The sequence below is a fragment of the Alitabrizicola rongguiensis genome, assembly GCF_021491355.1.
GTDB classification, from domain to species: Bacteria; Pseudomonadota; Alphaproteobacteria; order Rhodobacterales; family Rhodobacteraceae; genus Aliitabrizicola; species Aliitabrizicola rongguiensis.
This window is the reverse complement of sequence record NZ_JAKENF010000002.1, coordinates 1-54,971: the sequence shown is the minus strand read 5'-3', so window position 1 is coordinate 54,971 and position 54,971 is coordinate 1. Positions and strand designations below refer to the sequence as shown.

Here is a 54,971-nt window from a genome sequence, read left to right as displayed (position 1 = left end):
GCGAGCCGCTGGTGACGCCGGTCGCGGCGAAGATCACGTCGGCGCGCACGAGGTCGTCGCGGGTATAAACCCGATCGAAATTGGAGATGCCGGCCTTTCGGGCCCGCGCCTTTTCGTCTTCATTGCGGAAGAGGAGCTTGCCGAAGAACTGCCCGCCCATGCATTTGAGCGCGGCGGCCGCCAGCACCCCCTCGGGCGCGCCGCCCGAGCCCATGTACATGTCGATCCCGGTCTTTTCCGGTTCGGCGCAGTGCATGACGCCGGCAACATCGCCATCGGTGATGAGGCGGATCGAGGCACCGGTGGAGCGGATCTCCTTGATGAGATCCTCGTGCCGCGGCCGTTCCAGCACGCAAACAGTGATGTTCTCGGTCGAGACACCCTTGGCCGCAGCCAGTGCCGAGACCCGCTCCGACGGCGACATGGTCATCGTCACGGTGCCGGGCTTGAAGCCGGGACCGATGGCGAGCTTGTCCATGTAGACGTCGGGCGCATGCAGGAGCGTCCCACGCGGGGCCATGGCGATCACGGTCAGGGCGTTCGGCATGTCCTTGGCGGTCAGCGTCGTACCTTCCAGCGGGTCAAGCGCGATGTCCACCGCCGGTCCTTTGCCGGTGCCGACCTCTTCCCCGATGTAGAGCATCGGCGCCTCGTCGCGTTCGCCTTCGCCGATCACCACGACGCCCGCAATGTCGAGCAGGTTGAGCTGGTCGCGCATGGCGTTGACGGCGGCCTGGTCGGCGGCCTTCTCGTCGCCGCGCCCGATCAGGCTGGCCGAGGCAAGGGCCGCCGCCTCTGAGACCCGCGCGAGGCCGAGCGAAAGCATTCGGTCATGAAATTCAGTGGCGTCGGCCATGCGATCATCCCTTGGAACCTGTTTTCCCGATTGGGTTAACCCAGGGTCGTGAAACCGGCAAGCACGGTGGCGCTAACGGTCTGCGTGGGACGCAAAGCCTCCGGTCCTGATGAGCATTTGCAACAGCAGGCCGACGACCAAAGCATTCAGGAGGTGCCAGAGGAAATGCGTCCCCTGCGGAAAACTTGCGCAGATGTCCCGGTCAAGCGTGCGGAACCCGAGCGACGCCGCGAAAACGAGCACAGCCAGGGTGATCCACGGGGCGGAAGGATGCCGGCGGCGATACGCGATGGCCGCGAAAACCAACAGCGCCAGCAGGGCGGGGGCATACTGGTAGGATCCGTTCGCCCAGTCGGTGCCGGACGGACCTTCGCCGGTCGCAAGAAAGGCGACCAGTCCTGCGCCCGCCATCACGCCGGCCCCGGCAAGCATGATCCCCGGCGCGCTGATGCCGGACAGGAAACGCAGGGCGGCCACGATGAACAAGCCGACGAATCCCCAGATCGGAACGGTATCAACCAGCTCTGACCAGCGGGTCGCGTAGCTATGGAAAAGAAACGAACCGATGCCTATCAGACCCGCGAGAATGATGAGCGCCCAGACGATCGGGTCGCGGATGCTCCTCTGGAGCGCCGTCGCGGCAGCCCATGCCGCCGCGAGGGGAAAAGCCAGGTTCGTCAGGGCATTGACAGGTTCCGCCCAGAAACCAGGCCCGATCCGCTCGCAGTAGATGTCTACGGCGGCGGTCCAGTCCAACTTTCAGATCTCCTCGATCCTCAGGGCCACGGGCTCTCCCACCAGCACGCCGGTCGCGGCGAAGCGGCTCAGCGCATGGGCGATGTCCTGCGGTGCAGCGCGGTGGGTCACGATGAGCACCGGTGCGTGGGCGTCGGAATGGCCGTATTGGTGCATCCGGTCGATCGAGATTCCCGCCTCGCCAATCACGGTGGCGATCTTGGCCAGAGCGCCGGGCTTGTCGAGCAGCGTCATGCGCAGGTAATGCGCGGCCGGCGTCGCCGAGGCGGCCGGCGTCGCCTCTGCCAGCGTCGCGGCCGGCTGGCCGAAGGTCGGGATGCGGCTGCCACGCGCGAGGTCGATCACGTCGGACATCACCGCGCTCGCGGTCGGACCCTGGCCGGCGCCGGGGCCACGCAGAACGATCTGGCCGACGCTGTCGCCTTCCAGCACGACCATGTTCGTTCCGCCCTGCAACTGGCCGAGCGGGCTGTCGGCGGGCACGAGGCAGGGCGTCATCCGCTGCTCCAGCCCCCGGCCGGTCATCTGCGCGACGCCAAGCAGCTTGATGCGATAGCCCATGTCGGCGGCAAGGCGGATGTCCTCGATCGAGATCTTGCCAATGCCTTCAAGCTCTACCGCGTCGAAGCTCACCTTGGTGCCGAAGGCGATGGCGGCCAGAAGGCTCAGCTTGTGGCCTGCGTCGATCCCCCCGACATCGAGGTTCGGATCGGCCTCGAGATAGCCGAGCTGGCGGGCCTCTTCGAAGACCGTCTCATAGGGAAGCCCTGCGCTTTCCATCCGGGTCAGGATGTAGTTGCAGGTGCCGTTCATCACCCCCATGACCCGCTTCATGCGGTTGCCTGCAAGCCCTTCGGTCAGGGCCTTGATCGCCGGTATGCCGCCGGCCACCGCGGCCTCGAAGCGGATGATGCGGCCCGCCTGTTCGGCGGCCAGCGCAAGTGCTTGGCCGTGATGCGCAAGAAGGGCCTTGTTGGCGGTGACCACATCCTTGCCCGTGGCCAGCGCCGCTTCGGTCGCGTCCTTGGCCGCGCCGTCATGACCGCCCATCACCTCGACGAAGACGTCGATGTCGCTGCGACGGGCAAGGGCGACGGGATCGCTTTCCCAGGCATATCCCGACAGGTCAGCATCGCGGTTGCGCGAGCGGTCCCGGGCCGAGACGGCAACGATCTCGATCGGTCGGCCGGTGCGGGCGGCAAGGAGCGCTGCATGGGTCTGGACGATCTTCACCACGCCGATGCCAACCGTGCCGAGACCGGCAAGACCAAGGCGCAGGGGGGCAGGCATGGGACACTCCGTTCTTAGCTCTCGCGCCCTGTTAGCGGCTTGGACGGCGGCTTGCAACGCGGCCCTCTTACGGGATTCGCGTCAATCGCCCCCGGCGGCCTGCAGCAGCCGGGCGCGTTCGGCCTCATCCGTGGTCTCAAGCGCGAGCGCGCCAGTCCGCGCCCTGAGCTGTTCGGCACGCGCCTGAAGCGCCGCAGGATCCTCGGGCTCGATTGTCGGGGCGCTGCCAACAGCCAGAACCTCCTGCAAGGGGGCAATCTGGGGTGCGGGATCTGCGGTGGGTGTCCGATGCTCGCCGGGGAAATGCGGCGCCTCGCAGCCGGGCAGGGCGGCGGCGAGGAGCAGCATCAGGGCTGTCGGTCTTTCGAACGAGGGCATGGTGGAAGAATAGGCGGGCCAGCAGAAACCCGCAACCCGAGCGGTCCGATGGACTTACCGTGCCCGAGCGGCTCTTACCAAGCGTCGATATCGTCGGTCTGGACGTCGATCACGCCGTTAGAGTCATCAGCCAAGCCGCCGACCCTGCAATCCGTGCACTCGATTTTGCCTGCCGACAAGCGGGGGCGGGTCACAATGAACTGCCGATAGAAGAAATCGGGCACACCGACGTCGATTGAAGGGACATACTCGATGCGCGATTGCACGAGAATGACCGAGTCGCCGTCTGACATGATTGGAAGACGGTCAGCAATTTGTGCGACGCGCGTCGTATTCAGCGCGAGCATCCCTTCGCCGTAGGCTTCCGACCACAGGACTTCGTAACGGTTGTCGGTCTTGTCCCAGACAATGCTCGAAACGACCATCGCCGTTTCGACGCTGTTGTTCATCAGATAGTCGAAGACATCGTGAAGTCCGGACAGGTAGGCCGTATCGACCTCGTCGTTGCGGCTGACCATGTCGGCGAGGGTATAGCTCGCCTTCACGGCCGTGGTTTCCGAGCGATACGCATCCCAGTAGATGAACATCGCAAGATAGGCCCAAAGGAGCAAAGGAAGCATGATGACCGCCTCGGCGATCATGGATCCACTTTCTTCCGACGTGAAGCGCTTAAGGCGTGGTTTCAAATGGATACGCATGATCAACTCTGCGGTTCGTTGACGAAAGCAGATGCGGCGACGAGAGCATAGCCACCGCCCTGTTGGCTACGGTTCAGCCGCAGACCGAGACCGGTGGTAGGGAACAGCGGATCGAAGATCGCACAGACCCTGATCAGCATCAGTTCGTTCTGCTGGCCAGGGTCAATCACGGTTTCGTCGGTTACAGGCTGGACCGTTGCCGAGCGATTGACGCATGGCGCCTCAGAGCTGGGAAGGTTCCAGGCGGACTGATCGACGGGGATCAGCTCTAGTATCATTGAGGTGTTGCAATCAGGATAGATGACTGTGTTTGCGCAGATCGCTGCCTTGAGCGTCCCGTGAGTTGGGGCGACGAAGTTGCCCAGACGCAGGTCGCGCACAGTGATGTCGAGTGCCCTTTCGACCATGACGTACCGCGTCATGAGCAGACCGGACTCGAAAGACCCCATGAAGATCGTCATGAAGGCCGGGATCATGAAGACGAATTCCAGCGAGGCTGTGCCGTCTTCGCCTTTGCGATAGCTGCGCAGTTTGTGACGCAGGCCGTGGAATATGTGCGCGATCATTGGGTAAGCCTCAGATGGCTGATCTGGCTCGCAATCGACAGGAAAGCTTGCGAGATCTGTATCCCGGTTACGTCGTAGTAGTGCCCGGCGGACGAGGCGCAGGCCAGAAGTTGGGCCTTGCCGTTGGTCGGCGCTTCGAAGCCGATCGTGAAGATGGTGAAACCCTTGTTCTTGGCGGCCGTGCAGATCGACTGGAGCCGCGTGTTCTTGGTAGTGTCAGCCGTCGTCGATCGGAAGATGCCCTGCCATTTCGACGAGGAGTAGCCAAGTGGCGAGGCCGGTGCATAGAGCGAGGCCGCCACATAGTTGATGCTCGCGGTATTCCACACTTCGGGCCAAGTCAGCTGGGTCCAGCCGGTCGAGCTGTTGAACGGCTTGGTCTGCCAGCGGGTCGAGGACGAGTTGTCGGGCATGTAGTAGTCCGAGGTCGTTCCCGAGCGGTCGAAGTAGACCGCAAGCTTGCCCGAACTGGTCTGGCGATAGATGTTCGAGGTGCCGGTGCGGTAGGGATCCAGCAGCGTGTACTGGGTCGTGTTCTCACCGTCGGACATGACCACCATGATCTTCAGCACATCGGTCGTGGTCGCGTCGAGCGGGCGGTTGTTGTAGTCGGACTTAACCGCTCCGGCGCTGACGAGGTTCTGAACGATGCCGTTTGACCCCGGATCGAGGAAGAGGGCACCCCATTTCACGCCGATGTCGATCGAGGTGTTGCCGTCGGCGACAAGCGCGTCGATACGGTTCTTGAGATAGGTCTTGTCGTCGTTCACTGGCGTGATGGTGTTTCCCGTCTGTGGCGGGCAAAAGATCGTGCTCGGCGTGCGGCTGTTGGTGAAGGGGTCGAAGCTGCCGGCATGGGGGATCGACGTCGTTGTCGACTGGGTCGTGCTGTTGAATGCGCTGCTCGGCAGATCGACACAAGATGAGTAGGTGTGGTTCCGCGTCACGTTGAACTGTGACATCAGGGTTGTGCCCAGGTTCACCTGGCCGCTGTAGGGAACGATCGTGATCGTCGTATGCCCGGCGGCGGCGGCCCCCGACGTGTTTGTCGGGTACATCGCGTCGATGAATTCCTTGGCCGCCTTCTTGAGGTTCGTGATCCGGCTGTAGGAGTTCATCGAGCCGGAGATATCGAGCACGAGAGAAACTTCGACATCCGAGATGCGCTCGATCGCCATGCTGTTGGCCGGGGCCTGCAAGTCTGTCACGCCCATCATGTGCATGAAGAACGGCTGCAGGTCGGATCGGGCATCGACCTCGACCGATTTCGAGTTGAACCCTTCGATCACGTCCACATCGACCAGTTTGTCGATCAGGCCGGCCTTCGTGAAATAGTCGCGGACGACTGCTTCGGCATCCAAGTCTTGGTTCAGGGCGGCTGCCGCTAGCGCAGCCCGGTCGGTGGTCTGCTGCAACTCGGTGCGCCGTACTTCGTAGCGCATCAGGTCGACCGCCATGCCGCCCATCATGAGCATGAGAACAAGAAAGTTGAGGCCGAGCACAATTATGTTGCCGTCTTCCTGCTGGAGGAAGCGCTTGAGCGATTCACCTTTTGCGGGAAGTCTGAGTTTTCCGCGCATGAACTCTGTCCTCTATCCTCGGAAGCGCTGCAGGGGGTCTCCGCAGGGCAGCCGAAATAATAACCAATGCCCCAATATCCCCTGAGATAAGGCAAAAATGAGGCACGAATTGCGGCCTGAGGGCGTTATCCGGCTACCGCGGAAACGGTCGCGAGCCGAACTTCGCGACTGTTCATCATGGCCCCACAATTAACGAACCGGGACTCGCCACTGAGTTGTGTGGTCCAGTCGCGCGCCCGAACTACGGGTAAAGGGGTGCGGGTCTCGGAGATCCGATTCGAATCGGCCGGTTCCGCTTCGCAATCTGCCCAAAGATTGTGCATGGAATCCTTTACAAAGGGAGCCTAGGCTTAGCGCGCACCTCCCGCGGAAGGGTGGGGTGTGCCGTCCAGAGGAGGAAATTCATGGCTGTCGCAGGCGAACCGAGCTTTCGGGAATCCGTCGATCTGATGTTCAACCGGGCGGTCGCGCTCATGGACCTGAGCCCGGGGCTGGAGCAGAAGATCCGGGTCTGCAACTCGACCTACACCGTGCGCTTCGGCGTGCGGCTGCGGGGCAAGATCGAAACGTTCGTGGGCTACCGCTCGGTCCATTCCGAGCATATGGAGCCGGTCAAGGGCGGCATCCGCTATGCGATGAGCGTGAACCAGGACGAGGTCGAGGCGCTGGCGGCGCTGATGACCTACAAGTGCGCGCTGGTGGAAACGCCCTTCGGCGGATCAAAAGGGGGGCTCTGCATCGATCCCCGCGCCTGGGAACCGCATGAGCTGGAACAGATCACCCGCCGCTTCGCCTACGAACTCATCAAGCGCGACCTCATCAACCCGGCGCAGAACGTGCCCGCCCCCGACATGGGCACCGGCGAGCGCGAGATGGCCTGGATCGCCGACCAGTATGCGCGGATGAACACCACCGACATCAACGCCAAGGCCTGCGTCACCGGCAAGCCGCCCCATGCCGGCGGCATCCAGGGCCGGGTCGAGGCGACGGGCCGGGGCGTGCAATATGCCCTGCGTGAGTTCTTCCGCTATCCGGAGGATGTGGCGAAGGCGCATCTGACGGGCGATCTCGACGGCAAGCGGGTCGTGGTGCAGGGCCTTGGCAATGTGGGCTATCACGCTGCCAAGTTCATCTCGGAAGAGGACGGGGCAAAGATCATCGCCATCATCGAGCGTGACGGCGCATTGCATAACGAGGACGGTCTCCACGTCGAGACCGTGAAGCAATGGATCGCCAAGCACGGTACGATCAAGGGCTACCCGGACGCGAACTTCGTCGACGATGGGGCGAAGCTTCTGGAGCTTGACTGCGACATCCTGATCCCGGCGGCGATGGAGGGTGTCATCCACATGGGCAACGCCGCGCAGATCAAGGCGCCGCTCATCATCGAAGCCGCGAACGGTCCGATCACCTTCGGCGCCGACGAAATCCTTCGCCAGAAGGGGACGGTCATCATTCCCGACATGTATGCCAATGCCGGCGGGGTGACCGTCAGCTACTTTGAATGGGTCAAGAACCTCAGCCATATCCGCTTCGGCCGGATGCAGAGGCGCGCGGAAGAGGCCCGGCATATCCTGCTGGTGGACGAGCTGGAGCGCCTTGCGGCGGACAAGGGACTGGACTGGACCCTGTCACCGGGCTTCAAGGAGCAATACCTGAAGGGGGCGGGCGAGCTGGAACTGGTACGCTCTGGTCTGGACGACACGATGCGGGGCGCTTACCAGGCGATGCGCGCCATCTGGCACGGTCGCGACGATGTCGAGGATCTGCGCGTCGCGGCCTATATCGTCTCGATCAGCCGCGTCGCTGCGACCTATGTGTCGAAAGGCCTGTAGGATTGTTTCCCTGCCCGGGCGGAATGGACACCAAGTCGCCCGGGCGTCGTCACAATCCTGCCTCAAGTCCTAGCAATCTTTGTCCGAATAAGGGTGAATCCGGGCCGTATCTGCGGCGGCCCGACGCTCAAGGGGTGAAGACATGGCTGGGTTTGACGCATTCGTAAGGGCAATCCGCGGTTTCCTGCGCTCGTCCGATGGCTCGGCCTCGGTCGAAGTGGTGATCTGGACCCCGCTGTTCATGTTCATCTTCTTCCTGATTGCCGACACGGCGATCATCTTCAGCGATCAGGCGCAGGTCCTGCGCATCGTCCAGGACGCCAACCGCGCCATGTCGATCGGGCAGACCGACGAAACCGCAACCGAAGATCGCATCAAGGCTGCGATTGCGTCCATCAGCCCGAACGCGGCGGTGGATACGACAGTTGACACCTCGACGGGAATTATCCGCACCGATGTCGTGATGCCGATCAGCGATCTCGAAGCGACCGGAATGGTCGGCGCTTTCGACAACCTGTCCGTCACCGTTACCGCCCAGCACTTGTCGGAGGCCTGAAGATGCCAGTGTTTCCTTCGAAGCTCTTGACCTTTGCCAGAGACGAAAAAGGCTCGGTAACGGCCTTCAGCCTGTTCATGACGGTCGCCTGCCTTGCTCTTGCCGGCTATGCAATCGACATCGGCAATCTCGTCACCGCAAGAACCCGGCTGCAGGTCGCTGCCGACGCGACCGCGCATGCGGCCCTGCTGCAGCGCGAATTGCACACCGAGGCCGACGCGAAGACCAAGGCTCTGGAAGTCGCGGCCCTCAACATGCCGGAGTCGGTCTATGGCAAGGTGTTGACGGCCGACGATATCGACTTCGGCACCTGGGATCCCGACACCCGCACCTTTACACCCAAATCCGGATCGCGCAGCGCAGTGCAGGTCAGCACACAGCGCAACCACGCCTACGAAAACCAGATCCCGACCTATTTTCTGAAACTCGTCGGGCTGGATGACTGGGACGTGGTCACGTCCTCGGTCTTCGTGACCTATTATCCGACCTGCCTGCGCGAAGGCTTCGTGGCGCAGGACTATGTCGATCTCCAAAGCAACAACAGCTACTCGAACGGCTTCTGCATCCATTCGAACAACTACGTCTCGCTGAACAGCAACAACTACTTCGAACCGGGCACGGTCGTGTCGATGCCCGACCTTGATGATCTGGAACTGCCGAACTCCGGCTACAAGACCAACGTCGGCCTCGAGGCGGCGCTGCGCGAGGGGTCGTGGAATATCCGGATCGTGCAGCGGATCAACGCGATCATCACCGGGATCAAGAACCGCGATCCGATGTACCTGCCGAGCTACATCACCAATGCCACGACGAAGACCTTCACCAAGAACACGGTCTACCAGACCGACGTGACGTCAGGCACGCTTTACACTTATACCTGCAACAAGGGGAACAACACGCTGACCATCAAGAACAGCGTCAAGCTGTCGAAGGTTGCGATCATCACCAGTTGCGATGTGAAATTCGAGCAGGGCGTGATCCTGGAAGACGTGGTCATCGGCACCACCAGCACGACCAAGAACACCTCCATCACCAGTGCGTCGGGCGTCCAGATCGGCAAGGACGACCATTGCGCGGCCGGCGGCGGTGCCCAGCTTCTGACCATGGGTGACATCAGCTTCCCCTCTGACCTGAAGATGTTCGGTGGCCAGCTGCTCGCCAAGGGCAACATCGAGTTCGCCGCCAACGCCAACGGGATTGAGGGGGCGGCGATGGTTGCGGGAGGCTCGATCTCTGGCACCAGCAACATGAACATGGCCTTCTGCGGAACCGGAATGGAAGCCAACTACGAGGCCGAATACTTCAAGCTTGCTCTCTGAAAAGCATGGTCGGGCGCAGTGGGCGGGGGCATCGCACCCCGCCCTATTCCTGTTCGGACCCGAAAACCGCAAGAAGTCCTCTGCTGACGGAAACTGGCAGCAAGGCTGGCTCATGCTGACCCTGTAGCCAAGAATGGGGGCCTCATGCGGTTCTGGATAGCGGTCGCCTCGGCCAATCACGTTGCCATCGGGCGGGCCGAGGGATTCATGCAGGTCAACCACGGCAAGGCGTCACCGCTCAGGCGGATACGTCCGGGGGATCTTGTGGCCTATTACTCACCGGTCGAGGTCTTTGGCACGCGAACGCCATTGCAGAGTTTCACTGCCCTTGGCCGCGTGCGCGCGGGCGAGGTTTACCAAGGGGTGATGGGCGGTGGCTTCACGCCCTGGCGGCGGGATGTCGACTGGTTCGCGGCGGAACCGGCATCGATCCATCCGCTGCTGCCGCTTCTGTCCTTCACCGCCGGGCGCCAGAACTGGGGATACATGCTGCGTTTCGGACTGTTCGAGGTCCCCGCATCAGACATGGACCTGATCGGTCGGGCCATGCAGGCGGGGGAGATCGGCGCGGCCGGGGCAGCCTAGCCCACGCCTCTGCCGCCAGGCGGGGTGAGGACCACCCGTTCCCGCAGCACGGCCGTCTCGCCGCCGAACATCTCCTGTGCCGCGCGGTGTCCGTCATGGACGGCATGGGCGATGAGGCCGGGTGCGGCCGCGTCGCCGATGCGCAGAAGGGTCTTCAGCCCCTTCTCCTGCAAGTCCGACCAGAGCGCATCCTGCGGCTCGCGTGACGTGACCGGAACGAAGCCCTCGCAGGGGATGCGCTGGCTTCTGCCGGTATAGATGCAGTCGAGCCGTGCTTCCCCCGGTTCCAACGCCGCCACGGTATGGCCCGTGAGGATGGTCACGCCGCGCTCAAGCAGGCGGCGGTGCAGGCCTGCCTGCTCCACGGTGTAGCCCGCCCATTCGGCCACCCGGCCCTCGGTGGTCACATAGGTCACCGCCATCCCCTCTGACGCGAGAAGATCCGCAAGCCCCGCCGCAACGTGGTAGTTGTCGTCGTCGAAGATCACGACCGGCCCCGCAGGCCGCGCGCCCGACAGCACAGCCTCCGGCGAAAGGGTCCGCGGATCGGTGTAGCTGGCCATGCCTCCGGGGAAGGAGCGTCCCCGGCCATCCACCCGCCAGCGGCTGCCGGTCGCGCAGATCACATGCGGCGCACCGGTTGCCAGCACATCGTCCACCGTCATCCGGCTGGCCGGGAAGACTTCGACATTCGCAAGCTTGCCGATCTGGTGCAGCCGCCAGTCGCGCACCCGTGCCCATTCCGACAGGCCGGGCAGGCGGCTTTCCAGCGTCACCCGCCCGCCGAGCGTCTCTTCCGCCTCGGCCAGCATCACCGGCACCCCACGGCGGCCCAGAGTCAGGGCCGACTCGAGCCCAGCCGGACCGCCGCCGATGACCAGAACCGGCTCGACCCGGCCCGTCACCGCCGGAACCCGCTCCGGATGCCAGCCGCGCCGCCACTCTTCGCCCATGGCAGGGTTCTGGGTGCAGCGGATTGGCGCCCCGAGGCCGTCATGTGCATAACAGATGTTGCAGCCGATGCATTCGCGGATGTCGTCGAACCGGCCCGTGCGGATCTTCTCGGGCAGGAAGGGGTCCGCGATCGAGGGACGGGCGGCACCGATGAAATCGAGCCGCCCCTGCCGGATCTCGGCCAGCATCGTCTCGGGGCTGGTGAAACGGCCCACCGCCACCACGGGTTTGCCTGTCGCCGCTTTCACATGGGCGACGTGATCCCGAAGCGCCGCCTCGCGGACGAAGCGCGAGGGGCCCATCTCAACCGCGTAGTCCGGGATTGTCACGTCGAAGACATCGACCATCGGTGCGATCGAGGCGAGGAACTCCGCCCGCGCCTCGGCCCCGCCGCCATCTTCATCGGTCACCTCGATGCGGATGGCGATGGCGGCACTGTCGCCGGCCGTCTCGCGGGCCTCGGCAATCAGGTCTGCGACGATCCGCCCCCGTTCCAGCAGCGACGCGCCGCCTTCGGGGTTCAGCGCAGGGTCAAGGAACTGCGACAGGAGGTAAGTATGGGCGGCATAGACATAGATGACGTCGAACCCGGCCCGCACCGCGCGGTCAACCGCCAGGCGGTGCCAATCACGCAGGTCGGCCCTGTCCTGCCGGTCCATCCGCCGGGCTTGCCAGGGCGCCCCCTCCGCCGGCAGGCTGACCGGCGCGAGCGAGCCAGCGCGGCTCAGGACATTCTTCGAGCGCAGACCGCCGTGCCACAGTTCCACCCCAGCCAGCGCCCCATGGGCATGAACGGCCTCGGTCATCGCCGCCATGTTCGCCACGTCGCCCTCGTCCCAGAGCGACGCATAGGGCGCAGGGGTGTCGTCCGAGCTTGGATGGATCGAGCAGTATTCGGTGTTCACCACACCCCAGCCGCCCTCGGCCTTGATGCCGCGCATCGTCGCCAGCGTGCGGGGATAGAGATTGCCCATGCCCGTGCAATGCGGCACCTGCCAGAAGCGGTTCGGCGCAGTGACCGGGCCGATCTTCAGCGGCTGGAACAGGATGTCAAAGCGCGGGTCGCGGGTGTCGGTCATGTCACTCTCCTGGGTTCTGCGACAGACTGCCGCTCTGACCTGACACCCGTCAATGGCAGTGCCGATGGCATATGCGACACGTCGTGTCGCGCGCGGACAAGGAATTGACCGCCAGCCATTGAATATTGCAGCGCGGCATGGTCCGCCTTTCCCTGCCGCGATGGGAGTTCTGCAATGCGCTATTCGGGTCTGAAGGTCTTTACGGAGGGCCTTTTCGGCAACAAGGGCTGGACCCCCGCTTGGCGCGACCCGCAGCCGAAAGCCGAATATGACGTCATCATCATCGGTGGCGGTGGCCACGGCCTGTCGACGGCCTATTACCTGGCCAAGAACCACGGCATCACCAATGTCGCAGTACTGGAGAAGGGCTATCTCGGATCGGGCAATATCGGGCGCAACACAACCATCGTGCGCGCGAACTACTTCCTGCAGGGCAACAGCGAATTCTACAGCCATTCCCTGAAGTTGTGGGAAGGTCTTGAGTCCGAGCTGAACTACAACGTCATGCATTCGCAGCGCGGCCTCATCAACCTGTTCCACTCCGACGGCCAGCGCGACGCCTTCGCCCGGCGCGGCAACATGATGCTGAGCCAGGGCGACGACGCGATCCTGCTCGACCGCGAGGGCGTGCGCGAACATCTGCCCTATCTCGATTTCGAGCAGACCCGTTTCCCGATCTATGGCGGCCTCTATCACCCGCGCGGCGGCTCGGCCCGACACGACGCGGTCGCCTGGGGCTATGCCCGCGGCGCCGACCGGCGTGGCGTCGACCTGATCCAGAACTGCGAAGTGACGGGGATCGACATCGAGAATGGCGTGGTGAAGGGCGTGCAGACCACGCGCGGTGCGATCCGGGCGAAGAAGGTCGGCATCGTCGTTGCCGGACGCTCGGGGCAGGTGGCGGCGATGGCGGGCATGCGCCTGCCGATCGAGAGCCACATCCTGCAGGCCTTCGTCAGCGAGGGGCTGAAGCCGGTCATCGACCATGTCATCAGCTTCGGCATGGGCCACTTCTACATCAGCCAGTCCGACAAGGGTGGGCTCGTCTTCGGCGGCGACCTCGACTTCTACGCGAGCTACGCGGCGCGGGGGAACCTGCCGATGGTCGAGCATGTGATGGAGGCGGGCATGACGCTGATGCCAATGATCGGCCGCGCCAAGGTGCTGCGCTCCTGGGGCGGGATCATGGACATGTCGCCCGATGGCTCGCCCATCATCGACAAGACCCATGTCGACGGCCTGTTCATCGACTGCGGCTGGAACTACGGCGGCTTCAAGGCCGTGCCGGCATCGGGCTGGTGCATGGCGCACCTCATGGCCACCGGCCAGCCGCACGAGGTTGCCCGCCGCTTCCGCCTCGACCGCTTCGCCACCGGCCACCTCCTCGACGAGGAAGGCACCGGCTCCCAGCACAACCTGCACTGATGCGTGCGCTCCTGATCCTTGCCCTGATGACGACCCCCGCGATGGCCCAGATGAACCCGGTCAAGAACCCCTGCGCAGGCGCGGGCGGAGGGGACATCTGCGCCGCTGCAAAGGGCACGGCTGATGCACTGGCGAAAAGCCTGCCGCGTGAGATCGCGCCCGGCATCCGGGTCATGGGTGCGTCGCAGGGCGGCCCACAGGTGCAGCTTGACCTTATGGTCGCGGCCGACCTCCGACTGCCCGACGGGGACGGCTTTGCCCGCTTGGCCTGCGGCGAGCCGCCCCTGTCCGCTCTCATCATGCGAGGCGGGCAGGTGGCCTATTTGCTGAACGGCAAGACCCTTGCCACCATCACGTCCTGCGAAGAGGTGAACTGATGCGCATCCCATGCCCGCTCTGCGGCCTGCGCGACCGGCGCGAGTTCTATTACTACGGGTCCGACGACTATCTGCATCGCCCCGGTGAGGGCGCCGCGCCAGAGGCCTGGGACGCCTATCTGCACCTGCGCGACAACCCGGCGGGCGTGACGCGCGACCTGTGGTATCATGAGACCGGCTGCACTTCCTGGCTGGTCGTGACCCGCAATACCGTGACCCATGAAATCCTCGGCGCCGAACTCGTCGCCGGGGAAGGGCAGGGCAAACCTGCCCCGAAAGGCCGGAGGAAAGCATCGTGAGAATCCCCGGCAAGGGCCTGATCGACCGAACCAAGGCGCTGACCTTCCGCTTCGATGGCAGCGAGTATTCCGGCCATCCCGGCGACACGGTCGCCTCGGCGCTGATGGCGAACGGGGTGAAGCTTGTCGGCCGCAGCTTCAAGTATCACCGTCCGCGCGGGGTGCTGACCGCCGGATCGGAAGAGCCGAACGCGCTGATCGAGGTGCTGGAAGACGGCCAACAGACCCCGAACGTCCGCGCCACGGTGCAGGAGGTGTATGAGGGTCTGGCGGTGCAAAGCCAGAACCGCGCACCTTCGCTGAAGTTCGACCTGCTGGCGGTGAACGACCTCGCCGCGCCCTTCTTCGGGGCGGGCTTCTACTACAAGACCTTCATGTGGCCGCGCGCCTTCTGGGAGCGGCTTTATGAACCGGCCATTCGCCGGGCCGCCGGTCTTGGCCGCCTTTCTGGCCGGCATGACGAGGCGACCTACGAAAAGGCCTGGGCCTATTGCGACCTTCTGGTGATCGGGGCAGGGCCGACCGGCCTGATGGCGGCGCTGACCGCCGCGCGGGCCGGGGCAGATGTCATCCTCGCCGATGAGGGTGCACGCATGGGCGGGGCGCTTCTGTCCGATATGGGCCAGATCGGCGGGCAGGGGTCGGCGGACTGGGCGGCTTCGGTGCTGACCGAGCTTGCCTCGATGCCCAATGTCCGGCTGATGACGCGGACGACCGTCACAGGGGCCTATGACGATGGCACATACGGCGCGCTCGAGCGGGTGGGCCTGCATGTCGCGCCGAAGGCCGACCTGCCGCGCGAATGCTTCTGGCGGATCGTGACGAAACGCGCGGTTTTGGCAGCGGGCGCGCTGGAACGCCCGATCGCCTTCCAGAACAACGACCGGCCCGGCATCATGCTTGCCTCGGCACTCCGGACCTATCTCAACCGCTACGGCGTCGTTCCCGGTCAGCGGATCGCGCTCTTTGCCAACAACGACAGCGCCCGTACGACGGCCCGCGACCTGCATGCGGCGGGCGTCCGTATCGCCGCGCTGATCGACAGCCGCGAGGGCGCCTCGACCGACGAGCCTTTCCCGGTTCATGCCGGGGCCGTCGTTAGCGACACCGCCGGCCGCCACGGTCTGACATCGGTCACCGTCCGGCAAGGCAGCCGCGAGTTCAAGGTCGAGGCGGATGCGCTCGGGCTTTCGGGCGGCTGGAACCCGACGGTCCATCTGACCTGCCACCTGAACGGCCGCCCGGTATGGGACGACGCCATCGCCGCCTTCGTTCCGGCCGAGAATGCCGTGCCCGGCCTGATCGCCGCCGGATCGGCAAAGGGCACATTCTCGACCGCCGCCTGCCTTGCCGAAGGCGCCGCCGCTGCGGCGGTCGCGATCGAGGCGCTTGGCCTCAAGGCCCCGATAGCCGACATTCCCGCCGCCGCCGACGAGAACCCGGCGACCGAGGCCCTCTGGCATATCCCGACCAAGCCCGGTCTGTGGAACCGCGCCTGGCTCGATTTCGCCAATGACGTGACGACCAAGGACGTGAAGCTGTCTGCGCAGGAGGGCTTCCGGTCGGTCGAGCACATGAAGCGCTATACGACGCAGGGCATGGCGCCGGATCAGGGCAAGAACTCCAACGTCGCCGCGCTGGCGCTTCTGGCCGATGTGACCGGCCGCGCCATCCCCGAGACCGGCACGACCACGTTCCGCCCACCCTTTACCCCTGTGTCCATTGCCGCCATGGGCGCCGGGGGCCGCGCTGCAGGGTTTGCGCCGCAACGCTTCCTGACCTCGGACCAGGCCAGCCGCGACCGCGGCGCGCCGATGATCGAAGCGGGCCTGTGGTACCGCCCGAGCTATTTCCCGAAACCGGGCGAGACGACCTGGAAAGAGGCCTGCGACCGCGAGGTCAACATGGTGCGCTCGACCGTCGGCGTGGCCGATGTCTCGACCCTCGGCAAGATCGACATCCAGGGGAAGGACGCCGCGCGCTTCCTCGATCTCGTCTACACCAACACCTTCTCGACCCTGCCCGTGGGCCGCACCCGCTATGGCCTAATGCTGCGCGAGGATGGGATGGTGCTGGATGACGGCACCTCGGCGCGCCTCGCTGAGGACCGTTTCCTGATGACGACAACGACCGCAGCAGCCGGCCTCGTCATGCGCCATCTCGACTTCGTCCAGCAGGCCTTCTGCGCCGGTTGGGATGTGCGCACCATCTCGGTCACCGAAAGCTGGGCGCAATTCGCCGTTGCCGGCCCGCTGGCGCGGCAACTTCTGTCGAGCTATCTCGGCACAGAGATCGACCTACCCTTCATGGGCGTCGCGCCGGTCCGGATCGGGAATGTGCAGGGGCGTTTGTTCCGCATCTCCTTCTCGGGCGAAGAGGGCTACGAGATCGCCGTGCCGACCCGCTATGGCGAGGCGCTGTTCCGCGACCTGCTCGCCCGCGCCGAACTTCTCGGCGGCGGCCCGTACGGGATGGAGGCGCTGAACGTCCTGCGTATCGAGAAGGGCTTCATCACCCATGCCGAGATCCACGGCCGGGTGACTGCCTTCGACATCGGCATGGAAAAGATGGTGAGCGGCAAGAAGGATTGCATCGGCAAGGGCGCGTCGCAACGCCCCGGTCTCTCTGGCCCCGAGCGCGAGCAGATGGTGGGCCTGACTCCCGTGGGCGAAGGCGTCCTGACGTCGGGCGCGCATCTCTATGCCAAGGGCGCCGAGGCGACGCGGGTCAACGATCAGGGCTATGTCACCTCGGTCGGCTGGTCGCCGACGCTCAACCGCTGGCTGGGCCTCGGCTTCCTGAAGAACGGTCGTGCCCGGCATGGCGAGGTGATCCGCATGGTCGATGGATTGCGCGGCCATGACGTGCTCTGCACGGTCTCCGATCCGGTGTTCCACGACAAGGAAGGGGCAAAGCTCCGTGGCTGACCTCATCGCCAAATCCGCCCTGGCCGGACATGCCCCGCTGACACTCGCCGGCGTGACACTGTCCGAAATCGCGCTCGATCCGATCACCTCGATCGCGCCCTTCAGCGGTCAGGACGCCGCCGTGGCCAAGGCGCTCGGCCTCGTGCTGCCCGCGCCGAACCGCTTTGCCGAGGCCAAGGGCGCCCGCCTCGTCTGGACGGGGCGCGGGCAATACTTCCTGATCGGCTCGCCGACGCCTAAGGGACTGGCCGGGATCGCCGCCCTGACCGACCAATCCGACGGCTGGGCTGCGCTTCGCCTCGATGGCCCCGGCACCGAGGCGGCGCTGGCCCGGATCGTGCCCGTGGATATCCGCCTCGCCGCCTTCCCGGAAGGCGCCGCGCTCCGCACCGCCTTCAATCACATGAACGCGGTCCTGATGCGGACGGGCGCGCAGACGGTCGATATCCTCGTCTTCCGCTCGATGGCCCGCACGGCCTGGCATGAGGTGGAAGCCGCGATGACGGCCCTCGCGGCGCGTCAACGACTGACCTGACCCGCCCCATTTCCTGCTCCCAAATATTCCGGGGGTGCGGGGGCTGGCCCCCGCTTCCGACCTCGCCACTGGACGAACGCCCCCCTAGCGCCGATATTGAACGGCATGAGTCTTCCCCCCGGTTTCCTCGACGAACTCCGCACCCGGATCTCGCTGTCCCAGGTCGTGGGCCGCAAGGTCACCTGGGACCTGCGCAAGTCGAACCAGGGCAAGGGCGACATGTGGGCGCCGTGCCCCTTCCATCAGGAAAAGTCGGCAAGCTTCCATGTCGATGACCGCAAGGGCTTCTATTACTGCTTCGGCTGCCACGCGAAGGGCGATGCGCTGACCTTCGTGAAGGAGACCGAAAACGTCTCCTTCATCGAAGCCGTGGAAATCCTCGCCCGCGAGGCCGGGATGCCGATGCCCGCCCGCGACCCGCAGGCCGCGCAGAAGGCCGACCGGCGCACGCAGCTGGCCGAGGTGATGGAAGAGGCGGTGAAGTGGTTCCGCCTGCAACTGCGCACCTCCGCCGCCGCCCCGGCGCGTGACTATCTCGACCGCCGCCGCATGTCACCGGAGGCGCAGGACCGGTGGGAGATCGGCTTTGCCCCCGACCAGCGGCAGGGCTTGTTCCATGCGCTGAACCAGAAGGGCATCGCGCCCGACATGATCGTGGCCGCGGGCCTCTGCGCGAAACCCGATGATGGCGGTCCGCCCTATGACCGCTTCCGGGGCCGGATCATCTTCCCGATCCGCGATGCGCGCGGCCGGGCGATCAGCCTTGGCGGGCGGGCGATGGACCCGAATGCGCGCGCCAAATACCTCAACGGTCCCGAGACCGAGCTGTTTGACAAGGGCCGGAACCTCTACAACATCGGCCCGGCGCGCGAGGCGGCCGGCAAGGGACAGCCGCTGATCGTGGCCGAAGGCTACATGGACGTGATCGCGCTCTCCGAGGCCGGGTTCAAGGCGGTGGTCGCCCCCCTCGGCACGGCGGTGACCGAGGACCAGTTGCGGCTCCTCTGGCGCATCCTCCCCGAGCCGATCATCTCGCTCGACGGCGACAAGGCCGGGTTCAACGCCGCGCTCCGGGTGATCGACCTCGCGCTGCCGATGCTCGAGGCGGGGCAGGGTCTGCGCTTCGCCCTTCTGCCGCAGGGGCTTGATCCCGACGACCTCATCAAGGCGCAGGGTGCGCCGGCGATGCAGAAGGTCCTCGACGAGGCCCAGCCGATGGTCAACCTGCTCTGGCGGCGGGAGACGGAAGGTCGCGTCTTTGACAGTCCCGAGCGGAAGGCCGCGCTCGACAAGACTCTCCGCGCCGCGCTGATGCGGATCAAGGACCCGTCGATCCGCGGTCATTATGGCGAAGAGGTCAAGCGGCTCCGGCAGGACCTGTTCACACCCGCCAGGCCGGAGGCTTTCCGCCCGGGCAAGCGGCCCGGTCGCTTTCCGCCGCCCCCGATGGCGCCTTTGCCATCGACCAAGACCTCGGCCCTGGCGGCCAGCGGGCCGACCCCGGTCGAGGAACAAGTGCTCGAAGCCGTGGTTCTGGCAACGCTCGCCACCCACCCGTCACTCATCACCCGCTTCGAAAGCGATCTGGAAATGCTCGACCTGACGCTCGAGGAGCATGATCGCATCCGCCGGGCGCTCCTTCACGCGGCCCATGCCGAACCGGAAGCAAGGGCGGAAAAAATCACGGGCGCGGCGGGCGATCTTCTTGAAACGCTCTTCGCGCGCAGCCATGTCCGCTCGGCGCCGCCGGTACAGAACCGCGAGGATGACGAATTGGCCGTGATGTGCGTTGCCGAGGGGCTCGCCAAGCTGGACGCCCGACGGGGCGCTCGTCGCGAGGTTGAGGAGGCGATCCACGACCTGACGGGGCTGGTGGACGAGGGGCTGACATGGCGCCTGTCGAAGGCGGCCGAGGCCGTGAACAGTGCCGGACGCGGCCATCTCGAGGGTGCAACTGAAATGGGCGAAGATCGCGCGGCGCTGTCGGCGCATCTTCAAAGCCTCATCGACAGCCAGATCTGGGTCAAGAAAAGAGGTTGATCCGCCTTCCCCCTGCCGTGATTCGCGCTATTGATTCGTGACGCGGCCAAATGATTCGGCCAGCCTGCGCTGATGACCGACCGAGGAGCATACATGGCACTCAAGGATACCGACGACGCGAAGCCGGAAGAGCAGGAGGCCGAAGTCTCGCTCGACATGAGCCAGGCAGCCGTCAAGAAGATGATCGCCGACGCACGCGAGCGCGGCTACATCACCTACGACCAGCTCAACACGGTTCTGCCGCCGGATCAGGTCGGCTCCGAGCAGATCGAGGACGTGATGTCGATGCTCTCGGAAATGGGCATCAACGTCATCGAGGATGACGAGGTCGAAGAGGGCGAACCTGCGGGCGAACTGGTCGAGACCTCGACCTCGCGCGAGATCGCCGTCGCCGGCACCCAGTCCGAGACGCTGGACCGCACCGACGACCCGGTGCGCATGTACCTGCGCGAGATGGGATCGGTCGAACTCCTCAGCCGCGAGGGCGAGATCGCCATCGCCAAGCGCATCGAGGCCGGCCGCAACACCATGATCGCGGGCCTCTGCGAAAGCCCGCTGACCTTCCAGGCCATCACGATCTGGCGCGACGAACTTCTGAACGAAGACATCCTGCTGCGCGACGTGATCGACCTCGAGGCCACCTTCGGCCGGTCGCTCGACGGGGATGGCGAAATGGACGGTCCGGGGCTGGACGAGGTTGACATGCCTGCCGCTGCTCCGCGCCGCTCGGGCGGTGATGATAGCGAGCCGGAGCTTGACGCGGACGGCAATCCGATCCTGCGCGCCGACGAGGATGACGAGGATGACGAAGCCTCGAACATGTCGCTGGCCGCCATGGAATCCGCGCTGAAGCCGAAGGTCCTGGAAACGCTCGACATCATCGCGCGCGACTATTCCACGCTTGCAGCGATGCAGGACCAGCGGATGCATGCGACGCTGAACGATACCACGCGCTATTCGGCTGCGGATGAGGCCGCCTATCAGAAATTGCGCAGTGAAATCGTTCTGTTGGTGAACGAACTTCACCTGCACAACAACCGGATCGAAGCGCTGATCGACCAGCTCTACGGCATCAACCGCAAGATCATGTCGATCAACTCGGGCATGGTGAAGCTGGCCGATGCGGCCCGTATCAACCGCCGTGAATTCATCGACGAATACCAGGGCTATGAACTCGACCCGACCTGGCTTGACCGCATGGCCGCCAAGTCTGGCCGGGGCTGGCAGGCGCTGATGGAGCGCAGCCGCGACAAGGTCGAGGAATTGCGCGCCGAGATGGCGCAGGTCGGCCAGTATGTCGGCGTCGACATCAGCGAATTCCGCCGGATCGTGAACCAGGTCCAGAAGGGCGAAAAGGAAGCGCGGCAGGCCAAGAAGGAAATGGTCGAGGCCAACCTGCGCCTCGTGATTTCCATTGCCAAGAAATACACGAACCGCGGGTTGCAATTCCTTGATCTCATTCAGGAAGGCAACATCGGCCTGATGAAGGCCGTGGACAAGTTCGAGTATCGCCGCGGCTACAAGTTCTCGACCTACGCGACCTGGTGGATCCGTCAGGCGATCACCCGCTCGATCGCCGACCAGGCCCGCACGATCCGCATCCCGGTCCACATGATCGAGACGATCAACAAGCTCGTCCGCACCGGCCGCCAGATGCTCCACGAGATCGGCCGCGAGCCCACGCCCGAGGAATTGGCCGAAAAGCTGCAGATGCCGCTCGAGAAGGTTCGCAAGGTGATGAAGATCGCCAAGGAGCCGATCAGCCTTGAAACCCCGATCGGTGACGAGGAGGACAGCCAGCTTGGCGATTTCATCGAGGACAAGAACGCGATCCTGCCGCTCGACAGCGCCATTCAGGAAAACCTGAAAGAGACGACGACCCGCGTCCTCGCCTCGCTGACCCCGCGCGAGGAACGCGTCCTGCGCATGCGCTTCGGCATCGGCATGAACACCGACCACACACTGGAAGAGGTCGGCCAGCAATTCAGCGTCACCCGCGAACGGATCCGCCAGATCGAGGCGAAGGCGCTGCGGAAACTGAAGCATCCAAGCCGGTCAAGGAAGCTGCGGAGCTTCCTCGATCAGTGAACTCGTTGCGCACCTGTGCGGATTTGGAGGCCCTGGGGTTCCAGGGCTTTCACACAGTTGCAGACCTGATCGAAGATCGCTCCGCCATTCCTGAAGATCCTGGGGTCTACGCGGTCCTTTGGACCGCGTCAGAAATCCCTGACTTCGTCGAAGCGGGCACAGGCGGCTGGTACAATGGTCGTGATCCCAACGTAGGTCGCCAAACTCTGAGTGCCAATTGGGTGCCGACATCCGATGTCGTCTATCTTGGCAAGGCGGCGGGCGGGGTAAGTGGGCGACGAGGCTTGCGCAAGCGGCTTTCGGAGTTCCTGCTGTTTGGACAGGGAAGGCCAACCGCTCATAGAGGCGGACGCTACATTTTGCAGATCCGCCAAAGTGCTGAGTTGGTTTTCTGCTGGATGGATGTTCCCGACGGATGCGAGGCGGTTGAATCCAGATTGCTGGCGGAATTTGTGGCGCAGCATGGACGCCTGCCTTTCGCAAACCTTCGACATTAGCGATGGAATAGGTGAGGATTTCACGAGACGAAGGAGCATCCGATCAGCGTAATGTCGAACCCCAGCCCTGCCCGCGAACCCGAATCCCGCCCGAGGGGCGTTGCCCGGGTTTTGTGGGTGGGGCTGGCCGCCGTCTTCTTCCTTGGTGCGATCCCGATCGCGGTGAAGAAGTTCCACGTCGACTTCCTTCCGAGCGAGGCCTGGATCACGCAGACCGAAGGCTTCGCCTCGACCTTCTGCTTCGGTGCGGCGGTGCTGGCGACGATCCTGTTCGCGGTCGACATGGTGCAACGCGGCGAGCGGATCGGGACGCTTGGCAATATCGGGATGATCCTGTTCCTCCCAGTGTTTTTCTGGTTTCTCGGTAGCGCATTGATCTCGATGGGATATCCGATGCTGCGCACCATCTGGGCGGGGCAGCCGACCTCGATGGTCTTTCACGTCGACACTGCCCGAAAAAGCTACAGCACGCTCTGCCGCAACAAGATCGAGCTGCAGCGATTGCCCTTCATCATCAACTCGGTCTGCGGAACCGAGGATAACATCGTGGACGCCCTCGCACCCGGCTCCGCCGTTACGATCAAGGGCTACGGGACCGATCTGGGTCTGTTCGTCCAGGAGGTGCGCCCGGGCGGGCGCTAGCTCAACTCTTCTGGCCCGAAAGCGGCATATCCCAGTTCTCGCCCATAGCCACGATGCAGGACTGGCCGTTCGCATGGCTTTGAACCAGCGTCCAGCGGCCCTGGGGAGACGTCCAGACCTCCAGCACCGTCTCGGGGTCGCGCAGGCCGGTTGCTGCGCGCGAAGAACCGAAGTGAATGGCCAGACGTTGATCCATCTCGGCTTTGGGGGCGCAGACCACCTCGGCAATAGGGCTGTCCGCCAGGGAGGGAAGCGGTGAGAGCAGGGCGAGGCACAGGATGAGTCGGGCTGTCATGCAGGAAACTGTAACACGACGATGACGAAATGCACGCCTCTGTCGCGGCTCTTTGTGCAGCCGCGCCACAGGTGATTCCCCAACATCTTGAGACCGACCTTTCCGCTACCCAAACTGTTGCGGCCCGCCTATAGTCATCGCGGAAGGCCCGACAGAGGCAACGAGGGGGAGGGGCGATGCGCTGCCCGTTTTGCGGAAACATCGACACGCAGGTGAAGGATTCCCGTCCGGCCGAGGATCATGTCTCGATCCGGCGGCGGCGGTTCTGCCCGGCCTGCGGCGGTCGTTTCACAACCTATGAACGGGTACAGCTGCGCGACCTCGTCGTCATCAAGTCCAGCGGGAAACGCGAGGATTTCGACCGCTCGAAGCTGGAACGCTCGATCCGCATCGCCATGCAGAAGCGCCCGATCGAGCCCGAACGCATCGACCAGATGATCTCGGGCATCGTGCGGCGTCTGGAAAGCCTGGGCGAAACCGACATCCCCTCGAAGGTCATCGGCGAGATCGTGATGGAGACGCTGGCGAGGATCGACACCGTCGCCTACGTGCGGTTTGCCAGCGTTTACAAGAACTTCCAGGCGGCGGACGATTTCGACAAGTTCGTCTCCGAACTCCGCCCGCATCCCACCGCCGACGAGTGAGCGCCGAGGACGACCGCCGCCACATGCGCCACGCGCTGGCTCTGGCGCAGCGGGGGCTGGGCAATGTCTGGCCGAACCCGGCCGTCGGTTGTGTGATCCTCAAGGATCGCCGGATCGTCGGGCGGGGCTGGACCCAGCCGGGCGGTCGGCCCCATGCCGAGGTCGTGGCACTGGCGCAGGCCGGCCTGGCTGCGCGCGGGGCTACGGCCTATGTCACGCTCGAACCCTGCGCCCATCACGGCAAGACGCCGCCCTGTGCCGAGGCGCTGGTGGCGGCGGGCGTGGCGCGGGTCGTCAGCGCGCTGATGGACCCTGACCCGCGGGTGGCGGGGCGTGGGCACGAAATCCTGCGAGCGGCGGGGATCGAAGTGGTCGAGGGGGTCGAGGCCGCGGGGGCGCGGGAGCTGAATGCCGGGTTTCTCCGCCGGGTGACGCGTGGCCTGCCGATGGTCACGCTGAAACTTGCCGCGACACTGGATGGGCGTATCGCGACGGCATCAGGGGAAAGCCGCTGGATCACCGGTCCGGCGGCGCGACGCATGGTCCACGCGCTGCGACTGTCGCATGATGCGGTGCTGGTCGGGTCGGGGACAGCCCGCGCCGATGACCCTGACCTGACGGTGCGCGATCTTGGCGCGGTGCGGCAGCCGGTCCGTGTCGTCTTCGACAGCCGCCTCTCCCTGTCGCCGGACAGCCGACTGGGGCGCAGCGCGCGCGACGTGCCGGTCTGGATTTGTCATGGCCCCTCGGCCAACGAGACTGCGCGCAGGGCCTGGCAGGCGACTGGTGCAAGGCTGATCCCCTGCGCGGAAACGGAAGGGCATCTCGACCCCGTCGCTGCCTTGTCGGCGCTTGCCGGCGAAGGGCTGACGCGGGTCTTCTGCGAGGGCGGAGGGCAGTTGGCGGCGGCCTTGCTGGCGGCCGATCTGGTGACCGACCTGGTCGCCTTCACTGCGGGAAAGGTCATCGGTGGCGAAGGCGTGCCGGCGGTAGGGACCATGGCCGTCGGGCATCTGGCCGAGGCCAAAAGCTTCGATCTTGTGGAAACCGCCACAGTTGGCGGTGATGTGGTCACACGCTGGCAAAGCCGCCGGAAGGATTGAATGCTGAAAGGTGTGGGCGGAAATGGCACAAACCATGCCAGAGAATTGTTCGAAATCGGCAAGCCTGACCGGGCTGTCTCAGCGCCAGAGATGCGACTGGCCGGCCAGCAGACCCTGAAGGCGGGATAAAAGGCCGAGGCCAAGCCCGCCGCTTCCGGTGTAGCCCTCGATCAGGCGGTCCACGATCACCTCGGGCGGGCAGGGCCGCCCCGTCACCGGATCGAGATAGCGCGGATAGGCGATCAGCGCCGCATGGGCCAGTGCCATAAGGGTGGGCCGTCCCCGCCGCCACCGCGGTGCGGGAAAGACGTCGCGGGTCAAGCCCCAGCCCGCATAGAACGGCAGGCCAAGGCAGGTGACCGGTACCCCACGCAAGAGAGCCTCGAACCCCAGAAGCGAGGTCATTGTCCAGACCTCCTGCACAAGGGGCAGCAACGCGGCCGGGTCGCTGTTCGGCAGGACCGCATCGGCAAGGCCATCGATCTCGGCATCCACAACCCGGCCAGGGCGCAGACCTGCTTCCACGTCCGGATGCGGCTTGTACAGGATCACCGCACCCGGATTTTCGGCGCGGACATGGCGCAGAAGGTCGAGGTTGGTGCGGATGCCCGGCGCGCCGAAGCGGATCGAAGCATCGTCTTCCACCTGTCCCGGGACGAGAATGCGATGGCCTTCCGGCAGATCGGACAGGGCCTGTCCGAGATTGTATTTCGATAGCCCGCTGCCCACGATCCGCTCGACCAGCCTCGCCGCGCGCGCCTCGCCGCCTGCGATCGCCGGGCTTGAGATCAGCCGGTCAAGGCGGCTTTCCCGGCTCGGGTCGTAGTAGAGGCCGAGGTCGTCGGCCACGAGTGACAGGGGCGGCACCAAGCTTGCGCCCAGTCCACGCGAGCGCAGGAAGCCATCCTCGATCCGTCGGACGGGCAGGGGGAACCCTTCGGGCGCAGTCATGCCCCAGGCGATCACGCCACGCCCCTCGCGAACGGCAAGTGCGGCCGCCTTCGCCGGATCATTGGCAAAGCGCAACGGCCGCCTGCGCCCGAAGAAGTGCTGGAGCGTCCGGCGCTTCCACAGCCGCATGCCCATCGCCACATGGCCTTGGACGTCCTCGCGGAAGGGGCGAAGCTCTGCCTCAAGCTGATCGACCACCTCTTCGAAACTGGCCAGACGATCGCGGCAAGGATCGTACCATGTGGGCGCGAGCAGCATCGCTCCGGCGAAGAGTTGCACCTTGGTCAGCTTGCGGCGGCGGCGGGGAAACGCCGCCTCATCCTCGCTGAGGCCCCAGCCCGCGTAGAAGGGCTGGCCGAAGACATGCGGGCGGTGGCCTGCAAGGATCGCCTCGAACCCAAGTTGCGACGAGCCGACATAGACCGCGATCGCGCCCTCGAGCAGCCTCCAGGGCGATACATTTTCCGTCAGCAGCGTGACCCGCTCCGAGGCATCGGCGGGGCCGTAATGGCCGGGGCGCAGGCCAAGGACGGTTTCGGGATGCAGCTTGACCACCACGCGCCGGCCAGGATGCTCTTCCTGCGCGCGCACCAGCATCTCGCGAAAGCTCTGGGGTGTCAGGCCGCCGTGGCGGACCGAGGCATCGCCCTGCAACTGGTCGACGACCAGCACATAGCCGGGCTGGGGCAGGGCGGCATTCGGAGCGTATCCGCTGTATTTCGAGATGTCGAGCGCCTGAAGGCGAGCAATGCCGTCGCGGGCGCGGGCGATCAGCGAGTGATCCTCGAACCGGTCGGTTGAGAGGATATGTTCCAGATCGCTTGGCGCAGAGGCGTCGAAATGCACCCCGCGCCGGTCGAGGATCAGGCCCATCGTCGCATCGCCGCTGCGCCCCGGTCGGAGCGAACGCAGGAACGCGTCCTCGATCCGCAGAAGCGCCGCACCGCTGCGGGCCGCCATCGCCTCGCCTCGTGCGGCATAGGGGCTGCGGCCCCAGACGGCGATCAGGTCGTCGGGTCCCGGGCGGCCCAGATGCGGCGGCAGGCCCGCGAGTGTCAGGATGCGCCGCGCTCGGCCGGGCTTCAGGAGGCCGGCGTTGAAGGCGTAAAGCCGCGACTGGCGCTGCTCGCCGGACGTGTCGGTCAGAGTCACGCTGGCCCGAGTGTCACGGCCCGCCCGCGAGGTTCGCCGTCGAGTCGACCGCCGTCGCCGTGCCGTTGAAGGCTGCCAGCGTCTTGGTCCACTGCACGAAGGGCGCCTCGGTCACATAGATCGTGTCGCCGTCGCGGATGACGAAATCGCGGGCCAGGAACACGCCGTTCGGTTCGGTCAGGTTCAGGACATAGGCGAAACGCTGCGTCCCCCGCAGGTCGTTGCGGCCCAGAACGGCATTGGCGATTTCCTGCGGCTCGTTGCGGAACACGAAGATACCCGTCGGATCGGCCAGCGCGGTGTTCAGGCCGCCGACCTGGGCCAGCGCTTCGATCGCCGAGACGGTCTGGGTGTCGAACGGGATGCGGCTTTGCGATCCGGTGGCGCCGAGTGCTACGAAAGACCGGCGGTCGCGCTCGACCACGATGCGGTCGCCGGGGCGGAGCGCGATGTCGAGCCTTGGATTGTCGTAGAGATCCTGCAACCAGACCTTGCCGGTCTTGCCGTTTCGGGTCACCGTCACCAGTGCCGCCTGCGGTTCGATGGTCACGCCGCCGGCCTTTGCCAGCATCGCCATCAGCGTCCGGGTCGGGCGCTCGATCGGGAAGACGCCCTGACCGGCGACGCTGCCCGAGACCGAGACAGTCGAGCCGTCGCCCGCAGCGCGGGTCACGCTGATCTGCGGGTCGGGGGTCTGCTGGTCGAGCTTCGAAGTGATGAGGTCACGCAGCCCTTCGGGTGTCATGCCCGCCGCCTTGAGACGTCCGGCATAGGGCACGAAGATGAAGCCCTCGCCATCGACCTGTACATCGGTCAGGGGTGTCACGCGCTGACCGGTATTGCCAAGAAGCGGGTCGTCCTTGACGTTTTCAAAGACAGTGATCGACAGAAGGTCACCCGGTGCGATCAGGTCCGAGGCGAGCACGGCCTGCTTCTCGAAGCCCGGACCGAAGCCGTAGGAGGGCACAACTGACGTGGCGCGGGTCACGCGGTCGTTGACGGTGACGATGAAGGCGTCGCCCTGCTTTTCCACCGATCCGGCGAAGATTTCCGATTTGGTCGGACCCGTGCGCGGCAAGCCGCAGGACGCGGTTGCGGCGACAACGGCAAGAAGGACCAGTTTTCTGGCCCCCCGGAATTTTCTTGACGGCACTGCTCGGGCTCCTCTGTCGGAAGCTTGCGTGTATTTTGGTGCCAAAACTACAGAAACGCCGGTGAAATAGCCAGCTTGACGGCAATTGCTCAGGTAACGAGCCGCAACTGTTGCCGTGGAGTCGCTGTTCCCATCGTCAGCGCATCATAGGGATCTTCCGCTGCCAGCATCATGTCGACGACCTGCCGCAGCAGGGCGCGGCGGCCGCGCGTCGAGTAGAAACCGCCCGGAACCTGGCTGGTTTCCAGCAGGTAGCGGCGGAAATCGCGGTAGGCGCGGCTGTCAGGCCGTGTCGGTCGCGCGAAGAATTCGGCGATCGGCTGGGACGACACGAACTCGGGCTTTCCATAGACGGCCCGGCCAAAGATCTTCAGCGGCAATCCGCGCCACAGAACCTGCTGTGCAGCGGTTGAGTTCACCGTCACGGCGCCACGCGCATCGTTGAGAAGCCTGGCGAGCTTGCCGCCGCGGACGAAATGCACGCGATCTGCGATGCCGGATTCCTGCGCCAGACGACGGATCTCTCGGGCCAGCGGCGTGCGGCCATCCTCGAGCGGGTGGGCCTTGAACACCAGATGGTGGTGCGGCGGCGCGCCCTTGGCGAAGCCCTCAATGCAAAGCGCGGCAAAGTCCACCTGGCTGGCGAAGGGCCCGTGGCTGCGGAAGCTGGCGTCATGTTCCAGCTGCAGCAGAGCGAGGAAATAGGGAAAACCGCCGCGGCGGATGCGCCCGGTGGCGATCATCCGCTCCAGCCGGTGCCAGGGCATCAGCGCCAGCCGCCGCAGGTACAGTCGGAACTCGGCCCAGCCCGAAACATCGCGGTGCGAACGGAAGGCCGGGTAACGCCCGCCGCCAGCCAGAACGAGGCCGTGGTAGAGCGCGCCGTAGAAGACATGCTCGCGCATGTCGCCCCATCGCGCCGGGGCGTCGGGCAGTTCGGCGTCACGGTCAGCCAGCGCCCGCGTCATCTCGGGAAGGGTCAGTTCCGTCAGGCGCGAATGGCCATTCGATCCGCCCCGTTCGTAGGTGATCCAGTGCGGGCGCAGATAGCCTTCCTCAAAGACATGGACAGTGATCCCGGCCTTGCGCGCCTGCTCCACGGCAATCGCGTGGACGGGTCGAGTATCGCCATAGAGCACGATGTCGGTCACGCGTTTCTCGGCAAATATCCGCGCGAGCTCTGCGGGCCACGCCTCGACCGCGCCATGCCAGGGGATGTAGCGGCTGGTGTCGGGCCAGAAGAATTCGTCGCCAAGGTTGAACCCGACGCGCCAGACCTCGGCGCCTGAACGCCCGATCATCCTGCCCAAAAGCTTGAACCAGGGCCCGTGCGGACCCTGTAGGAAGAGAAAGACCTTGCCCTTGCCTGTAATGGTCATGCTCGATCCGAAGCGACTGTTCTTCCGTTCTGGCGCGGAAATGCTGATCCTCGGTAAATGGTTATTCTTCAGCTTGGCGAAATTACAGCAGCTTCACGCCAAATCACGGGCTTGAACGGGCGGATTTGGGGGGCTACGTCGGTTCATCGGCCTTTGGACAGGAGGGGATCTGTGTTCACCGGGATCATCAGCGACGTCGGGCATGTCCTTTCGGTTGATCAGCGTGGCGATCTGCGCGTCAGGATTGCAACCCGCTACGATGTCGAGAGAATCGATCTTGGCGCCTCGATCGCCTGCGACGGTGTCTGCCTGACGGTGGTCGCCCTGGGCTCTGAGCCGCAGAACTGGTTCGATGTCGACGTATCGGCCGAAACCCTCTCGAAGACCACGCTCGGCAGTTGGGTCGCCGGGCATCGCGTGAACCTCGAGCGCGCGCTGAAGGTTGGCGATGAGCTGGGCGGCCATATCGTATCAGGCCATGTCGATGGCATGGCCCAGGTCATCTCTGTCATGCCCGAGGGGGATAGCCTGCGCGTGACCTTCCGCGCGCCGCTGCAGCTTGCGGGCTTCATTGCTCAAAAGGGATCGATTGCCCTGAACGGCACCTCGTTGACGGTGAACGAAGTCAACGGCGCGGATTTCGGCGTGAACTTCATTCCCCATACGCAAACCCACACCACATGGGGTGCGGTGCACGAGGGGCAGGTCGTCAACCTCGAGGTCGATACGATGGCGCGCTATGTCGCCCGCCTGCGCGAGTGGAATGCGTGAGCAGGCCGGGGCATAACGGCGGCCCGACGATGGAGGGCGGCGAAGGCTGGCGGCGGCATTGCTGGCGCCAGGCGCGGGAAAACCTGTTGCCGCATCTGCCGGTCGAGGTCGTGCGCCTGCGGGTCAGGCGGGCGGCCGAGCTGGGCCTTGACTACCGCACCTATGCCTCGGTCCGCGCCGCCAGTGGGCATGACGTCGTGGCCTTCCTGTTTTCCTCGAACGCGCTTCGGCTGCTGCCTCCCGTTCCCGCCTTGCCCGAGGATCGGCAGGCCCGGCTGGCATCGCTCAGCGGCTGCGGACGCATCGCGCTGGTCCAGGGCCAGCTTGCCCCCGAGGCGGCGATGCAAGCGGGGCAGGGAGTGATCGACCGGGCCCATCCGGCACCCTATCCCCTTGCGCCGTTTCCCGCCCTGCGCGAGGCAATCGCCGCCGCCCATCAGGGTTTTCCCCGCGATGGCGTCGTTCTGATCGGAGACATGTCGCTGGAGCGCGACTGGAGCGTCGCAGGCAGGCTCGCGGGGTATCTGCCGGCCGAGCGTTATTTCTCCTCGCTTTCGGCGGCGCGCTGAACAGGCCCTGTGCAGGTCTGCACCCGGTTGCTCTGGCCTTTGGCGCAACGCCGCGATATTCGGACGCCCAAATTCTGGGGGAAACCATGACGGCCAAGGCTGATAGCGAATTTTCCGGAGCGATCTCCTCCATCGAGGAAATCATCGAGGACGCCCGCAACGGCAAGATGTACATCCTTGTCGACCACGAGGATCGCGAGAACGAGGGCGATATCATCATTCCGGCGCAGATGTGCACGCCGGCGGATATCAACTTCATGGCGACCCATGGCCGTGGCCTGATCTGCCTTGCCCTGCCGGGCGAGCGGATCGACGCGCTTGGCCTGCCGCTGATGAGCCCCAAGAACTCCAGCCGGCATGAGACGGCCTTCACCCTGTCGATCGAGGCACGCGAAGGCGTGTCGACTGGCATCTCTGCCGCCGACCGCGCCCGCACGGTCGCTGTTGCCATCGACCCGACCAAGGGCCCGGCCGATATCGCCTCGCCCGGCCATGTCTTCCCGCTTCGCGCGCGCGACGGTGGCGTGCTGATGCGGGCGGGGCATACCGAGGCTGCGGTCGACGTGTCACGCCTGGCTGGGCTGAACCCCTCGGGCGTGATCTGCGAGGTGATGAACGACGACGGCACCATGGCTCGGCTACCCGACCTGATCGCCTTCGGCCAGAAGCACAACATCAAGATCGGTACGATTTCCGACCTGATCGCCTACCGTCGCCGCCATGACAATCTCGTGGCCGAAACCAACGTCAAGTCGGTCCGGTCGGCGCATGGCGGTGACTGGCTGATGCGGGTCTTCAGCGACCAGATCCAAGGCGCCGAGCACATCGTTCTGACAAAGGGCGACATCACCACCTCGGCCCCTGTGCTGGTGCGGATGCATGCGCTCAATCCGCTGGAAGACGTGCTCGGCATCGGCAACACCTCGGCCCATGACCTGCACGGTGCGATGCGCGTCATCGCGGATGAGGGCCGCGGCGTGGTCGTTCTGCTGCGCGACGTGACCATGAAGCTGGTGGCCGATGGCGAGGCGTCGCCGCAGACGCTGCGCCAATACGGGGTCGGCGCGCAGATCCTGACCTCGCTTGGGCTGACCGATATCACGCTGGTCACCAATTCACAGGCGCCCAAGGTTATCGGGCTGGAAGGCTACGGCCTCAACATCACGGGCACGCGCCCGATTCCGGAGGCCTGAGACATGGCGGGCAACGAAAGCCATTACACCCTGCCGCTGCCGAGCTTCGACAAGCCGGTAAAGCTGCTGATCGTGGTCGCGCCTTACTACCGCGACATCGCCGATAATCTGATCGCAGGCGCGCGCGCCACGGCGGCCAAGGCGGGGGCTGAGGTCGATTTGATCGAAGTGCCGGGCGCGCTCGAGGTGCCGACAGCGGTCGCAATGGCCGAACGGCTGGCCAAGTATGACGGCTATGTCGCCCTCGGTTGCGTGATCCGTGGCGAGACGACCCATTACGACACCGTGTGCAACGACAGCTCGCGCGCCCTGTCCCTGCTGGGACTGCAGGGCGCCTGCATCGGCAACGGCATCCTGACGGTCGAGACCCGCGCCCAGGCCGAGGTTCGCGCCGACCCGAACGGTCAGGACAAGGGCGGTGGTGCCGCGGCGGCTGCCTTGCACCTGATCGCGCTGGCCCGGAAATGGACGGGCTCGACGAAAGGGATCGGTTTCCGTCCCGCGGGGGCCGCCCAATGACCAAGCCCGACCGCCGCCAGATGAAATCCGCCGCCCGGCTTTACGCCGTGCAGGCGCTTTTCCAGATGGAATCCTCGGGCCAGACGGTCGAGTCGGTGACCCGCGAGTTCGAGACCCATCGCTTTGGTGCCGTGTATGACGAGGACGAGATGGTTGAGGGCGATGTCGACCATTTCCGCAAGCTGGTCGACCAGGCCGTGAACTGGCAGGCGAAGATCGACCAGATGACCGACCGGGCGCTGGTGGCGAAATGGCCGATCGACCGGATCGATCCTGTGCTGCGCGCCCTGTTCCGCGCTGCAGGGGGCGAGATGCTGGCCGAAGGCACACCGCCCAAGGTCGTCATCACCGAGTTTGTCGACATCGCCAAAGCCTTCTTTCCCGATGGCAAAGAGTCGAAATTCGTTAACGCCGTACTCGACCATATGGCCCGAGAGGCGCGGCCCGAGGCCTTCTGACCGTCCTTCGCCTGAAGAATCTGCATCAGGATGCGCCGCAGCGAAAAAATTCTGCGGCGCGGTCGTCTTGCGCTGATTGCAGATGTGTCGATATGTCATTGAAATCACGAATTTTATTTGTCAGGGTAATGAAATGTCGTGAGTATGTTGCCCAACATGCGACAAATTGTGATGCTCTTTGCTCTGGTAACATGCAGAAGCAAGAGTATGTTTGTTGCGACGAGAGGAGCCGCCCGAATGCCGAAGCTGATCCGCCTGTACATCGTGAACGTCGCCATCGGCTTTGCCTTGGCCTTGGGGTTCGTGGCGGCGCTTGTATGGTTCAACGTGGCGAATATCGGTCATCTTGTGCTCGAAACGGAAATGGGCTGGCTGGCTTTCCTGATGCTGGTCGTTTCGAACGGGATCGTCTTTGCCGGCGCCCAGTTCGCTATCGCCGTGATGCAGATGGCCGAGACTGGCGATGGCCCCCGCGGCGGAACACCAATGCGGTCGATGGTTCCGGTACCGGTCAAGGTCGAGGCAAAATCGGCCCGTACGATGCTGATGCGCAAGCGCTGAGGTCTTCTGACTGCAGACGATATGCTTCGGGCCCGCCTAGGCGGGCCTTTTCATTTGTGGCGGCGGAAAGTGGCGGGAACCGCGGCAGCCGTGGAGACGTGTGTTTTCCCGAGAGCCTGGTTGACCAGGTGGGCGCCAGATACCAGGACCAGGATCCTGGCAGAGCCAGCTCCCTCGGAAGTGCTTATCGGCCACTGGAAAATGTGCCTCACACGAGAGGGGCAGAACCCGCCGCCTCAAGACATAGGTCGCCCCCCGGGTTCGCGCAAGTCTTGCGCGATGTTCATCTTTCGTTCATATCTGGCGGCATGACACTCGTGTCCGACCTCGCCCCGCGCCTGATGCCCGGCCAGTTGCTGGCCCGGGGCGTGTGCCGCCATCTGCTCAGCCATGATTTCGTGACGCTGGAAGAGGTTGTGCCAACGCCCGGCCTTAGGGTCGATGTCATGGCGCTTGGACCGAAGGGCGAGGTCTGGGTGATCGAGTGCAAGTCAAGCCGGACGGATTTCATGACCGACCGGAAATGGCAGGGCTATCTCGACTGGTGCGACCGCTTCTTCTGGGCGGTCGATGCCGATTTCCCGACCGAGCTGCTGCCTGATGGCACGGGCCTGATCCTAGCCGACAGCTATGACGCCGAAATCCTGCGCATGGGGCCGGAAACCCCGCTTGCAGGCGCCCGGCGCAAGATGCTGGTACAGAAGTTCGCCCGTCACGCCGCCCTGCGCCTCCAGGCGTTGCGCGACCCCGGCCTCAGCCCTTCCGGCCTTTCGGGCCTTTAGGCTTGCCGCCCTGCGCCGGCTGGCCCATCGCCCGCGCCCGTTCGGCCGCGGCGAGCAGTTCCTCGGCGATCTCCTCGGCCTCTTCAGGATCGAAGTCGAGCGGCAGTTCGACGCCCTCGGCCTCGATATAGATGCGCACCATTCCCAGGCTGGTCGGACCGATCTGAAGGTTCGCCGCGATGTCGCTTTGCTTGTCGATGCTCATGTCTGCCCTCCGACCCTGATGATTTCTGCGCCTAGACTTTTGCTGCGCCTGACGCAAGCGCGGAACACTTGACGGAATCAAGTAAATCGGGAACCGTCCGTTGAAGGGGGACCATCATGGACGAGATTGACCGCATCCGCGCCTTCAGCCGGACCTATACGGGGCAGCTTGGGCTTCTGTCGCGCAGCTATCTCGGATCAGGCCTGGGGATGACCGAGGTGCGCATCCTGCACGACCTCGACGGCCCCGAAGCGGTCACCGCGCGCCAGATCGCGCAACTTCTCGGCATTGACGAAGGCTATCTGAGCCGGGTTCTGGGCGGATTCGCCCGTCGTGGTTGGATCGAGCGGGGGCGCAGCAAAGCCGATGCGCGCGAGCGGCCCATTGCCCTGACCGATGCGGGGAGGAAGGAGCTCGACTCGCTCCGGCAGGCGTCGCGGGCCGCGGTCGGCGACCGTCTGGCCGCGCTCTCTCCTGCGCAGCGGCAGGACCTCGCAGAGGCGCTCGATCGGGCCCGGCGCCTCTTGCAGCCGGAAGCGGCAGAACCGCGGCTGCGCGATCTGCAACCGGGCGATGCCGGTTGGATCATAAGCCGCCATGGCGCGCTCTATGCCCGGGACGAGGGGTTCGACAGCAGTTTCGAGGCCCTCGTCGCCGAGATTGTCGCGGGCTTCCTGCGCCGCCACGACCCGGCGCGCGAACGCGGCTGGATCGCCGAGGGGCAGGAGGGGGAGCGGCTGGGCAGCATCTTCTGCGTGGGCGAGGACCCCGCCCGCCCCGAAGTGGCCAAGCTGCGACTGTTCCTGGTCGAGCCCGAGGCGCGGGGCACCGGGCTGGCGACGACGATGCTCCAGGCCTGCCTGGCCTTCGCCCGCGCTGCCGGCTATCGCCACATGCGGCTCTGGACCCATGAAAGCCACCGCGCGGCGGGCCGGCTCTATGCCCGCAACGGCTTCCGGCTGAGCGACAGCAGGCCCGCCCGGTCCTTCGGTCAGGACGTGGTTGAGCAGACCTGGGAGCGGCCGCTGACATGACGGCGAAGAGATGAAACCAAGTCTTGCATTCCCCGCGCGCCGGAGCTAAATCGCCGGCCAGTGCAGCCTTAGCTCAGTTGGTTAGAGCACCAGATTGTGGATCTGGGGGTCCCCCGTTCGAGCCGGGGAGGCTGTACCACTGATACCTCCCAAAAGCCTTAGCATCCTTTCTTCTGCATTCTGCGGTGCTTGACCCATGCCCGAGCAATGCGTAAGCCGGAGCCGAGCTTCGGGCCTGTAGCTCAATGGTTAGAGCAGGGCGCTCATAACGCCTTGGTTGGGGGTTCGAGTCCCTCCGGGCCTACCAATCTCCCCGATCCGTAGAGTCGTTGTCCGACTGGCCGCTTCCCGCGATCTTGCGTGCGGTGCATGCGTTGCGCCGGGCGGCCTGATCGTCTATGCGGGCGGCGGCAAATCGGCAACGGGGGTGGGCCATGACGACTTCGGGCAAGGGGCTGACCTATGCGCAGGCGGGGGTCGATATCGACGCCGGCAATACGCTGGTCGAGCGGATCAAGCCGGCTGCAAAGCGCACCGAACGGCCCGGCACCATGGCGGGCCTCGGCGGCTTTGGCGCGCTCTTCGACCTGAAGGCGGCGGGCTACACGGACCCGATCCTTGTCGCGGCAACCGATGGCGTCGGCACCAAGCTGAAGATCGCGATCGATACCGGGCTCGTGGACACGATCGGGATCGACCTTGTCGCCATGTGCGTCAACGACCTCGTCTGCCAGGGGGCGGAGCCGCTGTTCTTCCTCGACTATTTCGCCACCGGCAAGCTCGATGTCGATCAGGGCGTGCGCATCATCGACGGCATCGCCCGGGCCTGCGCGGCGACCGGCTGTGCGCTGGTTGGCGGCGAGACTGCCGAGATGCCGGGGATGTATCACGGCGGCGACTTCGATCTGGCCGGCTTCTCGGTCGGCGCGATGGAACGTGGCGCAGACCTGCCGCGCGGCGTGGTCGCGGGCGATGTGCTGCTGGGCCTCGCCTCGGACGGGGTCCATTCCAACGGTTATTCCTTTGTGCGCAAGGTGGTCGAGCTGTCGGGCCTTGGCTGGGATGCGGCTTCGCCCTTCTCGACGGGCTCTCTCGGCGCGGCGCTGCTCGCGCCCACCCGGCTTTACGTCAAGCCCGCACTGGCCGCGATCCGCGCGGGCGGCGTCCATGCGCTCGCCCATATCACCGGCGGTGGCCTGACCGAGAACCTGCCGCGCGTCCTGCCCGAAGGGATGGGCGCCGGGATCGACCTGTCGGCCTGGGACCTGCCGCCGGTCTTCCGCTGGCTTGCCGGGCAATCGGGGATCAGCGAGCCGGAACTGCTCAAGACCTTCAACTGCGGCATCGGCATGATCGCGGTTGTCGCCGCCGACCGGGCCGAGGCGCTGGCCGGACTGTTGCGCCAGGCGGGCGAGACGGTGGCGGTCCTCGGCCATGTCCAGCCCGGGCAGGGAGTCACCTACACGGGCAAGCTCCTGTGAAGCGCGTTGCCATCCTGATTTCCGGGGGTGGCTCGAACATGCTGGCGCTGGTGCGGGACATGGCCCAGCCGGGGCATGCAGCGATGCCGGTCCTTGTCCTGTCGAACGATCCCAAGGCGGCTGGGCTGGAACGGGCCTCCGCCCTTGGCGTGCCGGTCGCAGCGGTGGATCACCGGCCCTTTGCCAAGGACCGCGAGGCCTTCGAGGCAGAGTTGCTGCGCCCGATACTGGCCTCCGGGGCCGACATCCTCTGCCTTGCCGGCTTCATGCGGGTGCTGACGCCGGGCTTCGTGCATCGCTTTTCGGGGCGGATGCTGAACATCCATCCCTCGCTCCTGCCGAAGTATCCCGGCCTGCACACCCATCAGCGGGCGCTCGACGCGGGCGATGCCGAAGCGGGCTGCACGGTGCACGAGGTGACGCCGGTTCTGGATGACGGCCCGATCCTGGGCCAGGCGCGGGTTCCGGTCGAACCCGGCGACACCGCCGAGACGCTGGCTGCCCGCGTCCTGCGAGAGGAACACCGGCTTTACCCCGCGGTCCTGCGGCGCTACGCGGCAGGAGACCGGACGCCGGTGTGGCTTCCCTGAACCGCTCTGCCCACAATTGGTGCGGCACACTTTCTTTTTACCGGACCGCAATCTATAGGGGTCAGACGGGATGCCCCCGTGACCCCTAGTAGCGACGCCATGAGAACCATAACAACGACCGACGCGCTTGCCGCCTTTTGCGCGGAAGCCAAGTCCGGCCCCTACGTCACCATCGACACGGAATTCCTGCGCGAGCGGACCTACTGGTCCAAGCTCTGCCTGATCCAGATGGCGCTTCCGGGCAAAACCGGCGAAGCTGTCCTCGTCGACCCGATCGAGGGTGAGGACATGTCGCTGGAACCGCTCTACGACCTGTTCCGCCACGAGGCGACGGTCAAGGTGTTCCACGCCGCCCGGCAGGATCTCGAGATCTTCTTCGTCGAGGGCCATGTCTTTCCCAACCCGCTGTTCGACACCCAGGTCGCGGCGATGGTCTGCGGCTTTGGCGAACAGGTGGGCTACGAGACGCTGGTCAAGAAGATCGCGCGCGAGCCGCTGGACAAGACCTCGCGCTTTACCGACTGGTCCCGCCGGCCGCTGAGCGATGCGCAGAATGAGTATGCGCTGGCCGATGTCACCCACCTGCGGGTGATCTACGAATTCCTGTCGGCCCAGATCGCCAAGACCGGGCGGCAGAAATGGGTGGAAGAGGAACTGGCGATCCTGACCGATCCGGCCACCTATACCGTTCATCCCGAAGAGGCCTGGGAACGGGTAAAGACCCGCACCACCTCGGGCCGCTTCCTGGCGATGGTCAAGGAACTGGCGCGTTTCCGCGAGGAGTACGCGCAAAGCCACAACGTGCCGCGCAGCCGGGTGTTCAAGGACGACGCTCTGCTTGAACTCGCTTCGACCCGGCCGACCAACCACGAGGAACTTGGCCGGTCGCGGCTATTGCTGCGCGAGGGGCGCCGGGGCGATATCGCCGACGGTATCCTGGCCGCGGTCAAGGCCGGAATGGAGATGCCGAACGACCAGTTGCCGAAGGCCGATCAGGAGCGAGATCAGCTTCAGGTCAATCCGGCGCTGGCGGACCTTCTGCGCGTTCTGCTGAAGGCAAAGGCCGAGGAACTGGGCGTCGCGGCCAAGCTCATCGCCTCGGCTGCGGACCTCGACGCCATCGCCGCCGGCGAGCGCGATCTGGATGCGCTCAAGGGTTGGCGCCGTGAAGCCTTCGGCGAGGATGCGCTGCGGCTCTGCCGCGGCGAGATCGCCCTGTCAGCCAAGGGCAGCGCCGTCAAGGTCATCAAGATCTGAACCGGCCCAGTCTCGGGGCTAGTCTCGGGGCCGGGATTTCTCAACGGCGCGAAGAGCGGGCGTTGTTTGCACCCTGCACGATAATCTCGCGCACATCCTGAAGTTCGATATTGCCGATGAAGGCGCCGACGGTGACCTCGCGCGACCGCTCGGTCGAAACCCGCTTGGGTTCGGGTGGCGGAACCAGGACGAAACGGTAGGTGAGCTTGCCGTCGATCGGGCCGTCGGTCAGAAGCGCGCCGTCCCAGTAGCCCTGCGTCGCCGGCAGGCCGGTCGCCCGCACGATCACGCCCTCAGTGGTGGACTCGACGGCCATGGAGGTTACCTGAGCCACGAGTGGGCGGGGATCGTCCGCGGCCGATGGCAAGGCGGAGTACGAGCCCGCAACCTCCTCCGAGTTGCCCCACCAACTGAACGGATTATACCAGCGGGCCTGAGAAGAGCCGCAGGCCGAAACGGCCAGGATCAGCGCAAGGGGGATAAGACGGGCACGGATCATCGGGGCTTCCTTCCAGTTTCCTCTCGGTTACCGCAGGCCGGGGCGTTTGAAAAGCGCCGCCGCTCTGGACCTTTGATCCGGGCAGGCTTACCTCGAGGGCGTTGCACAGGAGCACGCCATGGCCACCCCCGCCTTTGAAGAGATCGCCGACACCTTCGAGTTTCTCGACGATTGGGAGGATCGGTATCGCCATGTGATCGAACTTGGGCGGGCCATGCCGGAACTGGACGAGTCGTTGCGGGTGCCCGCGACAAAGGTGCAGGGCTGTGCAAGCCAAGTCTGGATCGTGCCCAGGATCGAAGGGCAGGGAGCCCAGGCGCGCTTCGATTTCCAGGGCGACAGTGACGCGATGATCGTCCGTGGCCTGATCGCCGTGCTGCATGCGCTTTATGCGGGGCTGACGGTCGAGGAGGTTGGCCAGGTCGATGCGCCGTCGGAACTGGCGCGTCTGGGACTTGACCAGCACCTGTCCTCACAGCGCTCGAACGGGGTCAGGGCAATGGTCGGCCGCATACGGGCGACGGCGGCGGACGCTGCTGCCTGAACGATTTTCCACGAAGACTCAGAAGGTCCCGGGCGGTTTCGCAGAACGCTCGCCTAGCGCGGCCTTCGCAAGGGCGGGTTCAAGATCGCCGTAGCCGGTCAGACGCCGTTCGTAGGACAGACCGAGGCGCTCGGCACAGTCGCGCGCCTTTGCATCCAGCGCGGCATCGTCGAGCTGCGCCTGATAGACGAGCTTGCTGTAGTTGCCAAAGAGCATGTCCCTCAGCTCGGGATGGCGGTCGAGGCCCATTGGCCGCCAGACGAAGGCATCAAACTGGCGAACCAGAAAATCGGTCAGGTAGAAGGCGTCGAACTCGGTATCTGCTCGATCAAGAAAGGCCGTGACCCCTTCGAAGAAGGCATAGCAATGGGGACCTTCGACCATCTCCACCCCAAGCGTGTCGCAGCGGGCCTTCAGGAGCCCCCCTGTCCCGCAATCGGCATAGACGACGAAAATCGAATCGTACTGGTCGCGGTGTTCGTGGACTGCCGCCTCGACCGCATCGGGAATCCGGTCCGGCCAGAGATGAAGATTCGCGGGAAGGCATTGCAGATCAATATGTTGCCAGCCATTCTTGCGATTCAGGGCGAGGATCTCATGCGCCAGGGCGCCGCAGGCGATCAGCAGCACCCGTCCGGCCGCTTCCGGTGCCAGGCCTTCCTCGGCGAGAATCCGGTCCTCGGGAAGCGTTGCGGTCATGCGCGCAGCCTCATGCGCAGGCCGAGGGCGGCGGCAATGGCGACCAGTGAGAGGATGGCAAGGGGCAGGTTGACCATCTGCGCGACCAGAATGGTCAGGCCGGCTGCGGCGATGACGGCGGCCAGGATCGCGGCAAAGAGGCGGAATGGCATGCTCGGTCCTCCTTCTGGGCAAATGGGGACGCGATAGGGCCCCGGCAAGTCAGAGCCGAAACGCAAAAGCCCCGGACCTTGCCCGGGGCTTCGTCGCAGGCAAGGTCCTGACCGTGTCAGCCGTTCAACTGGTTATGCTTGCGAGCGACGAACTGCTTCGCTGTCTCAACCGCCACGGCGGCGTCACGGCAATAGGCGTCGGCGCCGATCGCCCGGCCGAATTCCTCGTTCAGCGGCGCGCCGCCGACCAGAACGATGTAGTCATCGCGCAGGCCCTTTTCCTTCATCGTGTCGATCACGACCTTCATGTAGGGCATGGTCGTGGTCAGAAGGGCCGACATGCCGAGGATGTCGGGCTGCTCTTTTTCCAGCGCCTCAAGGTATTTCTCGACCGAGTTGTTGATGCCGAGGTCCAGCACCTCGAATCCGGCGCCTTCCATCATCATCGCGACAAGGTTCTTGCCGATGTCGTGGATGTCGCCCTTCACCGTGCCGATCACCATCTTGCCCATGCGCGGCGCACCGGTTTCGGCGAGAAGCGGCTTCAGGATCGCCATGCCCGCCTTCATCGCGTTTGCGGCCAGCAGCACTTCCGGCACGAACAGGATGCCGTCACGGAAGTCGGCGCCGACGATGGTCATGCCGGCGACGAGCGCCTTGGTCAGCACGTCATAGGGGGCCCATCCGCGCTCGAGCAGGATGTTGACGCCCTCTTCGATCTCTTCTTTGAGACCGTCGTACAGGTCGTCGTGCATCTGCAGGACGAGTTCGTCGTCGGAAAGCTCGGAAAGGATGATGTCGTCTTCGTCGGCCATGACTGCCCTCGTCTGCTCGCGCGCCCCATCGAGGCTATGGTGCCTGAATGCGACCAAAGGGCAAGGCCGACTTTCCGGATTGCGACATGGGCCAAGCGAAAGCCGACAGGGCGGGGTCGGAGCGTTGGTTGAACGGGAAGTGGGTTGGCAAATGTTCATGTAATGTTCTATTCTCGCCGGCATGACACAGGGCGAGGGACTTCTTCCGGGACAAAGACTTCGAGCGCGCGGGGCAGGCTCGAACCGCGCCGGGAGGTTCGAGCCGCACGGCCGCGAGGCCGTGGACGACGGTTGGGATCTCGACGAAGAGGAGCGACTTGTCCGGACCGAGGTGCGGCTTGAGGAGCCGCGTTCGGCGTTGACCTACAACCGGTCGCCCGATCTGCCCTTCGACCGGTCCGTCAATCCCTATCGCGGCTGCGAACATGGCTGCATCTACTGCTTCGCCCGCCCGACCCATGCCTTCTTGAACCTCTCGCCGGGGCTCGACTTCGAGACGAGGCTGATCGCACGGCCGGGGATCGGTGCGGTGCTTGCGGGGGAGCTTGCAGCGCGGAGATACAAAGTCGCCACCATTGCCCTTGGCACCAATACCGACCCCTATCAGCCGATCGAGGCCGAGTACCGGGTGATGCGCGAGGTGCTCGAGGTACTGGCGGCGCATCGTCATCCTGTCGGCATCGTCACCAAGGGCACGCTGATCGAACGCGACCTCGACCTCCTGGCGCCAATGGCGGCCGATGGGTTGGTACGGGTCGGGATCTCGGTCACCACGCTCGACCCCGACCTGTCCCGGCGGATGGAACCCCGCGCTCCGCTTCCCGCCCGAAGGCTGGGAACCATTCGCCGCTTATCGCAAGCCGGTATTCCGGTGCGGGTGATGATGGCGCCGGTGGTGCCCGGCCTGACCGACCCCGAGATCGACCCGATCCTTGAAGCCGCGAAGGAGGCGGGCGCGGTCGCCGCGAACTGGATCATGCTGCGTCTGCCGGGCGAAGTCGCGCCGCTGTTCAAGGAATGGCTCGAAGCGCGGTTGCCGGCCCCACGCGCCGCCAAGGTTCTGGCGCGGGTGCGCGAGACCCATGGCGGCAAGGATTACGATCCGGCCTGGGGCAGACGGATGCGCGGCGAAGGGCTGTGGTCGAACCTGATCGGGCGGCGGTTCGAAATCGCGGTAAAGCGGCTGGGGCTGGATGCGGAATTGCCGCCGATGCGGACCGACCTGTTCCGCTTGCCGCCGAAGCCCGGGGATCAGTTGAGTCTGTTCTGAGTCTTTTCGGGCTTTTTCTTTGCGAAAACACCCTGCAGGGGGTGCGGGGGACGTAAAGTCCCCCGCTTCCGCATTCTGCCAGGCTCGCCTCAGCCGCGGCGGCCGCGCCGTTCGCGCCTTGGCTCGCCCGAGGTATCGCCGGTGCCATCAGACGCCGAGGAAAACCCGCCTAGCGCCGCCGCGATGGTCTCGAGCGAGGGGCGGGGGCCTTTCGGGCGGGTCTCTAGCGCCTCGTGCATCGACTTCAGATGCTCCGGCATCGTCCCGCAGCAGCCGCCGATGATCCGCACGCCGGCATCGCGGGCTAGCACGGCATATTCGGCCATGAGCTCGGGCGTGCCGTCATAGTGGATGTGTCCGTCATGGTATTTCGGGATTCCGGCATTGCCCTTGGCGATGATCGGGCGCTCGGTGCCATGCGCCACAAAGCCCAGGACGGTGCGCAAGAGGTCGGCCGCGCCCACGCCGCAATTGGCGCCGAAGGCGATCGGCGGGTTCGGCAGCTTCTCGACGAGGTCGGCGAACTGGGCCGAGGTGACGCCCATCATCGTGCGGCCTGCCGTGTCGAAGCTCATCGTGCCGCACCAGGGCATGTTCGCCCGCTGCGCCGCCTCCGCTGCCGCCTTGAACTCCTCAGGCGCCGAGATCGTCTCGACCCAGAGCACGTCTACGCCGCCCTCTTTCAGCCCTTCGGCCTGCTCGTGGAAGATCTCCACGGCCAGCGCATGGGTCATGGTTCCCATCGGCTCGAAGATGTCGCCGGTCGGCCCGACCGAACCGGCCACCACAATCGGGCGGCCGGCGACATCCGCGACATCCCGGCCGATCGCGGCGGCGATGCGGTTCAGCTCGCGCACCTGCCCCTGTGCGCCATGCAGTTTCAGCCGACTCGCATTTCCGCCGAATGAGTTGGTCAGGAAGATGTCGGAGCCGGCGCCGACGGCACCGGAATACAGGGTCTTGATGCGGTCAGGATGGTCGATGTTCCACATCTCGGGCGGCTCGCCCGAGGCGAGGCCCATGTTGAACAGGTTGGTTCCTGTCGCGCCATCGGCCATTAGCCAGTCGCGGGTGGAAAGAAGCCGGGAAAGTGCATCGGTCATGAGGGTCTTCCTGACGGTCGGCCGGTCAGTCCGGCCCTTGGAAAGAAGCTCTGCCATGGCCGCAGCCGACAGGCAAAGCCAATTCTGTTCATGATCTTCATGCGGCCTGATGGAGGCCGCAAGCAAAAGGGCCGCCCTTGACGGAGCGGCCCCTGAACATTTGCGGCGAAACGCCGGGTCTGCGGATCAGGTGCCGCTCATCAGCTGCTGCTTGGCCTTCTGCATGAAGTCGACCAGCTTCGAGCGAATCTCCTGCTCGGACACCTTGCCGACCAGGTCGCCCGCGACCTTGCGCACCACGTCGTCGCTGCCGGCTTCTTCGAAGTCGGACTTGACCACGCTCAGCGCATATTCCTCAGCCTCTGCTCCGGACTTGCCCAGAAGGCCCGCCGCCCAGATGCCGAGCATGTGGTTGCGCCGTGCCTCGGCCCGGAACTGAAGCTCGGAGTCCTTGGCGAACTTCGCTTCGAAGCCCCGTTCCCGATCGTCGAAAGTCGTCATGGCAGATCCCTCGCGTTGCATGCGCTTGTCCTCCATATGCCCATAGTGTGCGCAAGCCGCAAGACCCGGCCAGCCTTGCGAGGCGCGGCAGCTTGCCGTATAGGCTGCGCAACTTCGGGACGGGGCGGGATCGGATGGTTCCGGCCCCGGTTCCCGTTGACCAGACCGGAGGCCTTTTCGGTGAGGCCGCCGTCCCCGATCGGAGCACGCATGGCACGCCGCAAGAAGATCTACGAAGGCAAGGCGAAGATCCTCTACGAAGGCCCGGAACCGGGCACGCTGGTGCAGTACTTCAAGGATGACGGTGTCGCGGTCGTAACGCCCCAGGAGGGGCTTGGCGTCGAAGGCAAGGGTGTCCTGAACAACCGCCTGTCGGAATTCTTCATGTCGGGTCTGAACTCGATCGGCGTGCCCACGCATTTCATCCGCCGGCTCAACATGCGCGAACAGCTGGTGCGCATGGCAGAAATCATCCCGATCGAGGTCGTGGTGCGCAATTTCGCCGCGGGCCCGATCTCCGAACGCCTTGGCATTCCCGAAGGCACGCCGCTGCCGCGCCCGATCGTCGAATACTACTACAAGGACGACAAGCTCGCGAACCCGATGGTGGCCGAAGAGCACATCATCGCCTTCGGCTGGGCCAGCCAGCAGGACCTAGACGACATGGTGGCGCTGGCGCTGCGGGTGAACGACTTCCTGTCGGGTGTGATGATGGGTGTCGGCATCCGTCTTGCCGATTTCCGGCTCGAGATTGGCCGGATCTGGGAGGGCGACTTCATGCGCCTGATCGTGGCTGACGAGATCAGCCCCGACAGCTGTCGCCTGTGGGACATGCGCCAGGTCGAACGCCCCGATGCGCCGCCGGCAGAAATGACCGATGTGTATACCGAACTCGCGCGGCGACTGGGGGTCATGCCCTCGAATGTCACGCATACGACCAAGCCCACGCTCATCAACTGAAAGGCCCCGCCGATGCCCGCTCCCCTCAAGGCCCGCGTCCATGTCATGCTCAAGGACGGCGTCCTCGATCCGCAGGGCGAGGCGGTGCGCCACGCCCTTGGCACGCTTGGCTTTACCGGGGTCGAGGCGGTCCGGCAGGGCAAGGTGATCGAGCTGGATCTGGCCGCGACCGACAAGGCCAGCGCCGAGGCCGAGGTCAAGGCGATGTGCGAGAAGCTGCTCGCCAATACCGTGATCGAGAAATACTCGGTCGAAATCGCCTGACATCACGAAATTGCGGGCGCCGCCGAGGCGGCTAGGGCGTCTTTGCCTTTGGCGCATGGACCCTTCGGTATTCCACGGCGGTCGGCCGGCAAATCTGCCGCGCGCGGCGGGCCTTGAAGGCCGGCGGGCCGGGCCCTAGTCTCCGCCCGCGAAACAGGAGCGGGTCATGGCCGGCAAGCGCAGCATCTTCGAAGAGGTCGCCACCACAGAGAAAGTGGCGTCCCCCCAGCCGGGTCTGATCGACCGGGGCAGCCGTGGCGCGCGCAGCGCGATGCGCCTGTGGCTGGTCCAGCTGTTCCTGCTCGTCGTCCTGATGATAACCGTCGGTGGCCTTACCCGCCTGACCGACAGCGGCTTGTCGATCACCGAATGGCGCCCGGTGACCGGGGCTATCCCGCCGATGGACGAGGCAAGCTGGGCCGCCGAATTCGCCAAGTATCAGGCGAGCCCGCAATACCAGCTGATGAACCAGGGCATGACGGTTGAGGAATTTAAATCGATCTACTGGTGGGAATGGGGCCATCGCCAGCTTGGCCGGGTCATCGGCCTTGTCTGGGCGGTCGGGTTCCTCGGCTTTCTGCTGGCGCGGAAAATCCCCACGGGCTGGACGCAGCGCCTGCTGCTGATCGGGGTCCTCGGCGGCGTGCAGGGCGCGATCGGGTGGTGGATGGTCTCCTCGGGGCTCGAGGCCGGGATGGTTTCGGTCGCCTCCTATCGATTGGCCGTGCATCTGGGCATCGCCTTTGCCATCCTCGGCTTCATCGCCTGGTATGTGTTCCTGCTTGGGCGGAGCGAGACCGACCTTCTCCAGGCGCGGCGCGGACGCGAGGAGCGGCTGAACGGTCTTGCGACCGGCGTGTTGCATCTGGCCTTTCTGCAGATCGTCCTTGGCGCGCTTGTGGCTGGCATCGACGCCGGTCGCGGTTTTCCGACCTGGCCCGACATGAACGGGCAGTTCTTCCCTGCTGACGCCTTCTATGTGCCGGGGCGGCCGGCTTGGGCGGCGTTCTTCGAAAACCCGGGGCTCGTCCAGTTCATTCACCGCATGGTTGGTTACCTCCTGTTCGTCTTCGGCCTGTTCACCTGGTGGCGGTCGCGATCGTCGGCCTATCTGGTGACGCGGCGCGCCTTCGACTGGATGGCGGTGATGCTGTTCGGGCAGGTCGTCCTGGGCATCGTCACGGCCTTGAGCGCTGCCTCGCCGCACGTCGCCATCACCCATCAACTGGGCGCCGTCATCCTCTGGGTGCTGATCCTGCGCGCCCGCTACCTGAGCCAATACCCCGTTGCGGGGTCGATCCGGAAGGGAACTGCATGACCGCTTACGACAAGCTGATGGCCTTTCAGCGCCAGACCGAGGCGCTGGCTCAAGTGGCCGGACGGCTGGGATGGGATCAGGAAACAGTGATGCCCCGCGGCGCGGCCGAGCAGCGGTCGGAAGAGATGGCAGCGATGGAGGGCATCCTTCACGCCCGCCGGACCGATCCGAAGATTGCCGACTGGCTGGCCGCGGCCGAGCCGCAGGATGAAGAGGCAGAGGCGCAGATCCGCCAGATCCGCCGCAGCCACGAACGCATGGTCAAGGTGCCGGGCGACCTCGCGCAGGAGATCGCCCGCGTCACCTCGATGGCGCAGGGCATCTGGGCCGAGGCGCGGGCCAATGACGATGTCGCGGCCTTCCTGCCGGTACTGTCGCAGGTCATCCGCCTGCGCCAGGACGAGGCGACCTGCCTTGCGCAGGGCGGCGACCTATATGATGCGCTGATGGACGACTACGAGCCGGGCGCAAATGCCGCGACCATCGGCGCGATGTTCGACCGGATGCGCCCGCGCCTTGTGGCGCTGCGCGAGGCGGTCCTGGGTGCGTCACATCAGCCGCCGGCGCTGCAGGGCCATTTCGGCACCGACGGCCAACTGCGGCTGGCACGCGATCTTGCCACCGCCTTCGGCTATGACTGGACGCGGGGACGGCTGGATCTGGCCGTGCATCCTTTCTCCTCCGGGTCGGGATCCGATGCGCGGATCACCACGCGCGTGGTCGAGACCGAGCCCTTCAACTGCATCTATTCGACGATCCACGAGGTCGGCCACGCCTGCTACGAACTTGGCATCGACCCGGACTATGCGCTGACGCCGCTAGGGCAGGGCGTGTCGATGGGAGTCCATGAAAGCCAGAGCCGGATCTACGAGAACCAGCTTGGGCGCAGCCGCGCCTTCACCGGCTGGCTGTTCGGGCAGATGCGCGACCGCTTCGGCGCCTTCGGGATCGAGGATGGCGAGACCTTTTACGGCACGGTCAACCGGGTCCAGTCAGGCTTCATCCGCACCGAGGCCGACGAGGTGCATTACAACCTGCACATCATGATGCGCTTCGATCTGGAGCGGGCGCTGATCCGTGGCGATCTGGCAGTCAAGGATCTGGAAGCCGCCTGGAACGACCGCTTCAAGGCCGATTTCGGCGTGCCGGTCGACCGTCCGGCCCACGGGATGCTGCAGGATGTGCATTGGTCGGTCGGCCTGTTCGGCTATTTCCCGACCTACTCGCTCGGCAACGTCTATGCCGGATGCCTGCACAAGGCCATGCGCGCCGATCTGCCCGATCTCGACGCCGCACTGGCGGCGGGCAACACCGCCCCGGCGACCGGCTGGCTGCGCGAGAAGGTCCAGCGCCACGGCGGCCTTTACCGCCCGCGCGAGGTGATCGCGCAGGCCTGCGGGTTCGAGCCCGACGAGGGGCCGCTGCTGGACTATCTCGAGGCGAAATTCCGGGATCTCTACCGGATCTGAAGCAGGAGGCCCGGGAGATGTCCGTGTCCCGGGCCGTCTGGATGCTCGCCTTGGGCCAGACCTTGGCCTATGCCTGCATTTTCTACATCTTCGCGGCATTGATCGTCCGCTGGCGGGCCGAGCTTGGCTGGTCTGACTCGGTCTTCGCCCTTGGCCCGACCCTCGCGATCCTTGTCTCTGCGGCCTGTGCGCCTTTTGCCGGCCGCGCCGTGGATCGCGGGTTCGGAACCTGGATGATGACAGGCGGCGCGCTTCTTGGTGCGCTCTTCCTGGCTGTTCTTGCCACGACCCGCTCGCCCCAGAGCTATCTTCTGGCCTGGCTGGGGCTTGGTGTCGCACAGGCGATGTCGCTTTACGAGACCTGCTTTGCCGTGCTGATCCGGCGCTTCGGGCCCGAGTCCCGCGCCGCAATCACGCGTGTGACGCTGGTCGCCGGGCTTGCCTCGACGCTCGCCTTCCCGGCAGCCGCGGTGCTTTCCGCCAGTTTCGGCTGGCGCGGAGCGGTCTGGGTGGCCGCGGGGACAATGCTGCTTGTCGTCGCCCCCCTTCATCTGATCGGGGCGCGGACGCTGGATGGGGATCGTATGGCATTGCAAGCCTCCGCGGGCCGTCGCATCGGTGCTCTTTCCCGGCTGCGAGACGGTCGGTTCTGGCAACTGGCGCTGCTCTTTTCCCTGCTGAACCTGAACCACTGGATGCTGGTCAGCTTTCTTATCCCCGTCCTGCACGAGAAGGGCGTGGGCGAGACCCTGGCCGTCGCCGTGGCGTCCTGCATCGGTCCGGCCCAGGTCGCGGGCCGGTTTGCGCTGATGCGGGCCGAGGCGCGCATCGGCACCCGACCGGCGGCCCTGCTGACCCTGGCCTCGGTGGTGGTGGCGTCGCTGATGCTGTTAGCCGCCGGTCTGGCTGCGCCGATCGCCTTTGCCTTCGCCCTGACACAAGGGGCGGCGATGGGGACGATGACCATCCTGCGCCCGGTGATCGTGTCGTCTACCCTTGGCATGGAAGGCTACGGCGCGACGGCTGGCCTGATGTCGATCCCGACGCTGCTCGCCTCGGCTGCCGCGCCGGTTCTGGGCGCCTTCCTGCTGTCGCAGGGCGGTGCGGTGCTGCTGGTTGCCGCCACGACGGCGCTGGCCGCTGCCGCGCTGGCGCTGGCGGTACGACTACCGCGCGGGGCGGTCTAGGAACCTATACCTGCCAGTCCGGGCTGCGCTTTTCGAGGAAGGCACTGATCCCTTCGTCGGTGTCACGCAGGAGCATGTTCTCGACCATGACGGCGCCGGCATGGGCGTAGGCCTCGGCCAGACTCAGGCCAAGCTGATCGTAAAAGGCCCGCTTGCCAATGCGGATCGCGGGATTGAGCTTGGCAGCGACGGTGCGGGCCAGTTCCGCCGTCTCGGCCTCGAGTTCCTCCATATCGGCGATGCGGTTCACCAGCCCGAGCGACTGCGCCTCGTCCGCTTCGATCAGCCGGCCCGTCGTGAGAAGCTCGAAGGCGGCCTTGGGCGCGACATTGCGGGTCAGCGCGACCATCGGGGTCGCGCAGAAGAGACCGATGTTGACCCCGTTCACCCCGAACCGCGCTGTCGAGGCTGCAACCGCCATGTCGCAGGAGGCGACGAGCTGGCAGCCGGCGGCGACCGCCACACCATGGACCTGGGCAATCACCGGCTGCGGCAGGGCAGGGATCGCCTGCATGACGGCGGCGCAGCGGTTGAAGAGATCGGTGAAATAGGCCTTGCCCTTGTCGGGGGCGGCGCGGCCTGCCTGCATCTCCTTCAGGTCGTGACCCGCACAGAAGCAGCGCCCGGCGCCGCGAAGCACAACCACACGAACCGTCCTGTCGCTTGCCAGACGCGCGAACTCGGCGGACAGCGCCGCCAGCATCGCATCGGACAGTGCATTAAGGCGCGCCGGGTCGTTCAACGTCAGGGTTGCGATGCCTTTGTCATCCTCGCGCAGCAGGATCGCCTCGGTCATCTTGTCATCTCCCCTGTTTGAGCAGAACTCTACGCCCGTGACCGCGAGGGGGGAAGCTATGACGGAAATGACGCCCGAGGCCCTGCAACATTTCTTCGAGACCGAGTTCCCCCAGGCCGCAGCCGACTTCCGTATCGAGGGCCACGATGGCCTCGACTTCGTGTTGCGCCTGCCCGTGACCGAGCGTCACCTGCGCCCGGGTGGCACTGTTTCAGGGCCGACAATCTTTGGTCTGGCGGATGTGGCGATCTATCTGGCGATCCTGTCGCGGATCGGGCCGGTGGCGCTGGCGGTGACCACGGGCGCAAGCATCGACTTCCTTCGCAAGCCAGAGCCGGGTCGCGATCTGTTGGCCCGGGTGCGCATTCTCAAGCTTGGTCGCGCCCTGGCCGTTGCCGATGCGCTGGTCTTTTCGGACGGGCGGGACGAGCCGGTTGCGCGTGCCTCGATGACTTATTCGATCCCGCCGTCGCGCTGACGCGCTTCAGCGGCTGGCGTGGGTGAAGCGACCGTCGATCTGGGCGCCGCTTTCGATCACGAGCGCTTCGTAGTTCACTTCGGCCACCACGATGGCCGAGCTGCGTAGGGTGAAGGTCAGGCAGCTGACCTTGCCGTCGAGATGGCCGCGGACCTCGACCACATCGGCCGAGACAGTCCCCTTCAGGTGGCCTTCCGCGCCGACGATCAGGGTATGGGCGGTGACGTCGCCCTTCACCTCGCCCAGGATTTCGACCGTACCGGTCGAGGTCAGGTCGCCCGAGAGGCGGATGTCGGCGGCAAGCACCGTGCGGCCGCCCGAGGGCGTGCGGGCCGGGGTGCGGGCGGCGGGTTCGGCTGTGGTCGTGGTCATTTTCGAGTCCTCCACCCGCGCGCGGGCCATATGCAAACTGTCAGCGCGATAGACGCCGAATGGCCCTGCAAGGTCAAGTCCGCCCGCGACGACAGAGGTTCGTTCGGCGCCGCTTTGCTGTCGCGGACGGGCGTGACTCTCACTGGGGCGGATGGTCTGATGCAGCCGGGAATCAGGAGGACGGCAATGACGAGGGGTTTCTTCACACCGGTGTCTGGCGTGGACCTGCCACGTTTCGCGGGCATCCCGACCTTCATGCGTCTGCCGCATGTGTCGGTGGACGACCCGCGCATTGCCGAAGTGCAGGTCGGGCTGATCGGTGCGCCCTGGGATGGTGGCACCACCAACCGTCCAGGTCCGCGTCACGGGCCGCGGCAAATGCGCGACCTCTCTACGATGATCCGGGCGCAGAACGGGGTGACGAAGGTGCGTCCGTTCGACCTCGTGAACTGCGCCGATCTTGGCGATGTGGGGCCGAACCCCGGCGACCTGATGGATTCGCTGAAGCGGATGGAGACCTTCTACTCCCGGGTGCGTGCGGCCGGGATCGTACCGCTGACCGCCGGGGGCGACCACCTCTGCACGCTGCCGATCCTGCGGGCGCTGGCCAAGGACCGGCCCTTGGGGATGATCCATTTCGACAGTCATACGGACCTGTTCCACAGCTATTTCGACGGCACGATGTACACGCATGGCACGCCGTTCCGCCGGGCGGTCGAGGAGGGGCTGCTCGACCCCAAGCGGGTGACGATGATCGGAATCCGCGGCCCGGCCTATGATTTCGAGGACCGCGATTTTGCGGTTTCGGTCGGCATCAAGGTGATCCCGATCGAGGAGTTCTTTGCCCGCGGTGTCGAGGACGTCATGGCAGAGGCGCGCGACCGCGCCGGGTCAGGCGACACCTATGTGAGCTATGACATCGACTTCGTCGATCCGGCCTTTGCGCCGGGGACGGGGACGCCGGAGGTGGGCGGGCCGAACAGCTATCAGGCCTTGGAGGTCGCGCGTGGCCTGCGCGGGGTGAAGGTGGTGGGGGCCGATCTGGTCGAGGTTTCGCCGCCTTTCGACCCGGCCGGGGCGACGGCGTTCCTTGGCGTGACGCTGATGTTCGAGATGCTCTGCGTCATCGCGGAGAGCCTGGCGGGGTAGGGGGCGCTGCCCCCTCGGCGCCTCCGGCGCCTCACCCCCGGGGTATTTGGATCCAAGAAGAAGAATGGAAGAAATGAAAGCCGATCTGATCGTGACCAATGCGCGTGTCCTGACCATGGACGAGGCGAAACCGAGGGCCGAGGCCGTGGCGCTGGCCGGAGGGAAGATTCTCGCCGTCGGAAGCCGGGCCGAGATCGAGGCGCTGGCGGGCGAGGGGACGCGGGTGATTGACGGCAAGGGGCGGACGCTGCTGCCCGGGTTTGTCGAGAGCCACCTGCATCTGGTCATGGGCGGGGCGGAACTGGCGCATCTTCAGCTGTCCGGTGTCTATGGCGCCGAGGCGCTGTCCCATGCCTTCCGCAGTTATGCGGCCAAGCACCCGGACCAACCGCTGCTCATGGCGCAAGGGGCCGATTACGGGATGTTCGGCGGGCGGCCGATCACGCGCCATGACCTGGATGCGGTGATCGCCGATCGCCCGATCGCGATGACCGCCTATGACCACCATACCGTCTGGGCCAACACGGCCGCGCTGGAGGCGGCGGGTCTGCTGCATGGTCGGGACTTGCCAGAGGGACATGTCGTGGTGATGGGTCCGGATGGGCTGGCCACGGGGGAATTGCAGGAGTTCGAGGCCTTCGCCCCGGTTCAGGATCTTGGCGGCGAATTGCGGCTCTATCTGGCGATCGCCAAGGGGGCCGAGCCCGATCCCTGGCCGAGTGCGGCCGAACGCGCCATCGACAAGGCCAAGATCGCCAATGGGCTCGCGCATTGCGCGGCGCAGGGCATCACCTCGATGGTGAACATGGACGGCAACCGCTACACGCTCGAGCTTCTGCGCGAGATGCGGGACGAAGGGCGGCTGACGGCCCGGGTCAAGGTGCCGTTCCACTTCAAGCCGGAGATGGATCTGTCCGAGCTTGACCGTGCCGAGGCGATGACCCGCGACTTCGACGACGAATGGCTGCAATCGGGTTTCGTGAAGATGTTCATGGACGGGGTGATGGATTCCGGTACCGCCTGGCGGCTGGACGACTATCCCGGCCAGCCCGGTCATCGCTCAGTGCCGTTGTTCGAGCCGGAGCGGTTCAAGGACATCGCGACCGAGATCGACCGTCGGGGCCTGCAGATCGCGGTCCATGCCATTGGTGACGCGGCCGTCCGCTCGACCATCGACGGCTATGAGGCTGCGCAGCTTCGCAATGGCCGCAGCGACCGGCGCAACCGGATCGAGCATATCGAGCTGATCGACCGGGCCGACGTGCCGCGGCTGGGGCAGCTTGGCATCGTCGCCTCGCTTCAGCCCTCGCATCCGGCAGGGGCGATGGATTTCCCGCTGGAGCCGTCGATCCACAAGGTCGGCCGCAGCCGCTGGAAGGACAGCTTCCTCGTGAAGTCGCTGGTCGAGGCGGGTGCGCCACTCGCCTACGCCTCGGATTGGCCGGTGACCGATGTCTCGGTGCTGCGCAACCTGAAGGCCGCATTGACGCGCAAGCCCTATGAAGGGGCGGATGACGAGAGGGTGGACCTGATGACGGCGCTGCGCGCCTATACCGCTGGCGGGGCATGGGCCGCGCATCGCGAGCATGTGACGGGTCGGCTCGTGCCGGGGCTGGCGGGCGATCTGGTGCTTCTGGGCGGCAATATCGAGGCGGTGGCGCCTGACGAGATCGACCGGCTCGGAATCGCGCTGACCGTATGCGGCGGGCGGATCACCCATGAGGCGCTGGCGGCGTAAGGGCGGGAATCGCGTGATTCCATCGGCTTGGCCGCGCAACCTGGGCGCGGCCAAGCCGAGTGGTAGAGGTGACGCAGGGTCACCGAACTCGAAAAACCCCTGCAAACATTGGGCGAAATCGGGCCCCTCGCAGATTTCCACAGAATTCGTGTTTTTTCCTCTTGCGGGCCCCGACTCCACTCCGTAAATAGCCCCTCACCGACGCGGCAGACGCTGCAACGGTGGCCGGGACGAAGCGCGCAAGCGCAGAAATCGGCGGGAAATTCTGGAGCGAAGTT

57 protein-coding genes and 2 tRNA genes (1 of these 59 running past the window's edge) are annotated in these 54,971 nt (G+C 65.3%); 38 read left to right on the top strand and 21 right to left on the bottom strand.

From position 1 onward, the window contains the following. The 7 genes from glpX to L0V05_RS06205 all read right to left on the bottom strand — a co-directional run. A protein-coding gene (glpX, locus tag L0V05_RS06235) for a class II fructose-bisphosphatase (RefSeq protein WP_234869259.1) crosses the window boundary here: on the bottom strand, positions 1-856 show its 5' portion. Its footprint begins 110 nt before the window's first position; only the first 856 of its 966 coding nucleotides appear in the window; it begins with the start codon at positions 854-856; the stop codon falls past the left edge of the window. A gap of 72 nt (positions 857-928) precedes the next feature. Beyond that, positions 929-1,612 carry a ceramidase domain-containing protein gene (locus L0V05_RS06230; protein WP_234869258.1) on the bottom strand — a complete coding sequence of 228 codons (684 nt, stop codon included), beginning with the start codon at positions 1,610-1,612 and terminating at the stop codon, positions 929-931. A 3-nt stretch (positions 1,613-1,615) separates the two neighbouring features. Next, the gene (locus L0V05_RS06225) at positions 1,616-2,902 is read right to left on the bottom strand and encodes a homoserine dehydrogenase (protein ID WP_234869257.1); all 1,287 of its coding nucleotides are present in this window, start codon (positions 2,900-2,902) and stop codon (positions 1,616-1,618) included. 81 nt (positions 2,903-2,983) lie between these two features. After that, positions 2,984-3,250 (bottom strand): hypothetical protein, encoded by a 267-nt coding sequence (locus L0V05_RS06220; RefSeq protein WP_234869256.1) that lies wholly within the window; start codon positions 3,248-3,250, stop codon positions 2,984-2,986. A gap of 104 nt (positions 3,251-3,354) precedes the next feature. Continuing rightward, complete coding sequence (locus L0V05_RS06215; protein WP_234869255.1) at positions 3,355-3,921, bottom strand: pilus assembly protein; 567 nt, start codon at positions 3,919-3,921, stop codon at positions 3,355-3,357. A gap of 59 nt (positions 3,922-3,980) precedes the next feature. Further along, positions 3,981-4,544: a TadE/TadG family type IV pilus assembly protein gene (locus tag L0V05_RS06210; protein ID WP_234869254.1), complete on the bottom strand. Its 564-nt coding sequence runs from the start codon at positions 4,542-4,544 to the stop codon at positions 3,981-3,983. Beyond that, positions 4,541-6,124, bottom strand: coding sequence for a Tad domain-containing protein (locus L0V05_RS06205; RefSeq protein WP_234869253.1), 1,584 nt, complete (start codon positions 6,122-6,124; stop codon positions 4,541-4,543). Before L0V05_RS06205 ends, L0V05_RS06210 begins: the two co-directional genes overlap by 4 nt. 404 nt (positions 6,125-6,528) lie before the next feature. On the opposite strand from L0V05_RS06205, the gene L0V05_RS06200 reads away from it, so the two are divergent. The 4 genes from L0V05_RS06200 to L0V05_RS06185 all read left to right on the top strand — a co-directional run bounded on the left by L0V05_RS06200 (position 6,529) and on the right by L0V05_RS06185 (position 10,419). Further along, entirely contained in the window at positions 6,529-7,959 is a 1,431-nt protein-coding gene (locus tag L0V05_RS06200; RefSeq protein WP_234869252.1) for a Glu/Leu/Phe/Val family dehydrogenase, read from the top strand. 142 nt (positions 7,960-8,101) lie between these two features. After that, positions 8,102-8,515 carry a TadE/TadG family type IV pilus assembly protein gene (locus L0V05_RS06195; RefSeq protein ID WP_234869251.1) on the top strand — a complete coding sequence of 138 codons (414 nt, stop codon included), beginning with the start codon at positions 8,102-8,104 and terminating at the stop codon, positions 8,513-8,515. A 2-nt stretch (positions 8,516-8,517) separates the two neighbouring features. Next, on the top strand, positions 8,518-9,834 hold the full coding sequence (locus L0V05_RS06190; protein WP_234869250.1) for a pilus assembly protein TadG-related protein: 1,317 nt from the start codon (positions 8,518-8,520) through the stop codon (positions 9,832-9,834). A gap of 144 nt (positions 9,835-9,978) precedes the next feature. Further along, the gene (locus tag L0V05_RS06185; RefSeq protein ID WP_234869249.1) at positions 9,979-10,419 is read left to right on the top strand and encodes an EVE domain-containing protein; all 441 of its coding nucleotides are present in this window, start codon (positions 9,979-9,981) and stop codon (positions 10,417-10,419) included. Here L0V05_RS06185 and L0V05_RS06180 read toward each other — a convergent pair. Next, positions 10,416-12,452: an oxidoreductase gene (locus tag L0V05_RS06180; protein WP_234869248.1), complete on the bottom strand. Its 2,037-nt coding sequence runs from the start codon at positions 12,450-12,452 to the stop codon at positions 10,416-10,418. The two genes, L0V05_RS06185 and L0V05_RS06180, sit on opposite strands and share 4 nt — an antisense overlap. A 174-nt stretch (positions 12,453-12,626) precedes the next feature. On the opposite strand from L0V05_RS06180, the gene L0V05_RS06175 reads away from it, so the two are divergent. The 9 genes from L0V05_RS06175 (at position 12,627) to L0V05_RS06135 (ending at position 23,282) form a co-directional block, all read left to right on the top strand. Next, complete coding sequence (locus L0V05_RS06175; protein ID WP_234869247.1) at positions 12,627-13,877, top strand: sarcosine oxidase subunit beta family protein; 1,251 nt, start codon at positions 12,627-12,629, stop codon at positions 13,875-13,877. Continuing rightward, the gene (locus tag L0V05_RS06170) at positions 13,877-14,254 is read left to right on the top strand and encodes a hypothetical protein (RefSeq protein WP_234869246.1); all 378 of its coding nucleotides are present in this window, start codon (positions 13,877-13,879) and stop codon (positions 14,252-14,254) included. Before L0V05_RS06175 ends, L0V05_RS06170 begins: the two co-directional genes overlap by 1 nt. Further along, on the top strand, positions 14,254-14,553 hold the full coding sequence (locus L0V05_RS06165; protein ID WP_234869245.1) for a sarcosine oxidase subunit delta: 300 nt from the start codon (positions 14,254-14,256) through the stop codon (positions 14,551-14,553). Before L0V05_RS06170 ends, L0V05_RS06165 begins: the two co-directional genes overlap by 1 nt. After that, complete coding sequence (locus L0V05_RS06160; RefSeq protein WP_234869244.1) at positions 14,550-17,480, top strand: sarcosine oxidase subunit alpha family protein; 2,931 nt, start codon at positions 14,550-14,552, stop codon at positions 17,478-17,480. Before L0V05_RS06165 ends, L0V05_RS06160 begins: the two co-directional genes overlap by 4 nt. After that, positions 17,473-18,015 carry a sarcosine oxidase subunit gamma gene (locus tag L0V05_RS06155; RefSeq protein WP_234869243.1) on the top strand — a complete coding sequence of 181 codons (543 nt, stop codon included), beginning with the start codon at positions 17,473-17,475 and terminating at the stop codon, positions 18,013-18,015. Before L0V05_RS06160 ends, L0V05_RS06155 begins: the two co-directional genes overlap by 8 nt. Positions 18,016-18,120: 105 nt before the next feature. After that, positions 18,121-20,055: a DNA primase gene (dnaG, locus tag L0V05_RS06150; RefSeq protein ID WP_234869242.1), complete on the top strand. Its 1,935-nt coding sequence runs from the start codon at positions 18,121-18,123 to the stop codon at positions 20,053-20,055. A gap of 93 nt (positions 20,056-20,148) precedes the next feature. After that, positions 20,149-22,143 carry an RNA polymerase sigma factor RpoD gene (rpoD, locus tag L0V05_RS06145; RefSeq protein WP_234869241.1) on the top strand — a complete coding sequence of 665 codons (1,995 nt, stop codon included), beginning with the start codon at positions 20,149-20,151 and terminating at the stop codon, positions 22,141-22,143. After that, positions 22,140-22,640, top strand: a complete 501-nt coding sequence (locus tag L0V05_RS06140) for a hypothetical protein (protein WP_234869240.1) — start codon at positions 22,140-22,142, stop codon at positions 22,638-22,640. The genes rpoD and L0V05_RS06140 overlap by 4 nt, the downstream gene beginning before the upstream one ends. Positions 22,641-22,691: 51 nt before the next feature. Further along, positions 22,692-23,282 carry a hypothetical protein gene (locus tag L0V05_RS06135; protein WP_234869239.1) on the top strand — a complete coding sequence of 197 codons (591 nt, stop codon included), beginning with the start codon at positions 22,692-22,694 and terminating at the stop codon, positions 23,280-23,282. Position 23,283: 1 nt separating this feature from the next. On the opposite strand, the gene L0V05_RS06130 is transcribed toward L0V05_RS06135, so the two are convergent. Continuing rightward, positions 23,284-23,577, bottom strand: a complete 294-nt coding sequence (locus L0V05_RS06130) for a hypothetical protein (RefSeq protein ID WP_234869238.1) — start codon at positions 23,575-23,577, stop codon at positions 23,284-23,286. A 176-nt stretch (positions 23,578-23,753) separates the two neighbouring features. Here L0V05_RS06130 and nrdR point away from each other — a divergent pair, with 176 nt between their 5' ends. Together nrdR and ribD are read left to right on the top strand one after the other, a co-directional pair. Continuing rightward, positions 23,754-24,221, top strand: coding sequence for a transcriptional regulator NrdR (gene nrdR, locus L0V05_RS06125; protein ID WP_234869237.1), 468 nt, complete (start codon positions 23,754-23,756; stop codon positions 24,219-24,221). Next, a complete protein-coding gene (ribD, locus tag L0V05_RS06120; protein WP_319937749.1) occupies positions 24,218-25,324 on the top strand; it encodes a bifunctional diaminohydroxyphosphoribosylaminopyrimidine deaminase/5-amino-6-(5-phosphoribosylamino)uracil reductase RibD in 1,107 nt (368 codons plus the stop codon). Before nrdR ends, ribD begins: the two co-directional genes overlap by 4 nt. A 78-nt stretch (positions 25,325-25,402) precedes the next feature. Here the strand turns inward: ribD and L0V05_RS06115 are convergent, their stop codons facing one another. The 3 genes from L0V05_RS06115 to L0V05_RS06105 form a co-directional block, all read right to left on the bottom strand. Next, positions 25,403-27,427 carry a capsule polysaccharide biogenesis protein gene (locus L0V05_RS06115; RefSeq protein ID WP_234869236.1) on the bottom strand — a complete coding sequence of 675 codons (2,025 nt, stop codon included), beginning with the start codon at positions 27,425-27,427 and terminating at the stop codon, positions 25,403-25,405. Between the two features lie 13 nt (positions 27,428-27,440). Then, positions 27,441-28,580, bottom strand: a complete 1,140-nt coding sequence (locus tag L0V05_RS06110; protein ID WP_234869235.1) for a polysaccharide biosynthesis/export family protein — start codon at positions 28,578-28,580, stop codon at positions 27,441-27,443. Positions 28,581-28,669: 89 nt separating this feature from the next. Further along, a complete protein-coding gene (locus tag L0V05_RS06105; protein ID WP_234869234.1) occupies positions 28,670-29,959 on the bottom strand; it encodes a capsule polysaccharide biogenesis protein in 1,290 nt (429 codons plus the stop codon). A 171-nt stretch (positions 29,960-30,130) separates the two neighbouring features. Between L0V05_RS06105 and L0V05_RS06100 the strand changes: the two genes are divergently transcribed. The 7 genes from L0V05_RS06100 to L0V05_RS06070 all read left to right on the top strand — a co-directional run bounded on the left by L0V05_RS06100 (position 30,131) and on the right by L0V05_RS06070 (position 34,812). After that, a complete protein-coding gene (locus L0V05_RS06100) occupies positions 30,131-30,730 on the top strand; it encodes a riboflavin synthase (protein WP_234869233.1) in 600 nt (199 codons plus the stop codon). Then, complete coding sequence (locus tag L0V05_RS06095) at positions 30,727-31,299, top strand: hypothetical protein (protein ID WP_234869232.1); 573 nt, start codon at positions 30,727-30,729, stop codon at positions 31,297-31,299. The genes L0V05_RS06100 and L0V05_RS06095 overlap by 4 nt, the downstream gene beginning before the upstream one ends. Before the next feature lie 86 nt (positions 31,300-31,385). Continuing rightward, positions 31,386-32,492 (top strand): 3,4-dihydroxy-2-butanone-4-phosphate synthase, encoded by a 1,107-nt coding sequence (gene ribB / locus L0V05_RS06090; RefSeq protein ID WP_234869231.1) that lies wholly within the window; start codon positions 31,386-31,388, stop codon positions 32,490-32,492. Between the two features lie 3 nt (positions 32,493-32,495). Beyond that, a complete protein-coding gene (locus tag L0V05_RS06085) occupies positions 32,496-33,011 on the top strand; it encodes a 6,7-dimethyl-8-ribityllumazine synthase (RefSeq protein WP_234869230.1) in 516 nt (171 codons plus the stop codon). Continuing rightward, positions 33,008-33,469 (top strand): transcription antitermination factor NusB, encoded by a 462-nt coding sequence (gene nusB / locus L0V05_RS06080; RefSeq protein ID WP_234869229.1) that lies wholly within the window; start codon positions 33,008-33,010, stop codon positions 33,467-33,469. Before L0V05_RS06085 ends, nusB begins: the two co-directional genes overlap by 4 nt. Positions 33,470-33,706: 237 nt before the next feature. Further along, the gene (locus tag L0V05_RS06075; RefSeq protein WP_234869228.1) at positions 33,707-34,030 is read left to right on the top strand and encodes a hypothetical protein; all 324 of its coding nucleotides are present in this window, start codon (positions 33,707-33,709) and stop codon (positions 34,028-34,030) included. Between the two features lie 308 nt (positions 34,031-34,338). Further along, positions 34,339-34,812: an MmcB family DNA repair protein gene (locus tag L0V05_RS06070; protein WP_234869227.1), complete on the top strand. Its 474-nt coding sequence runs from the start codon at positions 34,339-34,341 to the stop codon at positions 34,810-34,812. On the opposite strand, the gene L0V05_RS06065 is transcribed toward L0V05_RS06070, so the two are convergent. Continuing rightward, entirely contained in the window at positions 34,784-35,017 is a 234-nt protein-coding gene (locus L0V05_RS06065; RefSeq protein ID WP_234869226.1) for a DUF6324 family protein, read from the bottom strand. The genes L0V05_RS06070 and L0V05_RS06065 overlap by 29 nt on opposite strands. Positions 35,018-35,133: 116 nt before the next feature. On the opposite strand from L0V05_RS06065, the gene L0V05_RS20625 reads away from it, so the two are divergent. From L0V05_RS20625 to rnd, 6 genes are all read left to right on the top strand, one after another. Continuing rightward, the gene (locus L0V05_RS20625) at positions 35,134-36,051 is read left to right on the top strand and encodes a bifunctional helix-turn-helix transcriptional regulator/GNAT family N-acetyltransferase (protein ID WP_319937748.1); all 918 of its coding nucleotides are present in this window, start codon (positions 35,134-35,136) and stop codon (positions 36,049-36,051) included. 62 nt (positions 36,052-36,113) lie between these two features. Continuing rightward, positions 36,114-36,190, top strand: a tRNA-His gene (locus tag L0V05_RS06050). Between the two features lie 92 nt (positions 36,191-36,282). Next, positions 36,283-36,358, top strand: a tRNA-Ile gene (locus L0V05_RS06045). Between the two features lie 127 nt (positions 36,359-36,485). After that, on the top strand, positions 36,486-37,532 hold the full coding sequence (gene purM, locus L0V05_RS06040; RefSeq protein ID WP_234869225.1) for a phosphoribosylformylglycinamidine cyclo-ligase: 1,047 nt from the start codon (positions 36,486-36,488) through the stop codon (positions 37,530-37,532). Continuing rightward, positions 37,529-38,122 carry a phosphoribosylglycinamide formyltransferase gene (gene purN, locus L0V05_RS06035; protein WP_234869224.1) on the top strand — a complete coding sequence of 198 codons (594 nt, stop codon included), beginning with the start codon at positions 37,529-37,531 and terminating at the stop codon, positions 38,120-38,122. The genes purM and purN overlap by 4 nt, the downstream gene beginning before the upstream one ends. 99 nt (positions 38,123-38,221) lie before the next feature. Beyond that, the gene (rnd, locus tag L0V05_RS06030; RefSeq protein WP_234869223.1) at positions 38,222-39,379 is read left to right on the top strand and encodes a ribonuclease D; all 1,158 of its coding nucleotides are present in this window, start codon (positions 38,222-38,224) and stop codon (positions 39,377-39,379) included. A 40-nt stretch (positions 39,380-39,419) separates the two neighbouring features. On the opposite strand, the gene L0V05_RS06025 is transcribed toward rnd, so the two are convergent. Continuing rightward, entirely contained in the window at positions 39,420-39,878 is a 459-nt protein-coding gene (locus L0V05_RS06025) for a hypothetical protein (RefSeq protein WP_234869222.1), read from the bottom strand. Positions 39,879-39,996: 118 nt separating this feature from the next. On the opposite strand from L0V05_RS06025, the gene L0V05_RS06020 reads away from it, so the two are divergent. Beyond that, the gene (locus L0V05_RS06020) at positions 39,997-40,422 is read left to right on the top strand and encodes a SufE family protein (protein ID WP_234869221.1); all 426 of its coding nucleotides are present in this window, start codon (positions 39,997-39,999) and stop codon (positions 40,420-40,422) included. 18 nt (positions 40,423-40,440) lie between these two features. Here L0V05_RS06020 and L0V05_RS06015 read toward each other — a convergent pair whose 3' ends face one another. From L0V05_RS06015 to L0V05_RS06005, 3 genes are all read right to left on the bottom strand, one after another. Then, entirely contained in the window at positions 40,441-41,121 is a 681-nt protein-coding gene (locus tag L0V05_RS06015; protein WP_234869220.1) for a DUF1638 domain-containing protein, read from the bottom strand. Further along, entirely contained in the window at positions 41,118-41,273 is a 156-nt protein-coding gene (locus tag L0V05_RS06010) for a hypothetical protein (protein ID WP_234869219.1), read from the bottom strand. The genes L0V05_RS06015 and L0V05_RS06010 overlap by 4 nt, the downstream gene beginning before the upstream one ends. 116 nt (positions 41,274-41,389) lie before the next feature. After that, positions 41,390-42,088: a corrinoid protein gene (locus tag L0V05_RS06005; RefSeq protein ID WP_234869218.1), complete on the bottom strand. Its 699-nt coding sequence runs from the start codon at positions 42,086-42,088 to the stop codon at positions 41,390-41,392. A gap of 181 nt (positions 42,089-42,269) precedes the next feature. On the opposite strand from L0V05_RS06005, the gene L0V05_RS06000 reads away from it, so the two are divergent. Beyond that, positions 42,270-43,358, top strand: a complete 1,089-nt coding sequence (locus L0V05_RS06000) for a PA0069 family radical SAM protein (protein ID WP_234869217.1) — start codon at positions 42,270-42,272, stop codon at positions 43,356-43,358. Positions 43,359-43,447: 89 nt separating this feature from the next. On the opposite strand, the gene bmt is transcribed toward L0V05_RS06000, so the two are convergent. Together bmt and L0V05_RS05990 are read right to left on the bottom strand one after the other, a co-directional pair. Then, complete coding sequence (bmt, locus tag L0V05_RS05995) at positions 43,448-44,461, bottom strand: betaine--homocysteine S-methyltransferase (protein WP_234870537.1); 1,014 nt, start codon at positions 44,459-44,461, stop codon at positions 43,448-43,450. A 186-nt stretch (positions 44,462-44,647) separates the two neighbouring features. Further along, positions 44,648-44,962 (bottom strand): DUF1476 domain-containing protein, encoded by a 315-nt coding sequence (locus L0V05_RS05990; protein ID WP_234869216.1) that lies wholly within the window; start codon positions 44,960-44,962, stop codon positions 44,648-44,650. A 210-nt stretch (positions 44,963-45,172) separates the two neighbouring features. Between L0V05_RS05990 and L0V05_RS05985 the strand changes: the two genes are divergently transcribed. From L0V05_RS05985 to L0V05_RS05965, 5 genes are all read left to right on the top strand, one after another. Next, the gene (locus L0V05_RS05985) at positions 45,173-45,922 is read left to right on the top strand and encodes a phosphoribosylaminoimidazolesuccinocarboxamide synthase (protein WP_234869215.1); all 750 of its coding nucleotides are present in this window, start codon (positions 45,173-45,175) and stop codon (positions 45,920-45,922) included. Positions 45,923-45,934: 12 nt separating this feature from the next. After that, positions 45,935-46,186: a phosphoribosylformylglycinamidine synthase subunit PurS gene (purS, locus tag L0V05_RS05980; protein ID WP_234869214.1), complete on the top strand. Its 252-nt coding sequence runs from the start codon at positions 45,935-45,937 to the stop codon at positions 46,184-46,186. Positions 46,187-46,352: 166 nt separating this feature from the next. Next, positions 46,353-47,504, top strand: a complete 1,152-nt coding sequence (gene ctaA, locus L0V05_RS05975; RefSeq protein ID WP_234869213.1) for a heme A synthase — start codon at positions 46,353-46,355, stop codon at positions 47,502-47,504. Further along, positions 47,501-48,973 carry a carboxypeptidase M32 gene (locus L0V05_RS05970; protein WP_234869212.1) on the top strand — a complete coding sequence of 491 codons (1,473 nt, stop codon included), beginning with the start codon at positions 47,501-47,503 and terminating at the stop codon, positions 48,971-48,973. The genes ctaA and L0V05_RS05970 overlap by 4 nt, the downstream gene beginning before the upstream one ends. Positions 48,974-48,990: 17 nt before the next feature. Next, the gene (locus tag L0V05_RS05965) at positions 48,991-50,160 is read left to right on the top strand and encodes an MFS transporter (protein WP_234869211.1); all 1,170 of its coding nucleotides are present in this window, start codon (positions 48,991-48,993) and stop codon (positions 50,158-50,160) included. 4 nt (positions 50,161-50,164) lie between these two features. Here the strand turns inward: L0V05_RS05965 and L0V05_RS05960 are convergent, their stop codons facing one another. Then, on the bottom strand, positions 50,165-50,956 hold the full coding sequence (locus L0V05_RS05960) for an enoyl-CoA hydratase (RefSeq protein ID WP_234869210.1): 792 nt from the start codon (positions 50,954-50,956) through the stop codon (positions 50,165-50,167). A 58-nt stretch (positions 50,957-51,014) separates the two neighbouring features. Between L0V05_RS05960 and L0V05_RS05955 the strand changes: the two genes are divergently transcribed. Beyond that, the gene (locus L0V05_RS05955; protein WP_234869209.1) at positions 51,015-51,434 is read left to right on the top strand and encodes a PaaI family thioesterase; all 420 of its coding nucleotides are present in this window, start codon (positions 51,015-51,017) and stop codon (positions 51,432-51,434) included. A 6-nt stretch (positions 51,435-51,440) separates the two neighbouring features. Here L0V05_RS05955 and L0V05_RS05950 read toward each other — a convergent pair whose 3' ends face one another. Next, complete coding sequence (locus L0V05_RS05950; RefSeq protein WP_234869208.1) at positions 51,441-51,806, bottom strand: bactofilin family protein; 366 nt, start codon at positions 51,804-51,806, stop codon at positions 51,441-51,443. Positions 51,807-51,992: 186 nt separating this feature from the next. Here L0V05_RS05950 and L0V05_RS05945 point away from each other — a divergent pair, with 186 nt between their 5' ends. Together L0V05_RS05945 and L0V05_RS05940 are read left to right on the top strand one after the other, a co-directional pair. Further along, on the top strand, positions 51,993-52,955 hold the full coding sequence (locus L0V05_RS05945) for an agmatinase (RefSeq protein ID WP_234869207.1): 963 nt from the start codon (positions 51,993-51,995) through the stop codon (positions 52,953-52,955). 73 nt (positions 52,956-53,028) lie between these two features. Then, a complete protein-coding gene (locus tag L0V05_RS05940; protein ID WP_319937799.1) occupies positions 53,029-54,693 on the top strand; it encodes an amidohydrolase in 1,665 nt (554 codons plus the stop codon). The last annotated feature ends 278 nt before the right edge of the window (positions 54,694-54,971 follow it).

What these genes read in the sequence shown, in the direction of transcription:
- L0V05_RS06020 (WP_234869221.1), top strand. Translation starts at nt 39,997, where the DNA reads ATGGCCACCCCCGCCTTTGAAGAGATCGCCGACACCTTCGAGTTTCTC.
- rnd (WP_234869223.1), top strand. Translation starts at nt 38,222, where the DNA reads ATGAGAACCATAACAACGACCGACGCGCTTGCCGCCTTTTGCGCGGAA.
- purM (WP_234869225.1), top strand. Translation starts at nt 36,486, where the DNA reads ATGACGACTTCGGGCAAGGGGCTGACCTATGCGCAGGCGGGGGTCGAT.
- L0V05_RS06015 (WP_234869220.1), bottom strand. Translation starts at nt 41,121, where the DNA reads ATGACCGCAACGCTTCCCGAGGACCGGATTCTCGCCGAGGAAGGCCTG.
- L0V05_RS06210 (WP_234869254.1), bottom strand. Translation starts at nt 4,544, where the DNA reads ATGATCGCGCACATATTCCACGGCCTGCGTCACAAACTGCGCAGCTAT.
- L0V05_RS06070 (WP_234869227.1), top strand. Translation starts at nt 34,339, where the DNA reads ATGACACTCGTGTCCGACCTCGCCCCGCGCCTGATGCCCGGCCAGTTG.
- L0V05_RS06135 (WP_234869239.1), top strand. Translation starts at nt 22,692, where the DNA reads ATGTCGAACCCCAGCCCTGCCCGCGAACCCGAATCCCGCCCGAGGGGC.
- nrdR (WP_234869237.1), top strand. Translation starts at nt 23,754, where the DNA reads ATGCGCTGCCCGTTTTGCGGAAACATCGACACGCAGGTGAAGGATTCC.
- dnaG (WP_234869242.1), top strand. Translation starts at nt 18,121, where the DNA reads ATGAGTCTTCCCCCCGGTTTCCTCGACGAACTCCGCACCCGGATCTCG.
- rpoD (WP_234869241.1), top strand. Translation starts at nt 20,149, where the DNA reads ATGGCACTCAAGGATACCGACGACGCGAAGCCGGAAGAGCAGGAGGCC.
- L0V05_RS06180 (WP_234869248.1), bottom strand. Translation starts at nt 12,452, where the DNA reads ATGACCGACACCCGCGACCCGCGCTTTGACATCCTGTTCCAGCCGCTG.
- L0V05_RS06215 (WP_234869255.1), bottom strand. Translation starts at nt 3,921, where the DNA reads ATGATCGCCGAGGCGGTCATCATGCTTCCTTTGCTCCTTTGGGCCTAT.
- L0V05_RS06010 (WP_234869219.1), bottom strand. Translation starts at nt 41,273, where the DNA reads ATGCCATTCCGCCTCTTTGCCGCGATCCTGGCCGCCGTCATCGCCGCA.
- L0V05_RS06225 (WP_234869257.1), bottom strand. Translation starts at nt 2,902, where the DNA reads ATGCCTGCCCCCCTGCGCCTTGGTCTTGCCGGTCTCGGCACGGTTGGC.
- ribB (WP_234869231.1), top strand. Translation starts at nt 31,386, where the DNA reads ATGACGGCCAAGGCTGATAGCGAATTTTCCGGAGCGATCTCCTCCATC.
- L0V05_RS06065 (WP_234869226.1), bottom strand. Translation starts at nt 35,017, where the DNA reads ATGAGCATCGACAAGCAAAGCGACATCGCGGCGAACCTTCAGATCGGT.
- L0V05_RS05950 (WP_234869208.1), bottom strand. Translation starts at nt 51,806, where the DNA reads ATGACCACGACCACAGCCGAACCCGCCGCCCGCACCCCGGCCCGCACG.
- L0V05_RS06200 (WP_234869252.1), top strand. Translation starts at nt 6,529, where the DNA reads ATGGCTGTCGCAGGCGAACCGAGCTTTCGGGAATCCGTCGATCTGATG.
- L0V05_RS05990 (WP_234869216.1), bottom strand. Translation starts at nt 44,962, where the DNA reads ATGACGACTTTCGACGATCGGGAACGGGGCTTCGAAGCGAAGTTCGCC.
- L0V05_RS06000 (WP_234869217.1), top strand. Translation starts at nt 42,270, where the DNA reads ATGACACAGGGCGAGGGACTTCTTCCGGGACAAAGACTTCGAGCGCGC.
- L0V05_RS05970 (WP_234869212.1), top strand. Translation starts at nt 47,501, where the DNA reads ATGACCGCTTACGACAAGCTGATGGCCTTTCAGCGCCAGACCGAGGCG.
- L0V05_RS06170 (WP_234869246.1), top strand. Translation starts at nt 13,877, where the DNA reads ATGCGTGCGCTCCTGATCCTTGCCCTGATGACGACCCCCGCGATGGCC.
- L0V05_RS06220 (WP_234869256.1), bottom strand. Translation starts at nt 3,250, where the DNA reads ATGCTGCTCCTCGCCGCCGCCCTGCCCGGCTGCGAGGCGCCGCATTTC.
- nusB (WP_234869229.1), top strand. Translation starts at nt 33,008, where the DNA reads ATGACCAAGCCCGACCGCCGCCAGATGAAATCCGCCGCCCGGCTTTAC.
- L0V05_RS05965 (WP_234869211.1), top strand. Translation starts at nt 48,991, where the DNA reads ATGTCCGTGTCCCGGGCCGTCTGGATGCTCGCCTTGGGCCAGACCTTG.
- L0V05_RS05955 (WP_234869209.1), top strand. Translation starts at nt 51,015, where the DNA reads ATGACGGAAATGACGCCCGAGGCCCTGCAACATTTCTTCGAGACCGAG.
- ctaA (WP_234869213.1), top strand. Translation starts at nt 46,353, where the DNA reads ATGGCCGGCAAGCGCAGCATCTTCGAAGAGGTCGCCACCACAGAGAAA.
- L0V05_RS06175 (WP_234869247.1), top strand. Translation starts at nt 12,627, where the DNA reads ATGCGCTATTCGGGTCTGAAGGTCTTTACGGAGGGCCTTTTCGGCAAC.
- L0V05_RS05945 (WP_234869207.1), top strand. Translation starts at nt 51,993, where the DNA reads ATGACGAGGGGTTTCTTCACACCGGTGTCTGGCGTGGACCTGCCACGT.
- bmt (WP_234870537.1), bottom strand. Translation starts at nt 44,461, where the DNA reads ATGACCGATGCACTTTCCCGGCTTCTTTCCACCCGCGACTGGCTAATG.
- L0V05_RS06195 (WP_234869251.1), top strand. Translation starts at nt 8,102, where the DNA reads ATGGCTGGGTTTGACGCATTCGTAAGGGCAATCCGCGGTTTCCTGCGC.
- L0V05_RS06190 (WP_234869250.1), top strand. Translation starts at nt 8,518, where the DNA reads ATGCCAGTGTTTCCTTCGAAGCTCTTGACCTTTGCCAGAGACGAAAAA.
- L0V05_RS06105 (WP_234869234.1), bottom strand. Translation starts at nt 29,959, where the DNA reads ATGACCATTACAGGCAAGGGCAAGGTCTTTCTCTTCCTACAGGGTCCG.
- L0V05_RS06205 (WP_234869253.1), bottom strand. Translation starts at nt 6,124, where the DNA reads ATGCGCGGAAAACTCAGACTTCCCGCAAAAGGTGAATCGCTCAAGCGC.
- L0V05_RS06130 (WP_234869238.1), bottom strand. Translation starts at nt 23,577, where the DNA reads ATGACAGCCCGACTCATCCTGTGCCTCGCCCTGCTCTCACCGCTTCCC.
- L0V05_RS06075 (WP_234869228.1), top strand. Translation starts at nt 33,707, where the DNA reads ATGCCGAAGCTGATCCGCCTGTACATCGTGAACGTCGCCATCGGCTTT.
- L0V05_RS06085 (WP_234869230.1), top strand. Translation starts at nt 32,496, where the DNA reads ATGGCGGGCAACGAAAGCCATTACACCCTGCCGCTGCCGAGCTTCGAC.
- L0V05_RS05940 (WP_319937799.1), top strand. Translation starts at nt 53,029, where the DNA reads ATGAAAGCCGATCTGATCGTGACCAATGCGCGTGTCCTGACCATGGAC.
- L0V05_RS05985 (WP_234869215.1), top strand. Translation starts at nt 45,173, where the DNA reads ATGGCACGCCGCAAGAAGATCTACGAAGGCAAGGCGAAGATCCTCTAC.
- L0V05_RS20625 (WP_319937748.1), top strand. Translation starts at nt 35,134, where the DNA reads ATGGACGAGATTGACCGCATCCGCGCCTTCAGCCGGACCTATACGGGG.
- L0V05_RS05960 (WP_234869210.1), bottom strand. Translation starts at nt 50,956, where the DNA reads ATGACCGAGGCGATCCTGCTGCGCGAGGATGACAAAGGCATCGCAACC.
- L0V05_RS06185 (WP_234869249.1), top strand. Translation starts at nt 9,979, where the DNA reads ATGCGGTTCTGGATAGCGGTCGCCTCGGCCAATCACGTTGCCATCGGG.
- purS (WP_234869214.1), top strand. Translation starts at nt 45,935, where the DNA reads ATGCCCGCTCCCCTCAAGGCCCGCGTCCATGTCATGCTCAAGGACGGC.
- L0V05_RS06025 (WP_234869222.1), bottom strand. Translation starts at nt 39,878, where the DNA reads ATGATCCGTGCCCGTCTTATCCCCCTTGCGCTGATCCTGGCCGTTTCG.
- L0V05_RS06165 (WP_234869245.1), top strand. Translation starts at nt 14,254, where the DNA reads ATGCGCATCCCATGCCCGCTCTGCGGCCTGCGCGACCGGCGCGAGTTC.
- L0V05_RS06005 (WP_234869218.1), bottom strand. Translation starts at nt 42,088, where the DNA reads ATGGCCGACGAAGACGACATCATCCTTTCCGAGCTTTCCGACGACGAA.